A 57,671-nucleotide genomic window follows, 5' to 3' on the forward strand; every position below is an offset into this window, starting at 1 on the left:
GCACGCAAATCACGTGTCGGCATCAAATCGCGCCGCTGAAAGAGATCTGCTTCGTTAAGGCCGGGCCAATCGGCATGAACACGGCCACCGCGAATGGCCCCCCCTGCCAACACCATGGCCCCACCGGTGCCGTGATCCGTTCCCTTAGACCCGTTGAAACGTGCTGTTCGGCCAAATTCGGTTATCGCCACGACAGCCGTGCGCTTCCACGCCGGGCCTTTGAGCTCTGACTTCAAAGTAAGGATTACATCAGACAAAGCTGATAGAGATCGGGCCAAAACACGCCCTTGGTTGGCGTGCGTGTCCCAGCCGTTCAGTGAGAAAGACGCGATGCGTGCGTCTTTGCGCAATCGTCCGGCGGCAAATTTCGCCACGCGGGTTTCATAGCTGGTTCCGCGTCCGGCTGCTGCATTGTCTTGCAACATCGACATCATGTCTTGCATGCCCCCTTCAACCGCCACCGCATCGCCATCGGAATCCGCTAACCGTAGCCCCTCGGCCAAGGCCGCTGACATGGCCGGATCATCCTTAGTCACCAATTGCGCCAAACGGATTGCTTGTGAGCTAAGGGCCAAATCAACATCGGGCGACCACCGCTGGACGGTTTGCGCACCGCCCAAAATGTTCAACGGATCGCTCCCGATGGCATAAGCCATTTCTGCATTTTGCCCCGACATATGCCCCATCATCCGGTTAAGCCACCCATCCCGGACCTTGCCATCCTGAAGCGAGAAACCGCCCGCCTCTAGCAAATCTTGACCGTCAAAATGGCTACGCTTGTCCCGGTAGGGCGTTGAAACCGCATGCACAAAGCCAAGTTGTTGATCTTGCCACAAGGGCAACAACGGGCGTAGCGCCCCATGCATGGCGAAAAAGCCGTCCAAATCTATGTAACCCTCATCACCAAGGGTGAGAGGCCCCCGCAAACCCGAAAATCCCGCATCACCATAGGGGGCCACCGCTCCCATCCCATCCATGCCGCCGCGCAGAATGATCACCACCAACCGCTTGTCGCCGGGGGCCGACGCAAAACTTACCGGCGTTAGCAAGGGACTTGCCGCCAAAGAGCACCCCAAGGCGACCGAACGGCTTAGAAATGATCGACGATCCATGACTTATGTCCTTTGAAAGGCAGGAGAAATGAGCACAAGCCCAATGCCGTCTGCGCGGCTTTCGGCGGCACCGGCGGCGAAACGCACAGTGTCATTGGCCCGCGACCCCAAGGCCGTTTTAACGAACTCACGCGGATCAGGTAGTTGCGGCACCAAAAGGCTTGGCACAATCACCGCCCATTGTAGCCGCGCCGCCATCCCTTGAGGCGTGATCCAAGCGCTGTCGTCTTCGTCCAATCCATCCGGGCCGCTGGGCCTTTGCCAGATATGCCCCATCAGGCGCAAAGGGTCAAAAAACCGTTGCCGCATCTTCTTTTCGGTGAGCGACTGCACCGTTCTTGGATGGACGTTCAAGGCCCTTGCAGCCGAGCTCACAAACTCAAAAGGCTGCTTAAAATTCGGATTGCGATCCGTCCAGGCCATTGGATGGCGCAGCATGGCTTCGTAAACGACGCTCAGTTCCCCATCGCTGTCGCGCCAAACCCGCTCAATCGCCGCAACCAAATCGGGATCAGGGCGATCAGATACAAAATGCGTTGCTAGTTTGGTAGCCATATGCCGGGCCGTCGCCGGGTGCACGGCAAGGTCGCGCAACACAACATGGATGTCACGAATATGCGGTTTGTCGCCACCATAAGACGTCCCCAAAACTATTTCTTCACCCGGTTCCGCGAGGCTCTTTTGGAAATGTCGCCCTTTGTTGGCCTTAAAGGTCAGGCCAGTCAAAAGCTCTGCCAACTCACGCACGTCACCCTGAGTATAGGGACCATCAACCCCAAGCGTGTGCAGTTCCAGAATTTCTCGTGCAAGGTTTTCGTTCAGTCCAAATTTGCCCGGTTTTTTCTTGGCTTGACGCGAATTTGGCCCGGCCGAGCGATCTTGATCAAGGTAGTGAACCATCAACGGATGGGTCACACTCGCAATCAGCAAGTCACTGAAATTTCCCGACATATTTGGGCGAATGGCGCTTTCGACAAAGGGGGACACACCGCGACGGATGACCCCGGCTTTGCCCGCTGTGGTGAAATGATCCGCCCAAAACCCTTCAATTCTTTCTTTGAACGGTGTCTGAGAATGGGTGCGCCGCAAGACGTGTGACGCCATCCACGTCCAATGATCCAACCGGGCTTGCTTTTTTAGCAACCGTATCTCTTTGCGTAGGGTTTCCCCGGCATCCGTACCGCGATTTTTGCGAAACTCTTTTTGGAGCTCTTCACGTTTGACCATGCGCAAGCGGAACTCGGGAAAGCTTTCGATCGGGAAACGATCGGCCATCTCGTCAGGGCGGTCCAATCCGGCCAAAAATTCACCTACACTCTCACTCGGTGCAATGTTTGGCGATAACCCGCACCCGAAACGAATTTCGGCAAGGATTGGATCGAAAGACATAAATGGCTCGCTCGTTTTGTTCCTGAACCCGACAATAAGAAAAGGCCGATGCGATTGCACCGGCCTTCTCGTGTCATGTCGAGTCATTGGCGATTGGTTGCCAAAATGAGGTTATTGATCCTGCGGAATGACGCGTAGGCCCAGTTCCATCAACTGATCAGATTGCGGATCGCTCGGCGCGTTCATCATGAGATCTTCGGCACGTTGGTTCATTGGGAACATCATGACTTCGCGGATGTTTTGCTGATCCGCCAGCAACATCACGATCCGGTCGATCCCAGCGGCACAGCCACCGTGGGGCGGGGCACCGTATTGGAACGCGTTGACCAAGGCACCAAAACGGCTCTCGACCTCTTCTTTGCCATAACCGGCGATCTCGAACGCTTTGTACATGATTTCCGGTCTGTGGTTCCGGATCGCGCCCGAGACCAATTCGTACCCATTACAGGCCAAATCGTACTGATAGCCCAACACGTCGAGCGGGTTGCCCTCAAGCGCTTCGGCACCACCTTGGGGCATCGAAAACGGGTTGTGTTCGAAATCGATCTTGCCGGTGTCTTCGTCTTGTTCGTAGATCGGGAAGTCGACAATCCAGGCAAAGGCAAAGCGATCTTTGTCGAGCAGGTTCAACTCAGTGCCGATCACATCACGGGCTTTACCTGCGATTTTTTCAAAGGCTTTGGGTTTGCCGCCCAAGAAGAACGCCGCATCGCCAATGCCAAGGCCAAGCTGTTGGCGGATGGCTTCGGTGCGCTCGGGGCCGATGTTTTTGGCGAGCGGACCGGCAGCTTCCATGCCGACTTCGACTTCGCCGGATTTGATCTTGGCTTGGGCTTCTTTGACTTTGATGCCCAGTTCCTGCGCCACAGAGTCAGCGGTTTTTTCACGCCAGAAGATGTAGCCCATGCCGGGCAGACCTTCGCCTTGCGCAAATTTGTTCATCCGGTCACAGAATTTGCGCCCGCCGCCGGTTGGCGCAGGAATGGCGCGAACTTCGGTGCCCTCTTGCTCCAACAACTTGGCAAAAATCGCAAAGCCGGAGCCGCGGAAGTGTTCGGAACAATCCTGCATTTTGATCGGGTTGCGCAGGTCTGGCTTGTCGCTGCCGTACCATTTGGCGGCATCACGATAGGAAATCTGCGGCCACTCGTGTGGCGCATCAACCTTTTTGCCTTCGCCGAACTCTTCAAACACCCCGGCCAAAACGGGCGCGATGGTGTCAAAGATGTCTTGCTGCTCAACAAAGCTCATCTCTAGGTCGAGCTGATAGAAATCGGTGGGCGAGCGATCGGCGCGTGGGTCTTCGTCGCGGAAACATGGCGCGATCTGGAAGTATTTATCAAAGCCCGAAACCATGATCAGCTGTTTGAACTGCTGCGGGGCCTGTGGCAGCGCATAGAACTTGCCTGGCTGTTGACGCGATGGCACGAGGAAGTCGCGCGCACCTTCGGGCGAGGACGCGGTGATGATCGGCGTCTGGAATTCGCGGAAGTTCAAATCCCACATGCGTTTGCGCATCGAGGACACAACATCAGAGCGCAGGGCCATCGACTTTTGCATCACATCGCGACGCAGGTCGAGATAGCGGTACTTGAGACGGGTTTCCTCAGGGTATTCCTGATCGCCAAAGACCATGAGCGGTAGCTCAGCAGCGGAACCCAGCACTTCGAGTTCACGAACAAAGACTTCGATTTCGCCGGTTGGCAGGTTGGGGTTGATCAGGCTCTCGTCCCGCGCCAGCACGTTGCCGTCGATGCGGATACACCATTCGGAGCGGACCTTTTCCAGATCGGCAAAGGCCGGGCTGTCGCCATCGGCGATGACTTGAGTGATGCCGTAGTGGTCGCGCAAGTCGATGAAAAGAACGCCACCGTGATCTCGGACGCGATGCACCCAACCGGAAAGGCGGACGGTGTCACCGACATTGGCTTTGGTCAGGTCGGCGCAGGTATGGCTGCGATAGGCGTGCATCTGTTCTATCCCTTCGGGCGGATGTCATTTTGTCTGGATATCGCCATAACTGGCGCTTGTTGGCCGATACACCGTTTGTGGGCGCTAAAGTCAAGGGATGCGTCGCGTTGTCGGCGGTTTATAGGGGTTTGAGTGGGCAAGGGCATCTGCAAGCAGCCTTCCCCGGGGTTTGTTTGACAAGATGAAAAGGCGTTAGAGCGTGGACATGATCAGCCCGCGTAGAGAATTGCCAACAAAGATAGATTGCGCGTGGCGCAGGTCCGACAAGGTAAGCGTTCCTTCTTGATAGTCACCCTCGGCCAAGAGCGATTGGCGCAAAATACCGGGGAGGAGGCCGGACGTTAGGGGCGGGGTAAGCCGTAGGCCGTCTTGCGTGGTGACAAAAAGGTTGGTGATCGTGCCTTCGCAAAGCTCATCCCGTTCGTTGAGAAACAAAAGCTCATCTATGCCTTTTGGCAGGGCGGCGCGGGCCTTGTCATAAAGCGCACGCCGAGTTGTTTTGTGGCGCAGCCATGGGTCGGTGCTATCTAGCCGAGCACTGTTAATTTGGAGCCGCCACGCAGGCGGGTTTTCGGCCAAAGGCGCGGTTGTCAGGTCCAAGGCGCCATCACGCGCCAACGTTAGCCGACAGCGAAGGGCAGTTTCTCCCCCTTTGTCTTGGAGCAACTCGCGTACTGATTGCGAGTCAAACAAGATGCCGAACGCATGGGCAGAGCGCGCCAAACGTGCCAGATGTAGGTCAAGACGCACAAACCCCGTGCCGGGGTGATAGCCAAAGGTCTCGATCAGGCGAAACTCGGGCTCAACTGGGCAAAGCGGGCTTTCCATAACGCTTCCTCATATTCGGCGTTGGCGGTGCTATCCCAAACCACGCCTCCCCCCACATTCAGGGTCGCGACCCCGTTTTCAACCAGCAAGGTGCGGATCGCGACGTTGAATTCACTACTGCCATCGGGGGCCATCCAACCAATCGAGCCACAATAGATGTCACGCGGTCCGGCTTCCAATTCGGACAGAATTTCCATGGCACGAATTTTAGGCGCACCCGTTACAGAGCCACAGGGGAACAGCGCCCTTAGGATGTCGGGCAAAGTGGTCTTGGGCTTGAGCTGGGCCTGAACCAACGACACCATTTGATGAACGGTTGTATAGCTTTCGACCTTGAACAACTCGGGCACCTTAACAGAACCGGGAAGGGAAACGCGGCTGATGTCATTGCGCAGCAAATCAACGATCATCAGGTTTTCGGCGCAGTTCTTTTCGTCTTGCGCCAGCCAGACCTTGCGCCGCGCATCCTCAATCGGATCGGGATCGCGGGCGATTGTTCCCTTCATCGGGCGTGTTTCGATCTTGCCATGCGCGTCGGTTCGGAAAAACAATTCCGGGGATCGAGACAAAATATTCGGTAGGCCCGGCACATGAACTAATGCGCCATAGGACACGGGCTGACGATCCGTCAGGGCAGAAAAAAGAGCAGGAGTGTCGCCGCCAACCTTAAGCGTCAACGGAAAGGTCAGGTTGGCCTGATATATATCCCCGGCCCCAATGGCGGCGTGCACGCGGTCAAAGCGTTTTTTGTATTCGGCTTGGGTCCAGCTCGGATCGGGACCGCCAATTTCACCAGCAGGTTTTGGTAGCGCCCAATCAGAAGGCTGGTCAAAAACACCAAAGCACATCAACGGGACCCCGCGGCCGCTTGGCATTCGGTCGGCCAACTTCGGCTCCAACACATAGCCAAGCTCGTAACTCGCGAATCCTGCAATCCATAGCCCGGCCTTTTGGGCATCTTCCAAGGCGGTCATCGCGGCGGCAACATCGCCGGGTGAGTCGGCGCGAATGACCTGAACCGGGTTAAAAAAACCAAGCGATGTGCCATCTGGCCCGTGATCAAATCTGATTTTCATCATCGCCCTCGCATTTCAAGCCAGCGATATAGGGGTTTTTGCCCAAAACGAAAGCCCGGAAAGCGGCAAATCCACCTTCGTTTCCGATACCCCTTGCACCTTTTCGCTCACTGCCTATAACCCACGACAATTTGGGCGCTTGGGGGCGCCTTTTTGCCAGACACATCCGCCAAACAAACAAGAGGTGCACCATGCCGAAGAGAACCGACATCCAGTCGATCATGATCATCGGGGCTGGGCCAATTGTGATTGGGCAGGCCTGCGAATTCGATTATTCCGGTGCCCAGGCCTGTAAAGCGTTGCGTGAAGAAGGCTACCGCGTGGTTTTGGTCAACTCGAACCCAGCGACGATCATGACCGATCCGAACATGGCCGACGCAACCTATATCGAGCCAATCACACCCGAAGTTGTTGCCAAGATCATCGAAAAAGAACGCCCCGACGCGTTGTTGCCGACTATGGGCGGTCAGACCGGTTTGAACACCTCCTTGGCGCTCGAAGAAATGGGTGTACTTGAAGAATTTGGTGTCGAGATGATCGGCGCGACCCGCGATGCCATTGAAATGGCAGAAGATCGTAAATTGTTCCGCGAGGCGATGGACCGTTTGGGTATTGAAAACCCAAAGGCAACCATTGTAACCGCCCCGAAATCCGACGCAGGTGTGACCGATCTCGATGCCGGTGTTCAGATCGCGTTGGATGAATTGGATGGCATTGGCCTTCCTGCGATTATCCGCCCGGCCTTTACCATGGGCGGCACAGGTGGTGGCGTCGCATACAACCGCGAAGATTACATCCATTTCTGTCGCACAGGTATGGATGCCAGCCCGGTGAACCAGATTCTTGTCGACCAGAGCCTTTTGGGCTGGAAAGAATACGAGATGGAGGTTGTGCGCGACAAAGCCGACAACGCCATTATCGTTTGTGCGATTGAGAACATCGATCCGATGGGCGTGCACACCGGCGATTCGATCACCGTGGCCCCTGCCCTGACCCTCACCGACAAAGAATACCAGATCATGCGCACGCATAGCATCAACGTTCTACGCGAAATCGGTGTTGAAACCGGTGGGTCCAACGTTCAATGGGCGGTAAACCCTGCCGATGGCCGCATGGTTGTGATCGAAATGAACCCACGGGTGTCGCGCTCTTCGGCGTTGGCCTCCAAGGCGACCGGTTTCCCGATTGCGAAAATCGCCGCCAAGCTGGCGGTTGGCTATACGCTCGACGAGCTGGACAATGACATTACTAAGGTCACCCCGGCGTCGTTTGAACCGTCGATCGACTACGTTGTCACCAAGATCCCGAAATTCGCCTTTGAGAAATTCCCTGGCTCCAAACCCTACCTGACCACCGCGATGAAATCGGTCGGCGAAGCCATGGCCATCGGCCGCACCATCCATGAATCGCTGCAAAAGGCGCTTGCCTCGATGGAATCTGGCCTGACTGGGTTTGATGAGGTCGAGATCGAAGGCGCACCAGACAAAGCCGCCGTGGTCAAAGCCATCAGCGAACAAACCCCGGATCGGATGCGCACCATCGCCCAGGCGATGCGCCATGGTCTGACCAATGACGAAATCCACAACGTCACCGCCTTTGACCCATGGTTCCTTGATCGAATCCGCGAAATCATTGAGGCCGAAGAGCAAGTCAAAGCCGACGGGCTACCCAATGACGAAGCCGGTCTTCGTGAGCTTAAGATGCTTGGTTTTACCGATGCACGTCTGGCCAAACTGACTGGGTTTAGCGAGAAAGACATTCGTGATCGTCGTATCAAAGAAGGTGTCACCGCCGTCTTCAAACGCATCGACACCTGCGCCGCTGAATTCGAGGCGCAGACGCCTTACATGTATTCCACCTACGAAGAGCCGATGATGGGCGAAGTGGAATGCGAAGCGCGGCCATCGGATCGCAAAAAAGTTGTCGTTCTGGGTGGCGGTCCAAACCGGATCGGCCAAGGGATCGAGTTCGATTATTGCTGCTGTCACGCCTGTTTTGCGCTTTCGGATGCCGGTTATGAAACCATCATGATCAACTGTAACCCCGAAACCGTGTCGACTGATTATGACACCTCGGATCGCTTGTACTTTGAGCCGCTGACCTTTGAAAACGTCATGGAAATCCTGCGCGTTGAGCAGGAAAACGGTACATTGCACGGCGTAATTGTACAGTTTGGTGGGCAAACCCCGTTGAAATTGGCCAACGCCTTGGAAGCCGAAGGCATTCCGATCCTTGGCACCACGCCCGATGCGATTGACCTTGCCGAAGACCGCGAACGTTTTCAGGCCTTGGTCAATCAATTGAATCTGAAGCAACCACATAACGGCATCGCATCTACCGACGCCCAAGCCCTTGCGATTGCAGAAGACATTGGTTTCCCGCTGGTGATCCGCCCGTCTTATGTTTTGGGTGGTCGTGCCATGGAAATCGTGCGCGATATGGCTCAGCTCGAACGCTACATCGCCGAGGCGGTGGTTGTGTCCGGCGACAGCCCGGTTCTACTTGATAGCTACCTGTCCGGCGCGGTCGAATTGGACGTTGATGCGATTTGTGACGGCACCGATGTGCATGTCGCGGGCATCATGCAACACATCGAAGAGGCCGGTGTGCACTCGGGTGATAGCGCCTGTTCCTTGCCGCCGTACTCGCTCTCGGATGACACTCTGGCCGAAGTGAAACGTCAAACAGTGGCCTTGGCCAAAGCGCTAAACGTGGTTGGTTTGATGAACATCCAGTTCGCGATCAAAGACGATGAGATCTACCTGATCGAAGTGAACCCACGCGCCTCGCGGACCGTTCCCTTTGTCGCCAAAGCCACCGACAGCGCGATTGCCTCGATTGCGGCGCGTGTTATGGCCGGTGAAAAGCTTGCCGCCTTCCCGATGCGTGCGCCCTATCCGGAAAACGCCGACTATGACACCGATCTGCCGCTAGCCGATCCGATGACATTGGCCGACCCGAACATGCCGTGGTTTAGCGTCAAAGAAGCGGTTCTGCCTTTCGCGCGTTTCCCCGGTGTTGACACCATCCTTGGGCCAGAGATGCGTTCAACCGGCGAAGTCATGGGGTGGGATCGTTCCTTCCCACGTGCCTTTCTCAAGGCGCAGATGGGGGCCGGAACCATGCTTCCCGAAAGCGGCGCTGTGTTCTTCTCGATCAAAGATGACGACAAGACACCGCAGCTGGTGGAAACCGCGCAGACATTGGTTGATCTTGGCTTCAAGATTGTTGCCACCTCGGGCACCGCGGCCTTCCTTGGCGATCAGGGCATTGCCTGTGACACCACCAAAAAGGTCTATGAAGGGCGTCCGAACATTGTCGACCTGATGAAAGACGGCGGCATTCAATTGGTGATGAACACCACCGAAGGCAACGCCTCGGTCTCAGATAGCCGCGAAATCCGCTCGGTCGCGCTTTATGACAAGATTCCATACTTCACCACAGGTGCCGGTGCCCACGCCGCTGCATTGGCGATGAAAGCCCGCGAAGAAGGTGATTTGGTGGTTAAATCGCTGCAGGCCTAAGTCCCGGTTGCGCTACATTGGTTAGTGGGCCTGCTTGGCCCCTAGGCAAACCAAATCAAAAGCCTCCGAGGGTTTCTCGGAGGCTTTTTTGTCCATTGGCAATGTCTGTACTGCGGACGGAGCTGCCTTTGGATGTGTAACTCTAAAGGTCTGTTTAGGTGCTCAAGACCAGCGCTAGTCGAGTTAAGGCACACTTCTTTGAAGCACTTCCAAGACGATCCCGATGGCCAAGACTATGGAGAAACCCGCAAGAATGGCGAACCAGTGAGCAAAGCCTATCCTTGCAAGCTTTATGTGTGGATCGCGTAAGGGATCATCGTGTTTGCGTCGGTAAGCAGATCGAAGGTTGTGCAGATTGAGGTTGAGTTTTTGCCCACTGGATCGCAATTCCCTGTATTCGTCGCGTGCGACGCAGCGCGCAAAGGAAAACATCACCATAGGTATAACTAATACCCCGGCTGAATTTATTAGGAAGTCCAAGCGGTCTCTCCTCTGAAGCAAGGTCTTTAGTCGCGGGCTATCACATGTCGGCCTTATCCAATATCTGGGGAAGCCGCCGTTTGTGCAAGTTGCAGCATCGGACAAGATGGGCTCAAAGTGGACCTTTTCTGCGTTTGCAAGACAGAGGCCTCTTTCCATGCCTTCTAGGCTGCCAGTTTGGCTCCCCTTTGTTAGGCCGTGCTGCGGCCCTTGTAGGAGGACTTCAAGGCGGCACCAATCAGCACGACACCGATTAATCCGGTGATGACTTCGGGGATATGCATCAGCGGTTGGATGAACATGATCACCGCCAGAACCAAGATCGCGTAGAAAGCGCCGTGTTCGAGAAAGCGGAACTCGGATAGGACTTCGCGTTCGACCAAGGCGATGGTCATCGACCGCACATACATCGCGCCAATGCCAAGCCCGATGGCGATGACAAAGAGGTTTTGCGACAGGGCAAACGCCCCGATCACCCCATCAAAACTGAAACTGGCATCCAAGACCTCAAGGTACAAGAACGCCCCAAGCCCGGCTTTGCCAGAGGTAAGACCGGCCTGATTGCTATCCAACATCCGGCCCAAAAACTCGACCGCAAAGAAGGTCATCATGCCATATAGCGCCATGGTCACGAACTCGGCGCGCGCGCCATCGGGATAGAGCGTCGCCACGATCAATATGATCACGAGGGCCAGAGCCGCCTCGACACCGCGCATTACCGAACAGCGCGTACAGCCGCGTTCAATAGGCCCAAACCAATGTTCGTCCTTGTCAGGATCAAAGAAAAACGACAGCGCCACCATCAACAAAAACGCCCCGCCAAACGCGGCGATTTTTGGATGCGCGACATGCATGATTTCGGCGTAGCGATCCGGGTTGTTCACGGCCAGTTTCAGCGCCTCGATTGGCCCGGTGCCTGCTGCGATGCTCACAACCATCACAGGGAAAACGATCCGCATTCCGAAGACCGCGATCAGAATACCCCATGTCAAAAACCGCTTTTGCCAAACCGGGTCCATTCGTTTCAGGATGTTGGCGTTCACCACCGCATTGTCAAAGGACAGCGAGATTTCCAATATCGACAGCACTAGGCAGATGAAAAATACCGACCACATGCCTTGCACAGTGCCGGTAAAGCTCCAACCGACCCAAAGGCTTAGAAGAAGGCCCAAGGCGGTAAAGGCAAAGGCCCAGGAGAAATAGGTGAGGATCGAACGGGAAGACGTGACAGACATGAGCAACCCTATGGCAGTGCTATATAAAAGGGCGCAAGGCAGAAGATGCACTTGCGCCCAGTGGAGGACCCTAGAAACTTAGGAAAACAGCATGCCGCCGTTGATATCCACATTGGTGCCGGTGATGAAAGACGCCCCGTCCGACGCCAGATAAACCGCCAGCTTGGCGACTTCGTCGGAATTGCCTTCACGCTTTAGCGGTGTGATGTTGGCCACGTGGCTGCGCACTTCGGGCTTGGTGAACGTGTTGTGGAAGTCGGTGTTGATCATGCCAGGGCAAATACCGTTAACGCGGATTTTTGGACCGAGTTCCTTGGCCAAGCCACGTGTCAGGGTCATCACCGCGCCCTTGGAGGCACCATAGGCCGACGCACCCGGGCCACCGCCATCACGACCGGCCTGCGACGCCAGTGTCACAATCGAGCTACCTTCCCCCATATGCGGCAGGCATTCGCGCACGGCCAGCATCAAGGAGGTGGTGTTGAGATTCATGACGGTGTGCCAATGCTCAAGCGTCATTTCGGACATCGGCACACGGGCCACCAAACCACCGGTGACGTGGATCAGGCTATCGACTTTGCCAAAGGCCTCGACCGTCGCAGCAACCAATGCTTTGACGTCTGTCTCAGAGGTCATGTCACCCTGAAGGGCAATGGCACTGCCCCCGGCGGCCTTGATCTCTTCCACGGCGGAATCGGCACCGGCCGAGCTTGAGTGATAGTTGATCACAACATTCGCACCCTGAGCGGCCAATTCCATCACACAAGCACGCCCGATATCGCGGCCACCGCCTGTTACAATCGCGGTTTTACCCTGCATAGTCATTTGTATTTCTCCTGTTTAGTCGGCCGCATCGGGCTCTTGTCTGTTGTGGCGAGTGGCATCCCCACCGTCCTGTGGGTTAGGCCTTGGCCAATTTTTGAACGACAACCTTGAAGCTGTTTTCATCCGCATCGGTGAAATACAGATCGCAGTCATAGCCCTGATCATCGAGGAAATGGAAAATCCGTTTCGGATCGGTTTTGCGGTACGGCACCAGCAGCGTCGCAATGCGGTGGCGTTTTGCGGCCGGGTAGCTGGCGGTCATGCAAGTCGAAATTGGTAGCCCCTCGACCTCGGACATATCCACACCTGGGAAACCGGTTTCCTGCGTGATCTCGGGCTTGCCACCTTCGGACCACAACACTTCGCCATAGAACCCGGCCTTTTCGCCGGTATAGCGGAAGGACCCTTTGCCAAGCTGGAACGGTCCATTTGCGTGCAAACGGAAATCAATGGTGACAGGTTCATCGGCGTCAATCGTATCGACAAAGACAAAGTAGCTGTCGTTGACGAAATATACTTCGCGCTCGACCCGTGTCACTTCGGGCGAAAGCAGCTTGTAAGCCGCTGTGGCCTCACCCTTCATATAGACATGGCCGTCACGTTGCTCTGCCGCTAGGATTTGCCCGGTTGATTGCATCTGCTTGGCTTTGTCGCGATCCGCATATTGCCCTTTGCCATTGATCATAATGGCATTTTTTGAGATCGTCTGACGGCGCCATTTCTGGTGCATCGAACTATTAAAGGCCACGTAATGCCCGGATTGAATGGCCAGATCTTCGCCATAAGCCGCGAGGCAAAACGCGTTCTGATCACCATGGGAGTGGCTGATCGAGCCGAACGGCGAGGCTTTGAACACAAATTGAACATGCTCATCCGGCACATCCATCTTGTGTTGGATTGCGACCCAACCGATCCCTTTGAACCAGCGCAGCTGATCCTCTTTTGACGGGGCTTGTGCCTCGATCATCGGCCATTGTTGTTGATAGGCCATTTCATCGAAATTGAAGTCCCACCAACCCCAATTATAGAACGCCATCTCGGTGCCGGGATCGTTGCGTTTGATCTCGTCATAGTACCATTGATAGGCCCCGTTGCCGGTCACACCGGCGTATTGGCGCAGGTTATAGCCGATCTTGAGACAGGGCAGATCACCCATGGTGCTATCGTCGCCAAAGGTCGCGCGGCGGGTGTCGGGCGCTTTGGTATAAAGCGGCATGTCACCGGTTTTCTGAAAGAACGGGCGCTCATAAAGATCATAGCCGGTAAAGGCTTTGAGAAGGTTCGCTGCGTCAATTAGATAGGCCTGACCGGTCATCCAATAATGCGGCCCCTCAGCCCAACCGCCCTGCTCATCGCCCCATGGGGTATAGACGGTCGAGAGGAATTCGATTGAGTAATCCAGCCACTCACGCGCCTCGGGTTCTTCGTCCAGCATGGCAATGCAACAGGGCACCAAAACCGCCGAAACGGCCCGCACTGCGTGGCTATCGTAGGGGAAGAGATGGATGTTGGCGTGGTCTATGATGTGTTCGGCGATCTCACGCGTGCGGACCAACAAAGCGGTGCGGACTTTGTCACGCTCTTCGGCGCTTAGCTGATCATGCAACCAATCGTATCCCCAGCCCAAAGCCAACGTCACACGGAACGCCCATTCGTCGGTATAGGCGCGCGACGTGGTTCCATTTGGGTCCCAATCAGCAGCGGCCAGCAACCAGTCTTTGGCGCGATCCAAAAGCGCTTGATCGTCAAGAACCTTGCCGCCTACGGCGAGATGGCGGATCGCATAAAGCAATTCTTGGCAGTCGATATAGGTTTGACGCCAAACCGGTGGGGTCCGTTGATGGTTTTCGTAGCCAGCTGGCTCATCCATCACCGGACGTTCCATCCACGGTGCAACGGATTTTTCGTAGAACGTTGACCACGTGCAGTGATCTGCATCTGCGGCAACGGCTTTTTTGAAGCTCGCCAACTCTTTGGGCCCAAGCCATAGACGCGGGTGGCTCATATCGGATTTGGCATAACGTTTGGTGCGTCCGGCCAAGGGCACTTGGGTGGCGTCCGCCGTCACAGAAAAGCGGCGATTTACGCTCCACTCGGTCGCGGCGGTTTTGGTTTCGGCGTCCCATTCCGCATAGGACCAAACATAGTCACCCGGCTCAAACACATGATCGGGTGTGAGGAAATTCAACGGTATATCGGAAAAGACCACGGCATCTTTGTAGCTGTCGTCGCTGGCAACACGCAGCACATAACGGGCTTCGTCATCGACAACAGGCAGCCATGTGAACCGTGGCGGGTTTTCGACCGGCACGGAGCCATCCACAGGGGCGTATTGGATATTCAAACGCCCGGCGCGGGGTTGGTCCAAATAGTTGGCACTGGCTGACATCGAAAGGTCTTCCTTTGGTAGAGTAAGAGATGTGCCGCCCGCTGGGATGCGGACGGCACGATATTCAAACGAGGTTTAGTTATACTGACGGTCGTAGGCCGCTTGCATGACTTCCAGCACCTTGCTGTAACCGCGATTTTCAAGCTGAGCTTGATAGTCGGCCCAATCGGCTTCGACGTCACCCGTGCCCAAGATCCAGGCCTGTTGACGCTCAAGCATATAGGTCCGCAGCTGTGCGTTGTACTTGTCGTAAACCTTCTGCTCGTCGGCGTTCAGGGACACACCCAAGAACTGATCGATCAAATAGTCACCTTCGTCATAAAGCGCGATGCCTTCGAGGGCGAACTCGTTCGACCATTGCTTTTCATACTCGTAGTCTTGGAAGTAACCGCGGGCATGAAGCTGGGCACCGATCTGGTACAGCGAGGAGTTAACCGGACCTGCGTCCAAGAACTCTTGGGTGAACTGTGGCTCGCCATCAACCAATGTGTACTGAGCGCCTTCGACACCAAAGTTGACCAGATCACGACCCTCGGGAGAGAACCAGAAGTCAAAGTATTTGATGGTTTCAACGGGGTGCTCGTTGGTGCCACCCATCGCCCAGCCATCAGGCTTGAACGGGATACGGCGGTGTTCTTCGATACGCTTGCCCGAAATCGAGGCCGGCGGCGCGAAGGCTTTGAAGGAGAACCCTTCGATGTCTGCAGACAAACGGTTGTAGCCGGAGGTCGAGGCAAACCAATCGTGGGTCATGCCACCCATGTTTTCGGACAAGAGAAATTCGCGCGACGACGACCCACGGGTAAAGATTTCCGCGTCGATCAGACCTTCGGCATACCACTCTGCAAGGTTCTTGATACCTTCACGATAGCCTTCACCGGCATAGGGATGCGCCAGTTTGCCATCGGTCACGTAGTAGTCGTGATAGGTATCAGAACCGGAAGACCGACCGTCCCATAGCGTCACAAGACGGATCAGCTCTTCCCATTGACGGGCAAAGTAAGGCACTTCGTCTTTTTTGCCATTGCCGTTTGGATCGCCATCACGGAACGCCTCAAGAACTGTTTTCAGCTCATCAACATTGTTGGGGATCTCAAGACCCAGCTTTTCAACCCAGTCATAGCGGATGAAATAGGCACGACCATATTTGCCGTCAGGCAGATACGGGATGTAGTACATGTTGCCATCCGACGAGGTGATCGCCGATTTCACGTCGGGATGTGAGTCAAAGTAGGCCTTCATATGCGGCGCATGCTCTTCGATCAGATCGTTGAGCGGGGTAAACGCGCCCTGTGGACCATATTGGTTCACAACATCACGGATACGCGACGTGCCGATGATGTCAGGCAATTGGCCAGAGGCCAGCAAGAGGTTGATGGCTTCGTCACTTTGTGGCGTGTTCGACCCAAAGGTCTTGTTCTTGAGATGAATATTGGTCATCTCGCGCGCGGTCTGCTCTACCGGCCAGTCTTCATCGTAGCTGGTATAGCGCTTGTGGTGCATGTGAATCGTCAGCTCAAGCGGCTCGTCGACAATTTTGGAACCATGGCCATCGGCCAAGACCGGAGTGGTCATCATGGTCGACGCCAGCGCCAGTGCGGTTATCGTTAGTTTCTTCATGGTAGTCCTCCCTAAAACTTTGATATCGTTGATTTCGCTTCCAAAGATCACTCTTTTACTCCTCCCAAAAGGATGCCTTTGTTGAAGTATTTCTGAACAAACGGGTAGATGATCAGGACCGGGATAATCGAACAAACGATGATCGCGGCGGTGACCGTCTCGACCGAATAGGGTGCCGTCAAAAGGGTCGAGGCAAACTCCTCGTCATCTGACAGGGTGGCGATGATCTGGCGCAGATATACCTGCAACGGAATCTTGCTTTCGTCCTGCAACAAGACCATTGCCCAAAAGAAGCCGTTCCACCGAGCAACGATGCAGAACAAAGTCACGGTAGCAATGGCCGGTTTCGACAATGGAACAAAAACCTTCCAAAGCACCTGGAATTCATTTGCGCCATCCATCCGTGCCGCTTCTTCAAACGACGCTGGGATGCTTTCAAAGAAGTTGCGCAACAGGATTATGTTAAAGGCGTTACACGCAAAGCCGATGATCAGGCCAAAGTAGCTATCCATCAGCCCCAGATCACGCATGTTCAAGAAGAACGGGATCATCCCGGCGTTGAACCACATGGTAAAGGCCACCACGAGGTTCCAGAACCGGCGACCGATCAGTTGCGGCCGCGACAGGGCATAGGCCCCCGGAATGATGATGATCAGGCTCATCAACGTTCCGCCGATCGTATAGATGAACGTGTTCAGATAGCTGCGCCAGAATTCCGGCTCGCTTAGCACCCGTTCATAGGCGGCAAGCGTCAGGTCAACTGGTGTTAGGATGACCTTGCCCGCCGTCGCCGCAAAGCCGGAGCTAAACGAAACCGCTGCGATGTAGATGAACGGATATAGCGTAGATAGCGCGAATATCCCGATCAGAACCATGTTGGCGATTACAAAGAGCTTATCACCACGAGAATAGAGATTCATTTTTGCCATTGTTCAGCCCTCACCACAGCGATGTGCGCGATACACGGCGCGAGATTGTGTTGGCGGTCATAACCAGAACAAAGGCGACCACAGCGTTGAATAGACCGGCCGCGGCGGCGACATCGTATTGTCCGCCCTGCAAACCCTGTCGGTAGATGAAGGTGTTGATCACATCCGCGGTTTGATACGTCGCGGGCTGATAAAGCAGGATGACAAGTTCAAACCCGATTTCCAGAATGTTCCCGATACGAATGATCAACATGATGATGATCGTCGGCATGATCGACGGCAGTGTGATTTTCCACATCATCTGCCAACGGCTTGCCCCATCAACCACCGCGCTTTCGTAGAGCGACGGATTAACCCCGGCGATGGCCGCAAGGAAGACGATGGAACTAAAGCCCGCCTCCTGCCAAATGCCCGACCCGATGAAGATCGGCCTAAACCATTCCGGTTTGGTGAGGAAGTAGATCGGCTCAATCCCGAACCACCCTATGATCGTGTTCACAATCCCCGCCGAGGGCGAGAACGCGGTCACCACAATCCCGGCAATAATCACGGTCGAGATAAAGTGCGGCAGGTAGACAAGTGTCTGTGCGGTTTTCTTGTAGGTCTGGTTCAGGATTTCGTTGAACATCAGCGCGAGGATGATCGGCATTGGAAATCCGAACATCATCGACAACGCGCTGATAATCACTGTGTTTTTCAAGGCGCGAACAAAGGTGTCGCTCTCAAATAGGGTTTGGAAATGCTCAAACCCGACCCACGGGCTCCCGGCGATACCGCGGAAGATGCTGTAGTCTTTAAAGGCGATCTGCAACCCGTACATGGGTTTGTAGAGAAATAGGATAAACCAGATGATTGTCGGGGCGAGCAGCACATATATCTGCCATTCACGGCGCATATGCTGCAAAAACCAGGCGAGTTTCTTTTGCATCTCGCCCTCCCTTAACCTTGGGTGGGATGGGCAAAGACATCCCCCGTTTCAGCGTCGAAAACTTTGATTTTCTCGGCGTTGATATAGACCTTGTCCACGTCATAAAGGTGGTCAATATCCCCGTGGGTCTCGGTCTTGATCACAAATGGCGTGTCGCCCACATGGGTGTGTAACAACGCCTCGGAGCCCAGCGTTTCCACCAAATCCAAGTCCAATGGAATGGCGCTTGCCCCGTCAACTGGGGTGATCAGAGCGTGCTCGGGTCGAATGCCGACAACCACTTTGCGCCCGGCCTGACCTTGCAACTGGGGCAGTTTAGGAAGCTTAACTTTGGTCTCACCAAGCGTCGCAAATGGTGCGTCATCGCCGCCTTCGACCACTGCCGTCAGCTGGTTCATCGGCGGAGAACCGATAAAGCCCGCGACAAAGGTATTCACAGGATTGTTGAACAAATCCATCGGGCGGCCGATTTGTTCGATCCGACCGTCACGCATAACAACAATCCGGTCCGCCAGTGTCATGGCTTCGACCTGATCGTGCGTCACGTAAATGCTGGTCACGCCCAAACGCTTGTGCAGGCGCTTGATCTCGGCGCGCATCTGGGTACGCAGCTTGGCGTCCAAGTTGGACAGAGGCTCGTCAAACAGAAAGACTTCGGGGTGACGAACGATGGCGCGCCCCATTGCAACGCGTTGACGTTGACCACCAGAGAGGTCCGCCGGCCGACGATCAAGGTAATCCGTCAGCCCAAGAATCTCTGCCACTTCAGACACCGATTTGGCGATCTCAGGCTTTTTGACTTTGCGAATCCGCAGACCAAAAGCGATGTTTTCAGCAACATTTAGATGCGGGTATAGCGCGTAGTTTTGGAACACCATGGCCACATCGCGATCCTTTGGCGCGACATTGTTCACGTGTCGGTCCGCGATAGTTAGATTCCCATCCGAGATCTCCTCGAGCCCGGCAATCATACGCAACGTTGTCGACTTCCCGCAGCCGGATGGGCCGACGAGCACAACAAATTCTTGCGGTTCGATCTGTAGATCGATGCCATGCACAACCTGCGCGGCTCCGTAGCGTTTGACAATCTTGTCTAGGACTACACCCGACATGTTTCCTCCACTTTCACTGCCGCGGCTTTGACGGCTCTTGAGCGACGCGCGCGTGTTGGTAAATGCGCCGTCTCATTAAGTTTCTCGATGAATTCCAAAATACCGGGCTGCTCTTCGAGGATGCGAAGCTTGCCCTCTAGTGATCCAATATGCGAAACGAGTTCCGCCTGAGCCGCATCGGGATCCCCTGCCAAAACCGCAACCACGATAGACTTGTGATCGGCAATGGCTTGCTTGGAGCGCCCTAGGTTTTGCATGCCAAGCAAATGACGAATACGAAACACGTCCACCTGAGACCGCTCGATCGCCCCCCAAACACCGGCAACACCGGCCATCTCGACGAACAACTTGTGAAGACCGACATCGGCTTTGAAATAGGCCGGATAGTCACCAGAGCGACATGCGCGCTCTTGCTCAGTGATCATCATCATCAGTTGCGTTGCAAAACTATCCCGGTCCGGATTTTGCGCCGCCAAGCGGATGGCGGAAGCTTCCAAAGACAGCCGAACGAAACAGGCTTCTTTGTAGCGAGCAAGGTCGATTGGCATTACATAGGTGCCGCTCTTGGGAACAATTTTAACAAGTCTGGCGACTTCTAATCGGATAAGCGCCTCTCGGACCGGTGTCTTTGAAGCGCTAAATGCTTCTGCAATTTCCTGCTCTGACAAAAGCTGCCCCGGATGCAGGTCCAGCGACACGATCAAGCCGCGTAAAACCTCATAAAACTGCGTGGATAAAGGCCCAGCACCACTTAGCTGGCACGAATGCAAGGAATCAGCGACACTGCGCTGCTGCGCAAATCGTGCCTCTATCTCCTCCACAGTGCTGACCATCACACCCCTCCCAAGGCGATTGATGCAGTAACTGATATATCAGAAGCCAAATTCTTACAATACAAATTTTTACAAATGAGGAAGGTCTCGACGATCCATATTATTTATTTATTATCAGTAGATTATGGGAATCCTCCTTCGTTGAGATGGGCGTGTGCCATTATCCTCAACCACAAAACGATCCAAAAAATAACAAGTAAAGATAGAGATTCGCAAACCAATGCGATCATGAGAGACAATTTTGGAGACCAGAAAGCGGTGAACCGTTGACTGATTGGGTCGTGACCCTTATTCAATATTACAAATAAATACAAATCCTGCACCTAACCAAGGGAACTTGCCATGATCATTCAGTCCGACAGCCCAGACGCATGGATGGAAGCTGCACCCGGCTCTCAGCGCCGCATCCTATGCCACAACAAAGACATCATGATGGTGGAGTTTCGGTTTGAAACCGGAACCAAAGCACCCCTTCACAATCATCCACATACGCAGACAACCTATGTCGATTCTGGTCGGTTTGAATTTACCGTAGGCGACGAAACTAAGATTTTGGAACCCGGCGACGGAATGGTCATCCCATCCAATGTCATGCACGGCTGTGTTTGCCTCGAAGCTGGCTCGCTCAAAGACGCCTTTGCCCCACGGCGTGACGATTTCCTCGAAGCGCACGGTATTCCGGTCGATTAATTGCCTATCGGGCCTTCGAAAACACGGTTGCGGGCGTTTTCAACATGCGCCCGCATCGCCAAACGAGATGCCTCTGGATCGCGCTTTTCAATCGCGTTGAAAATGGCGTGGTGTTCTTCTTGAACCAATTCCAAACGATCCTGCGGCTTGGTAAGCGACAGGTTCCGCGTCAGATTCATACCGGTCAGAATGTTGCTTTTCATCGACGTACGTGCGGCCAGGAAATACTGATTGTCAGACGCCGAACAGACCGCGACATGGAAATCCTCGTCCTCATCAACGCCAAGACGCCCTTCGAGAACACAACGGTCAAGCTCGGCCAGAGTGGCGCGCAAACGTTCCATATCAGATTCTGAACGACGCAATGCCGCCAAATAGGCCGCTTCACTTTCGATTGCGGCCCGAAACTCAAACGTTCGCTGAATATCGGCGATAGACCCAACCGGGGCAAAATCCAAAACTGCGTTTTCGGGACGCCGTTGGACAAATGAGCCAGAGCCCTGACGTGATACGATGACACCGTCTTCGCGAAGTTGCTTTAACGCCTGACGCAGAACCGGACGGGACACTTCAAGTTGTTCGCTAAGCGCATGTTCGGTCGGGAGTTTCGCCCCCACCGCGATCTCACCGCTGGCGATCATACTCAGAACGCTTTCATAGACACGATCAGACAAAGTGCGATCCCGCACTGGCCTGTCTGCACTTGCCGCCTTACTCCCCGAGGCTGCTATCTGCCGTTTTGGTGTCTCCACGATGCGAACTTTTCTTTCGTTTTTGGGTCGGTTGGCGGGTACAATCCAAACGTAGATGCACCGCTTTTGACCATTTCCATAACAAAGTCTTCAAAGACTGTCATTTCGATTGCTTCATTCGCCACATCTTCTGCCAAATGGGCAGGCACACATACCACACCTTCGTTGTCCCCCACGATGATATCACCGGGGAAAACCGCCACGCCGCCACAGGCGATTGGGTCGTTGACCGCCACCGCGTGGTGCTTGGTTAGATTGGTCGGCGCGCTGGGGCGGCTGTGATATGCGGCCATATCCAGCTGGGCAATTTCTGGTGTGTCGCGGAATCCGCCATCGGTTACAACCCCTTGGCACCCGCGCTGTTGTAACCGCGTCGCGAGAATGCAGCCGGCGGAGGCAGCCGTTGCATCTTGCCGCGCGTCGATCACGAACACCGCCCCTTCGGGGCACTCCTCAACGCCTTTGCGCTGGGGGTTCTCGCGATCTTCAAACGAGTCCAACCCATCAAGGTCCTCACGGGCAGGGATGTAGCGCAGAGTGTAAGCCGGGCCGACCATATTCGGCCCGGGCCTAAGGCGTTGCGGCCCTTGCAAAAAGATGTTGCGCAATCCACGCGCAAACAACGCCGTTGTAAGGGTGGCTGTGCTCACCTGCATCAACTTGTCCCGCAACGTGTCCGACATTCCAGCGTCATGATCGAAGGTTTCACGAAAAGTCACAGCTCTCTCCCTTAGTATTTCAGTCGCAGTCGCTGCACGCCGGATTTATTAAAAAGCGGCGTGCACATAGAACCCTCATTCAAACATTGATGGCAGCCAGAGCGACACAGCAGGCACATAAGTGATCAAGATCAACGCCGCGAGGATGGCCAGATAGAACGGCCAGATCGATTTGAGCGTTTCTTCGATCTTGATCTTACCAACGGCGCAACCCACGAACAGGCAGGTTCCAACCGGCGGCGTACATAGACCAAGCCCAAGATTGACAAGCATCATAATGCCGAACTGGATCGGATCCATGCCCAAATCTTTGGCGATCGGTAGGAAGATTGGCGTACAAATCAGGATCAGCGCCGCCATGTCCATGATCATGCCAAGAACCAGCAACATCATGTTGATCATCAGAAGCACAACGATCTTTTCTTCCGAGATGCCGAGCATAAAGCTGCTTAGTTTTGTTGGGACTTGGTACAGCGCCAGAAGGTAGGCAAAGGAGCTGGCGAAACCAATGAGAACCATCACCATCGCCGTGGTTTTCACAGCCGACATGACCGAAATCTTGAAGCTTTCCCAATCGAGGCTTCGATAGACAAAGGCGGTCAAAAGCAGGGCGTAGATCGCGCCGAAGGCACCGGATTCAGTCACCGTAAAGACACCAGACAGAACACCGCCTACAATGATCACAGCGGTGATCAAGCCGGGGATCGCGGCGACCGAGGCGACCCAAACGGCTTTCCAACCGGGGAACGGCTCAGACGGGTAATTGTGTTTGATCGCAATGAAATAGGCGGCAACCGCAAGACAGATACACATCAACATACCCGGGATCACACCAGCCAAGAACAGCTTGGAGATCGAGATGCCGCCACCGGCCGCAACGGCAAAGATGATCATGTTGTGGCTGGGCGGAATGACGATCCCAGCGATCGAAGAGGTCACGGTCACGTTGACCGCGTAATCGGCTTTGTAACCGCGCTCTTTCATCACTGGAATGAGGATCGAACCAAGCGCCGAGATATCTGCAACTGCGGACCCCGAGATGCCGCCGAACAGCATGGATGAGAAGATATTGACCGAAGCCAGACCACCACGAATGTGCCCGACCAAAGCCGAGGCAAAGCGCACCAGACGGATGGCGATACCGCCATGCAACATCAGCTCGCCGGCAAAGACGAAGAACGGGATCGCAAGCAGTGAGAATACTGAAATACCTGAAATCGACCGTTGGAAGGTGATCAGAAGCGGGAAACCTTCGTACCAGAAGGCGGAGGCCGCCGCGATGCCCATTGCGAATGCCACGGGGACACCCAGCACGACACAGCCAGCAAACATGCCAAGAAGAATAGCCAAGCCCATGCTTAGGTTACCTCATCAGTTTCAAAGGGTTTGCCTGTGATCAGGCAATGACACCGGAACGCCGCGCGGGTTCCGGCAAAAACGAACACCAAACCACCGCACAACAGGGCGGACAAGGTGCGAAAGCTTTCGGGGATGTTCAGCATTGGCAACATGGTGTCCCAGCCGAACTGAAACAGCTCAAGACTGGCAATCGCCATGACAAAGCCAAAGAGGGCAAGCATCGCATCGGTCAAAACCATGATCGCCTGACGCAGGCGTTCGGGGAGCATGTCACGAAATAGGGTTACGCCCAGATGGGTGTTTTCATGCACCCCGGCCGCAGCCCCCAGATAGGCAATGTAGCACACCAGCAAAAGCGCCAGTTGCTCAACCCAAGTTGGTGTGACGTTCAACACGTAGCGACCAAAAACCAACCAGCCAAATGTTGCGACCAACACAACCAAGGCACAGGATGCAAGCAGAATGCAAAGCCCGCTTAACCTGTCCAACCACTGTCGGATTTGTTCCGCAAATGTTGTTTCCTGTTCCACCAACGATCCCCCCAAAGTCGAAAAAAACGCCCCACGAACACCGCGGGGCGTTTAAAGAGTGTACTGATTAGTCGGCGTTACGGAATAGGTTAACCAGATCAGTCATGTCGGGGTTAGCCGCCAGATACTGTTCGTAAACCGGAGCCATCGCTGCCTGGAAGGCGGATTTGTCTTCGATCGAGTTAACCTCTACGCCGCCGTCCTGAACGATTTTCATCGAGGCGGCTTCACGTTCCTGCCAGAGCTGACGCTGCAAGTCGGTCGACGCTTTACCAGCGGCACGAACGATGTCTTGCTGCTCAGGTGTCAGGGCGTCAAACGTCTTTTTACTCATGCACAGGCACTCGGGAATGATGAGGTGCTCAGACAAGGAGTAATACTTGGCAACTTCAAAGTGGCTGGTTGACTCGTAGCTAGGCGGGTTGTTTTCCGCACCATCAACAACGCCGGTTTTCAGCGACTGATACACTTCGGCAAAGGCCATTGGTGTGGCGTTGCCGCCCATGGCTTCGATCATGCCAACGAAAAGATCGTTGTTCATGACGCGCACTTTCATGCCAGCCACATCATCAGGAGTGTTGATCGGCTTGGTGCCGTTATAGAACGAACGCGCGCCAGCGTCGTAGTAACCTAAAGCAACGATGCCTTTGGCTTCGAGGCCTGCGGAAACGGCTGCACCTGCTTCACCGTCCATCAGCTCATACATCTGAGGAACAGATTTGAAGATGAAGGGCAGGGAAACAACGTTGGTTTCAGGCACGGCCTGACCCATCGGCCCTAGGCTGAAGACACCGAAATCGATGATGCCAAGGCGCACCTGCTCGATTGCATCAGGCTGCGAGCCCAGAACACCGGCGTGGAAGGTTTTACCTTTGATCGCGCCGTCGGTCTTTTCGGTAACTTCCGCCATGAAGGCTTCCATGCCGTGCGATACGGGATAATCTTCTACGTGGATGTTCCAACCGCGCCAGTCTTTGGCTTCGGCGGCAAGGGCGGACATTGTCAGCGCGACAGCAGTCAGCGCACCAAATCCAGCAAACTTGTTCAAAGTCATTATCACTCCTCCTCAGGATAATATTTCTGAGGATAGGGGTACTTGAATTACAAATATTTACAACTATTTTTTCAACATGGATCACCTGCGCCCCGCACCGCCACACCGCCAGGAACCGACATCCATCTGTAAATTAACAAAAAATTAACAACGACCTGGCCCCTACCTCCGGTGGGCGCTTTCTTGTGGCAGCACCCAACTCCTAATCTCAAGTTTGTAAAATCTCCAAAATTTACAACCCTACCGCCCCTAGCCCAACCGTTTCACGTTCACCGATTCGCCTCTCTATGGTGATTCGGTTTCCCGCAGCCGAATCTGGCGTTCGGGAACATAGAGCTTGATAAAATGTAATTTCGACATAAGATTGAACGGTTTTTATAAATTCCTCAATTGGTTGAATCTTTCCTGCGATTTTGAGCCCCTAGACGTCAAATCACACCTGACGATCAGGCTTTGGGTCGACGTACGCAAAGTACAAATCGTTTAGGAGTAAAACTATTGCGATTAGACTTACTCGACGGCATTCGCGGTCATTTGCTGATTATGATGATGCTTGCCCATTTGTCTTGGCAACCGGGCATGGACGCCCTTGGGCTAGTTCACCACGCACGGATCATCGGCTTATTCGATGCAGAGTTTCTGATCTTTGTTTCCGGGTTGCTGATCGGGATATTGACGGTTCGCAAGTTCAAAACGTCGGAAAACCTGCACCGCTTTCTTGGCCAGCGCCTAAAAAAGATCTACGGCTACTATATCCTATCAGCCCTGCCATTTCTTGCCTTGAGCACCTTGAAGGCCGTCGAAGAACAGTCCCTCTTTCACGACGTGCCTTGGGCGATTTTTCAGGTCTTTACGATCCAGAATGGCGGGGGCTACTCTGACATTCTCCCTATCTACCTCTACTGTTTCGTCCTGCTACTCGTTGGGTCACTCACGTTGGCACGGTTTGGGTCGCTCGCATTGCTCGCAGCCTCATTTTCGATCTACGCCCTGAGCTTGCCGAATTTCTCATATGGATTCTTTGGCTTAGGTGATGCGTTCATGGCGTTTGACGTCGCCGCATGGCAATTTCTGTTCTTCGTCGCGTACTTTCTGGGTCTGCACCATCAACGCATTTACGACACCCTAACCGGCCTAAGCACACCCGGCTTTTTCGCCTTACTCGCCACAACTGGGGCATTGCTATTGTGGCAACGAAGCGGCGTGACCTATCATGACGTTTTCGCAAGACCACCCGGCCTTCCGGACAATTGGCCACGTATGCATCTTCACCCGACACATTTAATTCGAACCCTCATCGTATGCGGTTTCTTCGCCGTCTTGATGATACGCAAACACAGACTGACATCTTTCGCGACACGTTCTGTTGACTGGTATTTCAACCTCAAACTGGTGCGATACACCGGCATTTTTTCAATCCAGATGTTCGTGCTACACGTCTACCTAATGGCAGTCTTTCAATATGCGGGCGAAGATATGTCACATTCGAGCAGAATTGCTTTTGCACTTTTTCTTATGGGTGTGTTTTTGGTTTCACCCTTTGCGTTTCTGAAACAAAAGTCCCTGCTGCAAAGCGTTCAACCGCTCTGGCTTAGGGCCAAAACTCGGTTTGGATACTAGGCCTCGAGTGCTTGCGTTTCGTTGTTAAAGGGAATGCAGCAAGCCGATAACACGAAGGGGAGTGGGACAAACGTCGATGCAAACGCCGCAACGGAATTGGAGCCTTGCCCGGCCTATCCGGATAGACGTCATCCCGCGCTCCGGGCCCTGACCCACAGCAGCCGAGACCGTAAACCCAAGCGATCCAGGTTTCCACACCCGCACAAGGCCTACCCAATTTTCGAGGCATTGTTCGGGGATGGCGTGATCAGCTAAAACGAAATTTGCTTTCCATACTCACCCTACCCCGCCAAGAGTTTTTATATATTAAAAGAGGGCCTTGGGAGATTTTTATGGGAAATTTCGGCAAGCACTACACCCTAAAAATCCAAAAAATATCTTATTTCGCTCAGATCAAATATAGTTCCAGTGGTCTAAACTTGCTAGAAAGTCAGAGATTTTGAACGGGAGCTGCAATGTGGCGAAAATTTCTAGTGGCAGCGTCTCCATTTACGAGCGATTGCTCGCCGATATTGGCGCAGGGGTTTTCCCCGGAGGTACACGCCTTAAGGTGCAAGACTTAGCCACGCGGTACGGGACATCAATTATCCCGGTCCGAGAAGCATTGCGCCTTTTACAGGGTGAAGGCATCGTAGATATCGCTCAGAACAAAGGTGCTACTGTCTCTAGCTTTGACGCGGATTCACTGCGCGATATTTTTGAAGTATTGCAGTTGATGGAACCCTACTTTGTCGAAACATTTGCCCGTAGCTGTACGCTCGATGACATCGAGGCCTTGCAAGCGATTCAAGACCAAATCGAGGACACCCCTGTTGAAAACAAGCAGAAGTTCACGAGTCTAGACCTTACGTTTCATGAGGTAATCGCGCGCAAGCACTATAACGCAAGAGCCTTCAACATATGGCAGCTACAACGACGTATTTTGAATGCGTTGGCGATGAGCGTTCCGATATCAAGAGCCCGCCATGCTGACATTCTGCGCGAACACCGTGAATTGATTACCGCCTTTCGGGAAAATGACAAAGACGGTGCGCTTGCTTGTATTGAACGGCATGTTCGCGGGGCCGGTGATCAAATGTACTTGCAGCTAAAAACCAATCGCACCTAGCAGGTTTCAAGAACGTACGTGCAATTTTTGGAAATCTGAACGATCGGTCAGAGACACCAAAGGCCCACACATAAGCGGGCCTTTGGCTGCAGGCGTTTGGGATCAACTGGCGTTGGATTTTTCCGCTGTAATCCGCGTTTGGAACAGGATCACAACAAAGAGGAAGCCACCACGAATGACCATTTGCCAATAGGCCGATAGGCTGATCGTGCCGCGCCCATTCTCAAAGTTGAGGATGTTGAAAACCAACCCAAGCAAGAGCGCCCCGGCGATGGTGGCCGGAACCGAGCCCAAGCCGCCGGTGAGCAACGTGCCACCAACAACCACAGCCGCAATGGCCGAGAGCTCCCAACCAATGCCTTCGAGTGGCTGGCCAGCCCCAAAACCCGATGCCAGAAACAGGCCCGCCAAGCCAGCGCAGCCGCCAGAGAGCAAATAGACAAAAGCCTTGGCGCGATTGACTTTGAGACCCATCAACGTGCTGGCGTCTTCGGAACCACCGATTGCGAGGACCGTGCGCCCAAGCGAGGTTTTCTCGAGAACAATCCATAGGGCCACGGCCAGAAGCGCGACGATCAAAATGGTCCAAGGGACCGTTCCAAACGCCTTTTCCATGCCCAACTTGGTAAAGTTCGATCCCCAGTCGACACCAATCGTTTCCGCCCCGGAAATCACCAATGCCCCGCCTTTGGCCCCGAGCATCGTGGCCAGTGTGGCGATAAAGGGCGGGATGCGCATCGCAATGATAAAGAACGCATTTAGCGCGCCAAAGGCAACCCCGGCAGCAATTGCACCCGGGATCGCCACAGCAAGCCCATAGGGGCTTAGGTAGGCGGCAATCACCGAAGTAAAGGCCGCGACCGAGCCAACAGAAAGATCAATGCCGCCGGTCATGATCACGAAACACATACCAAGCGAAATGGCGATAAACATGGCGTTGTAATTCAGGAAGGAGGCAATGTTATAGGCCCCACCAAAGTTGTCATAGCGCATCACGCCGAAGACAATCAGCAGAACCAAGACAAGCCAAACAGCCGTGGTTTGCGTATTGCCGCGTATGTATTTGCGCAGATCAAATGTGTTGTCGTCCAACATGGTCATTCCTTCCGTGCTTGCTGAACGTAAACCGCCAGCACGATGATAAAGGCTTTGGCGATCAAGGCGACTTCGTCTTCGACGCCGTTGGCCAAGAGAGTGTATTTCACCAATTGGATGATGATCGCACCGAGGATGGCCCCAAAGATCGGGGCACGCCCGCCTTGCAACAAGGCCCCGCCAACGACGGCGGCGGCGATGGCGTCAAGCTCCATCAAGTTGCCATTGCGCGCCGCATCCGATGCAGAATTGATCGCGACGACGATCAAACCGGCAATACCCGACAAAAAGGCGCAAATCACATAGGCCCCAATTTTGACGGTCTTGACCGGCCCACCCGAAAGCTGCGCGGCCTTTTCATTGCCGCCCACGGCCAAAAGGTAACGGCCGAAACTTGTGCGTTTCACCACCCAGAACAGCACCACCGCGATGGCCAGCGCCAACCATCCCTGAAAGGGCAGACCCAAGACCTTGCCGGTGCCAAGATAGCTAAACGCCGGGTTTTTAAAGGTCTGCAAGTTACCGTTGGTGAGAACCTGCGCAATACCGCGCCCCGAGATAAACAGGATCAAGGTTGCGATGATCGGTTGCACGCGAAGCACGCTGATAAGCGCACCATTAAATAACCCGCACATACAGGCCACAATCAACGGAAACACAAAGGCGGCGGTCAATCCAAGCGCCGGATAGGCGGTGCCAAATTCAGATTGAAAGATCAGCGGTGCCATCGCCCCAGACAGCGCCATGATCGCCCCAACCGAAAGGTCAATGCCGCCCGTGGCGATGACCAGTGTCATGCCCATGGCGACAATCGCGATGGTTGCGACCTGAGAGATATTCACAAACAACGTCTGCAATTGCAGAAAGTTAGGCGTGAACGCGGCGTTGAACAGTAGGATCGCAATTAATGCGACCACCCCACCGTTTTGCCGCAGGGTTTGCGCGTTCATTCCGCGGCCTCCCGTTCATAGTGATGAGCAATGGCCTTGACCAAGGCGTTTTCGGTGATGCCGGGGTTTTGCAGTTCCGATACGGAATACCCGTCTTGGAGCACAACGATACGATCGGCCCCTTCGACCAATTCTTCGAATTCCGAACTGATCAGAACAACGCCAAAGCCTTTGTCGACGTAGTCGCGAATGATCGCCTGAATTTCCAATTTTGCCCCGACATCAACACCGCGTGTCGGTTCGTCCAAAATAAGCAAGTCCGGTTCCGTCGCCAGCCAGCGCGCCAAGAGCACCTTCTGCTGGTTACCCCCTGACAGTTCGCGAATGGGCTGGTCCATATCGGCGGTCTTGATGCCCAGCGATTTGATATAACCCTCAACCAGCTCCTTTTCTTGAGCACGGTCAATCTGGCCGTTTTTGGTCAACTTGGGCAAGAGTGCCAGCGTCAGGTTCTCGCGCACCGACATATCGGGCACGATGCCTTCCGCTTTGCGATCTTCGGTCAGGAAACCGATGCCCTCGTTGATGGCATCCGACGGGTTGGCCGGTGCAGACGGCGCGCCCTTAAAGGTCATTGCGCCCTTGGTCAGGGCATCGACCCCAAATATCGCGCGGGCGGCTTCGGTGCGCCCTGCCCCCAACAACCCGCCAAGCCCGACAATTTCACCGCGATGGACGGTTAGGTCGAATTCTAGCAGGCGGTTGCCGGTGGACACGCCTTTGGCTTCTAGCAGAATCTCGCCCAGTTTTGCCTGACCTCCGCCAAATTCTGTCATGCCTGCGGCTTCGATATCTTCGGGATTACGGCCCAACATGTCAGCGATCAAACCCAGTTTTGAGGTCTCGCCAATATTGCGTGTACCCACGGTTTGACCGTCACGCATGATGGTGACCCGGTCGCAAACTGCGAATAATTCATCAAGGAAATGCGAGACATAGAGCACAGAGACCCCCGCATCACGCAGCCCCCTAATAACGCCAAACAGGGTTTCAACCTCATTTGCATCAAGCGACGAGGTCGGCTCATCCATGATCACAAGCTTGGCGTCCAAAGACACGGCCCGCGCAATCGCAACAAGCTGTTGGATGGCGGTGGAATAGCTTCCCAAGGGCGCGCGCACATCAATATCAATGCCAAAACGGGACAGGATTTCGCGGGTGCGTCGATGGGCTTTGGGCCAATCGATCAAAACGCCCATGCGCTTTGGTTCATAGCCGAGGGTCACATTTTCAGTGACGCTGCGCAGCGGCACAAGATTGAGTTCTTGGTAAATCGTGGCGATGCCGGTGGCTTGGGCGTCGCGCGGACAGGTCACGGTACTGTCGTGTCCGTCAAACTGAACGGTGCCAGCATCACGGCGATAAACACCTGTCAACACCTTGATAAAGGTCGATTTTCCGGCTCCGTTTTGCCCAATCAGCCCATGAACCTCGCCGGGGGCGACCTCAAGACTTGCGGATTGTAGGGCAGGCACGCCAGAGAATGCCTTGTTGATCCCATGCATGGAAACAAGCGGCTGCATGTTGCCTCCTGTGGTTATAGCTGCCGAAAGGGGGCCGCACAGGGCGACCCCCTATTTACCGACAAAATCAGGGAGGGATTAATACGCTTCGTCGATATGATCGGCGGCGTTGTCGGCGGTAAAGATGCGGTCCTTGACTTGAACCCAAGGCTCAATTTCTTCACCGGCAGCGTAGCGCTTCATGACTTCGCAGGCCAGTGGGCCAAAGAAAGGCGAGCTTTCGACAGTCACGCCCATTTTGCCATCGATGATCGCCTGAAGCGCGTCGCGCGTTCCGTCGATCGAGACAACAAGGATGTCTTCGCCCGGTTTACGACCGGCAAGTTCCAGCGCCTGAATGGCCCCAATCGCCATTTCGTCGTTATGCGCATAAACCACGTTCACATCAGGATGCGCCTGCAACAGGGTTTCCATAACCTGACGGCCCAGATCGCGAGCAAAGTCACCGGTTTGGCTGGCGACAATTTCAAAACGGTCATCTTGGGCAATACGGTCGTCAAAACCCTTTTTGCGATCATTTGCAGGCGAAGACCCAGTTGTCCCCTCAAGCTCAACAATCACGCCTTTTTCACCTTTGAAGTTGGCGGCAAGCCAATCGGCGGCGCGCTCACCCTGATCAATGAAATCAGAGCCTAGGAAAGATACGAAATGCTCGCCCGGTTTGGCGACCGATTCGTCTACCGAGCGGTCAACGAGGAAGGTTGGAATGCCAGCGGCGCGGGCCTTCATAACGGCGGGCAAAAGTGGCTTTTCTTCGCGCGGAGGCAGGAACAAAACGTCGATGCCTTGGGCGATCATGCTGTCCACATCAGCAACCTGTTTGGCCGCTGAACCCGCCGCATCCGTCGCAATCAAATTCCAGCCGCAGCTTTCGGCGGTGTCATGAAACGATTTAGTTTCCGCAATCCGCCATGGGTTGTTGGATTCCATCTGGGCAAAGCCAACCGTGTAGCTATCTTTTTGTTCAAGCGGTGGCAAATCACTCGCCGAAGCCATGCCTGCCAAGGCAATACCAAAGGCCGCAGCGCTGGATAGCAAAATTCTACGTTTCATGTTTTTCTCCTCCAAGTGGTTTCACGACCTTCTCCTCTGGCCGCTTTTCGGGGGGTTAACCCCAATTCAAATAGGTGGTCTGTTTGCGCAGATACCCGTCAAAACCGTATTTCCCGTCCTCACCACCAAGGCCAGATTGACCCCAGCCGGTGTGAAAGGCCTGAACCTGTTCGCCATTGGCGCGGTTCAGATAAAGCTCCCCGAATTTCAACTCATGCGGGGCCCGCATCAGGCGGCGCATATCGCGAGTGAACAGATAGGCCGATAGCCCGTATTCGCTGTTATTCGCCTTGGCGATGGCTTCATCGAAGCTGTCGACACGCAGGGCAGCGACCACGGGGCCAAAAACCTCGTCCCGTATCACCGGCGATGCGTTATCAGTGACCTCAAGCACAGTTGGCGCATACCAATGGCCCTTGGCGTATTGGCCGTCATTCAATGGCCCACCTTCTAGTAGTACCTCGGCTCCGCCTTCGACGCTTTGGCGCACAATATCAGCGACTTTGTCGACTTCGACACCGCTAACTTTGGGGCCCATATCCGGGTTGGTCATGGGATCGCCAATCGTCAAAGCGGCAGAGGCCGCAGTGAATTTTTCGAGGAATTCATTGGCGATATTGCTGTGCAAGTACATGCGCTCGTTGCAGGTACAAATCTGACCGCAGTTGGTGTAGCGGGCTGTGACCGCTGCCGCGACGGCCGCATCAATATCGGCATCGTCCATCACGATAAACGGAGCTTTACCACCCAGTTCCAAGCGCAGGACCTTTAGCTGATCCGCCCCGGCGCGATAGATTTCGCGACCAGCGCGTGTGCTGCCCGTCATGGTAATTAGCCCGGTGATCGGGCTTTCAACCATGGTTTGGCCAACCGTGCGGCCACGCCCCGTGACGACGTTGAATACACCAGCAGGAAAGCCAACCTCGGCCGCTAATCGCGCCAACTCCAAACCCGAAAGAGGTGTGATTTCATGGGCCAGCAAAACAAACGTATTACCTGCGACAAGTGCTGGGCCAAGTTTGCGGGCGGCCAAAGCGGCCGGATAATTCCAAGAGGTCAAGCCAACCACAACACCATGCGGATGGCGACGTATGTAAATGTCTTCGCCCACGTTGTCCGAGGGCATGATATCGCCTTCAATCCGGCGGGCGTTTTCAGCGGCATAGCGCAAAAACATCGACACAGCCCCGATTTCACCGCGCGCCTGATCCAAGGGTTTGCCCTGTTCGGCGGTCACAAGACGCGCAAAACCGTCGGCATTTGCATCCACGGCATCCGCCAACCTCGCAACCATCCGCCCGCGCTGAACCGCTGGCAAAGCTGCCCACGACGGCTGCGCCATTTGCGCGGCTTCCAATGCATCATATGCGTCTTGTGCGGACCCTTCGGGGATCGTTGCAATAACGTCCTCCGTCGCAGGGTTTTCAACCTCGATCTCATTCGAAGCCACACCGAAACGCCATTCGCCGCCGATAAACATCGCACCCTTGATCACATCAGTATTTGGAAAGCTGGCGGCTTGCATAAGGTCCTCGGGCTGTTCGAGCAGGTAAGATGATTCCTGCAGTTAGCTAATAGACATCCGCTAATATTATTAATCTGTCAATTACTAATAACACTAATATTCCATTTGCACTGATCAGAGGTCCACGTTAATAATGGCTGACAATCAAGATGGGACAGACCGATGGTTGAGGTAAAATCGGAGAGCAAGCGCCACAAGGGCGTTGGAAAAATCTCGGGACGTCAGCGCGTTACGATGCATGACATCGCGCGGGTTGCCGGGTGCTCTCAGGCCACTGTCTCTCTGGTTTTAAACAACAATGAATCCGTGAAAATTTCGGAACAAACACGTGAGCGTGTGTTTGAGGCGGCCAAGTCGCTAGGTTATCGCCGCGCAGCGCGACCAACGCCTTCGGTTTCGGAAAAATCTAGCTTTATCAACGGGCCAATCGCCTTTGTGGTTGATAATTTGGCCGCCAGCCCGGAATCCGTTAACGCCTTTGACGGGGTGATGCAGGCGGTGAAATCCACCGGAAATTTGGTGCTTTTGGCGGAAACGCAAAACGACCCAGATCTAGAACCAAAGACTCTTCAGCACTTTTTGGATCAAGGCGTAGCAGCCATCGTTTATGCCTGTGTCTTCACCCGAGAAGTCGAGGTTCCGCAAATCCTTCAGGACTGCGATACGCCGGTTTTCCTATTGAATTGCTTTTCCGAAAACCTGCGATTCCCTGCGGTCATACCCAGTGATATTGCTGGCGGACACACCGCCACCAACGCCCTTATCAACACGGGCCACACCCGCATTGCAACCATCACCGGCGAGCCGTTTATGCAATGCGCCAGCGGGCGCACCGTTGGCTATAGAAACGCATTGGCATCCGCTGATCTCCCCTATTGCGAAGAGTTGGTGGTCGAAGGGAACTGGCTGCCCAGCTCTGGATATTCCGCCACGCAAACCCTGATGGCACTCCCCAATCCACCGACCGCGATTTTCTGCCAAAATGACCGCATGGCTGTTGGCTGCTACGAGGCGCTCAAGGAAATGGGCAAATCCATCCCCAATGATGTGTCTGTCATTGGCTATGACGATGATGAAATTGCGCGGCATATGTCACCGCCTCTGACTTCGATGAACCTTGCTAGCCGCGCCATGGGGCGTTGGGTGGTTGAACAATTGTTCCACGGGCCGATGGGTGAAAACCGCCGGCATCCGCTGACTAAACTCGAATGTGAAATGGTGGAGCGCGATTCAATAGCGCCCCCAAGAATGGCCAAACCCCCCGGATAAATTCCGGAGCAGGGAGGAAAACAGACATGACAGAAGAATTTGACCACATCGTTGTCGGTGGGGGCTCGTCGGGCTGTGTCGTAGCGGCGCGACTGGCAAGCGATGGCGGAGCGCGGGTTTTGCTGCTTGAGGGTGGACATTCCCATCGCCACCCTCTGCTGGATATGCCCCCCGGTATTTTCAAGATGATCAACGGGTCCAAGTTCATGACCTATCATCAAACCCGGCCTCAGCCCCATTTGGACGGACGCGTTCATGACATTCCTCAGGGCAATGTTTTGGGCGGCGGGTCGTCGGTGAATGCCCAAGTTTATATGCGCGGTCGGCCAAGTGATTATGACGAATGGGATGACATCCTGCGTGGCAACAATGACCGCATTGGCTGGGGGTGGGACGATGTCCTGCCGCATTTTTGCGGAATGGAGGCCAACAATCGCTTGAATAATGACCTGCATGGCACCGATGGCGCAATGAAGGTGTCTGATCCCGGTCACATCAATGAGTTGTCACGCTGGTTTGTGCAGGCGGTTCAAGGCCTTGGCGAACCTTTTAATCCCGATTTCAACGGAAGCAATCAACGCGGCGTTGGGTTTTATCAGTTTATGAATCGCCACGGCAAACGCAGCTCGGCGGCCTATGCCTTTGTTGCGCCGCAAGAGGATAACCCGAACCTAACCGTCCGCCTAAACGCCCCGGTTCAGCGCGTTATTATCGAAAACGGTCGTGCCTTAGGTGTGGAGTATCGGCCCAAGTCAGGTGAGGTTGTGCGGGTGCGCGCCCGTGGTGAGGTTATCGTTTCGGCTGGCGCTTTGGTCACACCGAAGATCTTGATGCTGTCGGGGATTGGCCCTGCGGATCATCTTTTGGATCACGACATCCCCTGCCAGGTTGATCTACCGGGTGTCGGGCAAAATTTGATCGACCACCCCGAGGTGCCAATAACCGCGATCGCCAATGGCCCTTATGGGTATTACAAGCAGGGCGAGGGATGGCGGATGCTGCGCAACGGCGTACAATTCAAGCTGTTTGGGACCGGGCCAGTGACCTCTGCCGGGGTCGAGGCGGGGGCCTTTGTGAACCCAACCACCCCGGATGCGCCGCCCAGCATTCAGGCGTTTTGCGTTCCGATCGTTTATTTGGATCGCGATGCACTGGAAGAGGTGCAAGACGACTATGGGGTGACGGTGACGACGGTTGTGGTCAAACCCAAATCGCGCGGTGAGGTGCGCCTCGCCAGCGCTGATCCGGCGGATCGCCCGGATATATCGCCAAACCTGTTGCAACACCCCGACGACATGCAAGCAATGATCGACGGCCAGCGCTTTTTCCTACGCGCCTTTGCCCAAAGCCCGCTTGCTGACAAGCTGGAACGGGTCGCAATTCCCAGCCCAGATGATGTGTCCGACGAGGCGCTGCGCGCGCATTGCAAACGCTTTGTCAAAACCAACTATCATCCGGCGGGAACGGCAAAGATGGGGGCGGACGGTGATAAAATGGCGGTTTTGGATGCCCGCATGCGCGTGCGCGGCCTTGAGAATCTGCGCGTTTGCGACATGTCGGCGGTGCCAAATATCAACGCCGGAAACACAAATGCGCCCGCAATGATGCTTGGGGATCGTTGTGCAGACCTTGTTATGGGGCGTATTTAAGAAGCTAGCTTTTCCCCTATGCAGCAGAAAACACTGTTAAAATTTCGATGCGGGTAATTTTAATATATCAAAATGCAAAAATAGTTCGACTAAAATGATATATTAATGCTAGCAATCCAATAGCGAATATGAGGAGCAGGTGAATGTCGACAACACAGCCACAGGGCAGCGATCAGGGCCGTTTGGCCTGTGGGGCCAAAATTGCCCAAATCACACCTGTTCATGCACGTGTCGGCACACGCAACCAATTGCTGGTCAAAGTGGTGACCGAAGACGGGCTGATTGGTTGGGGCGAATCTGGCTTGTCGGCTCGGGAACATTCTGTTGCGGCCACAATCGCGCATTTCGCCGAATTTCTCATTGGTCAAGACAGCCGCCAGATTGGCCGAATTTGGCAGGAAAGCTATCGCAGCCAGTATTTCGAAGGTGGCCGGGTCTTTACCGCTGCCATCTCCGCCATCGACATCGCTTTGCACGACATTTTGGGCAAGCGCCTTGGCGTGCCGGTGTATCAACTTTTGGGTGGTAAACAGCGGGATGTGATCCCGACCTTTGCCAGCTGCATGGGCTCAAGTGCCGATGAGCTTTTGGAAAAGGCCCGCATTCTGGTCGATGCCGGGTGGACTTGTATCCGTACGTATCCATCAAGCTTTGGGCCCGAGGTTTTTGACCCGCGCGCGTCCCTGCAACAAACTGCAGACGAATTGATTGCCATCCGCAAGGAATTTGGGCGTGCGATCACTTTGGGCATTGATCTACACCATCGTTTGACCGTGCCCGAAACGGTAAATTTCTGCTCCATGATGCCGCGTGGCACCTTGGATTTTATCGAAGAACCCATCCGTGCAGAAACCCCCGAGGCCTATGCCGTGTTGCGCGGCATGATCGATATCCCCTTTGCGGTGGGCGAAGAATTCTCCAGCAAATGGGAAGCCGCGCGTTTCCTTGAATCTGGAATGACGCAATACATGCGGCTCGATATCTGCAACATCGGCGGCTTTACCGAAGCGATGAAAGTCGCGGGTTGGTGCGAACGCCACTATGTCGATTTGATGCCGCACAACCCGCTTGGCCCTGTCTGCACGGCGGCCACGGTGCATATGTCGGCGGCCGTGCCAAACTATAGCTGGCTCGAAACACGCCAATCCGTCGTGGAACAGGATTTAGGTTTTCATGATCCGGAACTGTTCCCGGTCCAAGTCGACATGCAAGGCCCGGTTTACATCGTGCCGGATACGCCGGGTTTGGGCGTTGAGGTCAACGAAGAGCTGATAGCCCAACAAACCCCCGAACATGTGGAGCCACCGCACCTGCGGCGGCCCGATGGGTCCGTCACCAACTGGTGACCCCCAATTCGTATCACCAATTGGTGGCCAAACGTTAATCCATTAGGAGGAGAATGGAATGCGACTGACAACAAGGATGAAAACCAGCTTAAAAACCGGGGCGGCGGGCCTATGCTTTGTCGTATCGGGGGCGATGCCCGCACTGGCGTTTGAGGAGGCGCCAACGCTTGCTGCCAAGGTCGCCGACGGGAGTTTGCCCGCGCTAGAAGAGCGTTTGCCGACGAACCCAATGGTCATGGAAGTGCTTGATAAAACCGGCGAATATGGCGGCACCCTGCGTCGTGCCATTCTGGGCGGCGGCGATCAACACAATATGGTGCGCCTGATCAGCAACGAAAATCTGGTCCGCTGGAGCGCCGATTGGAGCGAAGTCAAAACCAATATCGCCGAAAGCTATGAGGTGTCTGACGACGCGACCACCTTTACCTTTAAGCTGCGCGACGGGATGAAATGGTCAGACGGTGCACCCTTTACCGCAGATGACATTCTGTTTTGGTACGAGATCTTTAACGACGAGCGGCTGACACCGTCCAAACACGCGATGTATGTCGGTGCCAGCGGTGCCGTTGAGGTGTCCAAGATCGATGACCTAACCGTGGAATTCAAATTCGGCGAACCAAACGGCTTGTTCTTGCAAAACCTGGCTTATGGGTTCGGCTATTACACTGTGAACTACCCGCGCCACTATCTGGCGCAATTCCATGCGGATCATAATCCCGATGTTCAGGCATTGGTGGATGCAGAACCCGCAGCGAGCGATTGGGTGTCTCTGTTCAACCTCAAAGCTGGCCCCATGCACACACCGGCCTTTTGGCAAAACGCCGATCGCCCAACGCTTCACCCTTGGCACATCGTCAAAGGCTATGGATCAACTGAACGGATGGTTGCAGAGCGCAATCCATACTATTGGAAGGTCGACGAAGCGGGCAATCAGCTCCCCTATATCGACAAGGTCGCGTGGGATCAGGTTGAAGACGTCGAGACCATTCTGCTCAAAGCGTTTAACGGCGAGATCGACTATATGGCGCGCCACATTGGCCGCCCGTCCAACCTTGCGGCGCTGACCGATAACAAAGAGCGCGGCAGCTATGATTTCTATAGCGTTGGCGACATTCCATCGAACCAATCGATCTTGATGTTCAACCTCAACAACCCCGATCCCATCAAGAATGAAATCGTCAACACTTTTGAGTTTCGCCAAGCGGTGAGCCACGCTGTGGATCGCCAAGAAATCATCGATCTGGTCTATTTGGGGGCTGGAACCGCCGCCCAAACGGCCCCACACAAAAGCGCGCCTTTTTATCAGGAAAAATGGGCAAAACAGTACACAGAGTTTGATCCTGACAAGGCCAACGCCCTGTTGGACGGGATGGGTTTGGACAAAAAGGACGATGAAGGCTTTCGCCTCGGGCCGGATGGCGAACGCTTTACCTTGGTCTTCTTGGTCGCAGATGTGTTCGGCCTGCAATTCCCTGATGTGATGGAATTGGTTGCGGAATATGCCGCCGATGTCGGCCTCGATTTCCAAGTGCGCGCCAGTGATCGCTCACGCCTTCAGGATCTCGCCTCCAGCGCTGAACATGATGCTTACATCTGGAACTGCGGTGGTGGTGTTGTGGACGCTTATACCAACCCATATTGTTACGTGCCTCAGGGCCAAGCCGTCTATTGGGCCCCCAAATGGGCCTCTTGGGGTGTCGACAACGCGACCGGGATCGAGCCGCCGGAGCATATCAAAGCACTGTTTACCGCCTATGAAGGGGTGACCACCACCGCCGACCCAGCCAAGCAAGAGGCCGCTTTGGTTGATCTGATTGATCAGGCAACCGGCCAATTGTTGACCATCGGTATGGTGCAAAGCGACGGGGCCTTTGGCATTGCGCGTAACAATCTGCGCAATTTCCCCAATCCAATGCCGATCGCCGGTCAGCTCTGGACACCGGCCCCTTACACTGCACAATTCTTCTTTGAAGGTGGCGCAAACCTGCCGTGATCCGTCACGACTGACCTGATGTGCAGGTCCGGTTAGCGACCAACCTGCATATTTCAGAGCGGCGGTGCTTGTCCTCCTGCATCGCCGCTCGCTTCTCTTGCAACTCACGGTCCCCAATGCTGCAATTTCTATCCCGCCGACTGCTCTATATGATCCCGACGGTGTTTCTGGTTTCGGTTGTGACTTTTGCGATCATCCAATTGCCCCCCGGCGATTACCTCGATTCACTGGCCGCCGAACTCTCTGACAACGGCGGCTTGGACGAAGGCACCCGACTGGCGCTTGAGGCACAATACGGCCTTGGTCAACCGATGCATGTGCAGTATTTTAAATGGATGAAGGGCATCCTGCTCGAAGGCAACTTCGGCATTTCCTTTGAAAAGAACCTGCCAGTTAATGATTTGATCTGGGATCGGCTTGGGTGGACCTTTGCGATCTCAACGCTGACTCTTTTGTTCATCTGGATCATCGCCTTGCCCATCGGCATCTATTCGGCGGTTCGCAAATATTCCTTTGGCGACTACCTGGCGACCTTCCTCGGCTTTATCGGCCTCGCGGTCCCCAATTTCCTTCTCGCACTAGTCATGATGTACGTGGCGTTCAAATATTTTGGCCAAAGCGTCGGTGGGCTAGTCAGCCCGCAATACCTCGAGGAAGCGTGGAGCTGGGACAAATTCATCGACCTGCTCAAGCACATCTGGATGCCGATTGTTGTGGTTGGCACATCTGGTGCGGCGGCGTTGATCCGGATCATGCGCGCCAATCTGTTGGATGAACTCTACCGTCCCTATGTGGTGACGGCCCGCGCCAAGGGCATGTCCGAATTTCAGCTGCTGCTACGCTATCCCGTACGTGTCGCGCTCAACCCGTTTGTGTCAACCATCGGGTGGATTTTACCGACGTTGGTCTCGGGCGAAATCATCGTTGCCGTGGTGATGAACCTACCGACAACCGGCCCACTACTGCTCCGCGCCTTGCTGGTTCAGGACATGTACCTTGCCGGATCGCTCATCTTGATTGTCAGCATGCTGACCGTGCTTGGCACGCTAATTTCCGATCTTCTTTTGGCCTGGATTGACCCAAGGATTCGTTACCAATGACCGCCATAGACCAACCTCACGACACTTCGGTCATCATGCCAGAACTGCTTGGCCCTTGGGCGCTAATGTGGCGCAAGTTTCGTCGCCATCGCATCGCCTATGCCAGCCTGTGTTTGGTGGTGATGATCTATATCGTCGCCCTGTTTGGCAACTTCTTCGCCCCCGAAGATTTCACCGATACCAACCGGCGCGGCATCTACGTTCCCCCACAGGGTATCCACCTATTTTACGAGGATAAAAGCGGAGATCGCCAATTTGGCCTGCATGCCAAAGCTTTGAAAATGGAGGTCGATCAGGCTACCATGCGCCGCAGCTACGAAGAGCAATCCGGCAAGATTGTCCCCCTTGGTTTCTTTGTAAAAGGCCACAGCTACAAGCTGCTTGGGTTTTGGAAGGTAGATCGCCATTTCTTTGGCCCCAAGAAGCCCAAAGACGTGGTGTATTTTCTAGGCTCAGACCGGCTTGGGCGGGATATCCTTAGCCGGATCATCATCGGCACCCAAGTATCGATGTCCATCGGGCTAGTCGGCGTTGTGGTGTCCCTTCTGATTGGGGTCTCGTTGGGTGGGGTTTCGGGCTATTATGGCGGCTGGATCGACAATGTCATTCAGCGCCTGATCGAATTCCTGCGCTCGATTCCAACAATCCCGCTTTGGATGGGCCTTGCGGCGGCAATCCCGCTGGGCTGGCCACCTCTGCGTACCTATTTCGTTGTCACCCTCATTGTGTCGATGATCGGCTGGACATCGCTGGCCCGCGAAGTCCGGGGCAAGTTCCTGTCGCTTCGCAAAGAGGATTTCATCACAGCCGCACGTTTGGATGGTCTGTCCGATTGGGAGGTGATCCGCAAACACATGGTCCCAAGTTTTTCGAGCCACATCATCGCCTCGCTCACCCTTGCGGTGCCTTTGATGATCCTCGCAGAAACATCGCTGTCCTTCCTTGGCATTGGCCTGCAACCATCCATCGTGTCATGGGGCACTCTGCTGAAAGAGGCCCAGAACATCCGCACCATAATCGAGGCCCCGTGGCTGTTGATTGCGCCCGGAGCAACCATAGTGATCGCTGTCTTGGCGCTGAACTTTCTAGGAGACGGCCTTCGTGATGCCGCAGACCCCCATGCCCATTGATCAATTAACAAAACCGCTGGTCGAAATCCGCGATCTCAAAACGCATTTCTTTACCGATGACGGGGTGATCAAAGCCGTCGAAGGGGTCGATCTAGATGTACACCCCAACCGCACCCTGTGCATTTTGGGCGAGTCGGGCTGTGGCAAATCCATCATGGCACGTTCAATCTTGCGCATTGTCGATGCGCCCGGCCGCATTGTGCAGGGCTCAATCACCTATAACGCCGCCAATGGGCGTGCCATTGACTTGGCCAGTGCGCGCCCGGGCTCCCGCGCGCTGCGTGACATTCGCGGCCAAGATATTGCGATGATTTTCCAAGAACCGATGTCTTCGCTTGGCCCGATCACCAAGATCGGCAAACAGATCACCGAAGCCCTGTTGTTGCACCGCAATATGTCCAAGCCCGAGGCCAAAGAGGCCGCGATTGAGATGCTCAACAAAGTTGGCATTCCCAAACCCGCAGACCGGTTTGAGGCCTACCCCTTTGAGTTATCCGGCGGTATGCGCCAGCGCGCGATGATCGCCATGGCGCTGTGCTGCCAGCCGCGCTTGTTGATAGCGGACGAACCGACAACCGCCTTGGATGTCACCACACAAGCGCAAATCCTTGATCTCATTGCCGAGCTCAAGAACGAGCTGGAAATGGGAGTGATGTTGATCACCCATGATCTTGGCGTCGTAGCCGAGGTCGCCGAAGATGTGGCCGTTATGTATATGGGCCGCGTGGTCGAAACCGGCAGTGTTGAGCAGATTTTTGAAAGCCCCCAACACCCCTATACCCGCGCGCTTTTGGATTCCATTCCCCGGCTTGGCGCCCCCCGGCGACGGCGTTTACCGGCTATTCGCGGCATGGTTCCGCATCCTTTGGCGCGACCCTCGGGCTGCACCTTTCGCACCCGCTGCGATCATGTGATTTCCGGTGTTTGCGATCAGGTTCAACCACAACTGGCTGGCCAGGGAACTGCACAGGTTGCCTGCCATCTGCATACTCCGTCCGAGGTGCAACATGGCTGATCCCGTCCTAAAGGTCCGCAATTTGGACATGCATTTCCCAATTGGTGGCTCCTTCTTTGGCAAACAAACCGATGTAGTGCGCGCCGTTGATAAGATATCCTTTGATGTTTTTCGCGGCGAAAGCTTTGGTATCGTTGGAGAAAGCGGTAGCGGCAAGACAACTCTCGGCCGTTGTATTATGCGTACTCTGGACCCATCCGCAGGTAGCATCAAACTCACCACCAAAACTCGCCCCGAAGCCGAGTTGATTGGCGCGTCGCGTGCGGAAATGACCGCGATTTGGCGCGATATGCGTATGGTGTTTCAAGATCCACAAAGCTCGCTAAACCCGCGTTTACGGGTGTTGGATTTGGTCGGGCAGGCCCTGCAAAAATCCGAAGGTCTCAAAGGGCAGGCCTTGGCCGATCGCGTCGGCGACCTATTGGAGCAGGTAGGGCTACAACGGGCGTTTTTGATGCGTTACCCCAATGCCTTTTCAGGGGGGCAAAGACAGCGGTTGGGAATTGCTCGGGCGCTTGCGACCAAACCCGAGATTGTCATCGCTGACGAAGCTGTTTCTGCCCTAGATGTCTCCATTCAGGCGCAGACGTTAAACCTGATGCAGGACTTACAGGAAGACTATGATTTAACTTATATTTTCATTGCTCATGACCTTGCCGTGGTTGAGCATTTTTGTGATCGCGTCGCGGTGATGTATCTGGGCCAGATTGTTGAACTGGCGGATCGGGATACTTTGTTTCGCGCGCCCAAGCACCCTTATACCAAGGCCTTGCTGGACGCCGTTCCCCGGCCCGTACCCAAGGCGCGTTCAGCCAAACGGGTGGCACCGATTGGAAAGGTCTCGGACCGGGTTAGCACGGGTTGCAAATTCGCGCCGCGCTGCCCTTTGGCACAGGATGTTTGCTGGTCAAGTGAACCGCCAACACTGACCTTGGGCAGCAGTCAGCTCAAATGCCACAGGCCAGACGCTGTTTAGGGTCTAGCCAAATTTAGCAATCGTGGGGTCTTAGTAAGAGATCAATGTCGACAAAGCGCCAAGGGCACCAATGATCTCCACTGGTGCCCTTGGTTTTTTGCTTTTGGTGATGGCGTCTGCGTCACTTGGCGAATGCCAACTCCGGTAGGAATGTGGCAATGGTGGGGATGAATAGGATCATCAGCAAGGTGATGACCTCGACCTGTAGGAACCACCAGATCCCACCGAAAATCTCTTTGAGCGAGAAGGATGGCACCACCCCTTTGAGCACAAAGGCGTTCAACCCGACAGGCGGCGTGATGAGACCAATTTCAAGCGTTTTGACAACAACAATCGCCAGCCAGATGGGGTGTGCACCCAGTTCGATCAACGGCGGCACAAAAATCGGCACGGTCAAGAACATCACCGACACCGGATCAACCATACAGCCCAAAATCAGCAACAAAACCACATAGATACAGACGATGCCCATCATCGACATATCAAGGCCAACGATGAATTCGGACAGCGCACCCGATGCACCGCTTACCGCGAGGTAGGAAGAGAAAATCAACGCGCCCACGAGGATGATAAAGATCACCGATGTGGTCTGAGCGGTGTCGAGAAACACTTCCTTCAAAACCGGAAAAGACAAACGTTTGCGGATCAAGGCGATCAGGAAAGACCCAATTGCACCGATTGCACCGGCTTCGGTTGGTGTGATGATCCCGGCATAAATGCCGCCGATCACAATACCACCCAGCGTGAGAAAGCTCCAAACACCTTTCAAAGATTGCAACCGTTCTTCTATGCCAGCCTTCGGCAATGCCGGGGCCAATTCTGGGTTCCGGCTCACCCGGATGTAGATCATGACCAGATAGGCAAAGGCGGTCAGCAATCCGGGAATGATACCAGCGATCAACAGCTTGGGAACGGATTCCCGCGCGATGATGCCATAGACGATCAGGTTGATGCTTGGCGGGATCATTCCGGCAAGCGTGCCGACGGTCGCCACACAGCCGGCCGCCAGTTTGCGGTTAACCTTGAGCCGCAGCATTTCAGGGATCGCGACGCGGCCAAAAACGGCGGTGGATGAGGTTGTTGAGCCAGAGCACGCGGCAAAGGCGACGGCGGCCACAGTCGTTGAAATCACCACGCTGCCCTTGAGGTGGCCAAGCCATGCACGCGTCGCCCGATAGATATCCTGGGTGATGCCGGCCTTGGCCGCGACATGCCCCATGAGCAGGAATAGTGGGACCGCGCTCAGCGCATATCCTGATCCAATGTCAAACAACCGGCCACCGATGGCGTCGAGGGTGATCGTTGTTCCGCGTATCAACGCAAAGCCCACAGCCCCCGACAACAGCAGGGAAATGCCAACTGGCACACGCAAAACCATCAAAATTCCAACCAGCCCGATCACGAGCGGCACTTGAAGTGACTCAATCATTGTTTTCTCTCATCTTCAGCCGTCTCTTGAGGGGCAAATTCGGCAACTGCCGCGTCCTCAAGTAGTTCATTGTTTGTGATCAGGCGGCTCAGCTGGAGGAAAAACCGCAATGAAAACAAGGCCAAGCCAACCGGAATACCGACGCGCGCCCACCATGTTTTGACTTCGACAATGCCAAGGATCGTGTCGCCCATGGCATAGGCGCTCAAGGCCGAAACGGCGCTGGTCCAAGTCAAGGCGGCAAAGAACAGACAGGCGATCAGTAGGTAAATCCCTTGGACAACCTTCTTAGTCTTGCGCGGGAAATAGTCGTACAGAACGCCGACGGTGATATGGGCGTCGCGACGCTGTGAATACCCAAGACCCAAGTAGATCAGATAGACAAACATCAAGCTGACGTATTCATAGGCACCCGGCAGGCTTTTGGAGAACAAGGCCCTTGCTGCGACCTCTAGCACAGTGATTGTCATCATTGTCGCGACCGCCAAGGCGGAAACGTAGCAGGCGACTTCCTCTAGCTTTCTTTGTAACCATATGGCTTTGCTGGCTAAACTTGCCATTTAGGCATCCCTCCCCCATGAATGAATTTTTGAACAGGTGTCACACATGGCGGGTCAAACAGCGCTTGGGCCGTTGACGGATTTGCATGTGTTTCGAGATAGGAGCGCCGCCGACAACCTGTTCTGTCGTTCATGGCAGCGCAAGGAAAGACCGGGCAATGCGCCCGGTCAGCCCGTGGGTGGTATTAGCCTTCGTGCTTTTCCAGAAGCTTCAAGAAGTCATCCAGAACAGCTTGACCGGCAAGACCGTCTTTTTCGCGTGCGTCGACCCAGCTCTGCCAAGCAGCATTGCGAACATCGAGCATTTTGGCTTTCTCGGCCTCGTCCAGTTTGACGATTTCAGTCTGCGCGCTGAGTTTTGCGTGAGACTCGATTTCAGCAACTTCCAACAGGCTGCGCGCTTTCATGACTGTCTCGTCATTGAGCTCTTCGATCACAGTTTTCACGTCATCTGGAAGGGCATTCCATGTGTCGAGATTGATGGTGACGGGCATTGGGAAGAAGAACCAGTCTTCATCGTCCCAATAGCTGAAAATCTCACCAAAGCCAAAGGCATAAGCATCCGCAGGCGACCCAATAATCGCCGCGGTGACAACCTTGCGCTCTGCCGCTGCGGGCAGCTCACCCCACGGAATGCCGTAGACGGTGATGTCGAGTTCTTTCAAGATTTCAGCGGCCCCGCCATGGGCGCGGATCTTGGCGGACTTTAAGTCCTCGATCGAGCGGATTGGATCATGAGACAGCAGCTGAATCGATGTCCAAAGACCTGGGAACAGGTACTTTTGGTTCATCGCTGTGAATTCCGCTTCGACAGCGGGGGATTTGAACAATTCGTGCCCGGCCTGCGCATGCGCCAGAGCATTGTCGCTCATGAACGGAAGCGACGTCACATTGGCAAGCGGGAAGAGGCCGGGGTTATAGACCGGAGAGAACTCTCCGAGGTCAAAGGCACCAACCTTGATGTTTTCCGGCTGACCGGACAGCTTGCCCAATGGGCCACCAAAAATGCGGGTGAATTTGACTTTGCCGTCGGTGCGTTTTTCGACCTCATCCATCCACCAGCGGGTCGCGAGGTTCGAGGGGCCTTTGCCTGTGAAGGCATGGTACTTAAGATCAATTTCCTCTGCTGCAGAGATTGCTGGCATTGTCAAACTGGCTGCTGCCACCAGCGCGCTGGCGCATAGCGTTTTGAGTAGTTTCATTTCGGTTCTTCTCCCTATTGTTCGTTTTCACCCGTAAAGGTGGTCTGGTTGGTGATCGGCAGTCTCCTCGCTGCCGAACGCCATCTCATTGGTTTGGACACCTGTTGGTTTGGTAACTTTGTTTGGATTTGCGCGGCACGGGGGATCACGCCCGAAGTTTGCGGAGACCCGCAGCCACGCAAGGGGGCACCCGCGAAAAACCCTACGCGCCCGTCACGCTTTTATTTTCTGACCCAACTTTCTTGAATGTCGCAGCCCGCGCGGCGCAACAACACGGACACCGGGCATTTCTCTCCAGTGATCCGTTGCAGCTCAGCAATCTTGTGATCGCTTGCATCGGTATCAAGGATCACCTTCAGCTCGATCACAGGAAATGGCGCCCCAATCTCGGCCTTCCCAAACACGCCCCGCGTGTCAAAGTGTCCGCAGATTTCAAATTCCATGCCACGCAGGTCGATCTTGAGAAGACCCGCGACGTAGTTGGCGATCACATTGGTGCAGCCCAAAAACGACGACAGCATGGTTTCCAAGGGCGTCGCAAAAAGATTGGTGCCGCCGCGCTCTGGTGGTTCGTCGGTCGTGACGACCTTGCCCCGCGCCACCATCTCGGTCCGCGCATGGGTGATCGCGTGCCCTTGCACATCGATCTTAAATAGATCTGGCATGACATGTGCCATCAGTATCTCCTAATTGAAGCAGTTTGGGAGTGGCGGCACCAGATAGCCTTTGTGAAAAGGCGGGTCCGGCGCGCCGTTTAAAATAGCGCAAGCCCCGGCGTTTTGACTTTGATCCGGTAGATCGAGGTCGAAGACGTGAAGTAGAGGTCCGTCAGATCATCACCGCCCCAAGCAAAGTTGGCGGTAAACTCTTGCATTCGGATCACACCCAGTGTTTCGCCCGCTGGGGTGATCACATGAACACCCCCCGGCCCGGTGCAATACACATTGCCTTTGCTGTCGATCTTCATACCGTCGGGATGGCCTTCGCCTTCGCCGGTCGTCACCTCAACCCACACCTCACCGCCGGTGGCACTGCCATCTTCGGCAATATCAAACCGGCGAATGTGTTTGTGTTCTGTGTCGTTCACATAGAGAATTTTGTGGTCCAGCGAGAAACACAAACCGTTGGGCTGTGCGAAGTCATCCGCCAATTGGTTGATGGTCTTGCCATCGGGTGTCACGCAATAGACGCCCTGTTTACCCATATCCAAATCACGCTCGACGCCAAAGTAATCCAAGCGCCCATAGGTTGGATCGGTGAAGTAGATCAGCCCATCTTTTCCAACCACGATGTCATTTGGGCTGTTGAGCTCTTTGCCATCATAATGCGTTGCCAGCGTCGTGATGGTGCCATCGGCTTCGGTCCGCGTCACCGAACTTGTCGCGTGCTGACAGGTGAGCATGCGGCCCTCGGCGTCGTATGTATTGCCGTTGCCCATATTGCTGGGCTTGCGGAAAGACACCACTTTGCCATCTGCCCCGAGCCGGAAAAGTTCATTGCCGGGGATGTCAGAAAACGTCAGATGCTTTTCGACGGGGTGCCAAATCGGGCCTTCGGTGAACAGGAAACCCCCTGCCACTTTCTCCAAAACCGGATCGGCATCCACGATCTCATGCATACCTTCAAGGCGCACGTCGATGCTCATGGTTTAACCCTCAGCTCTTTGACGCGTTCGCCGCCAGCAAACCAATCCACGTCTTCGACCTCTTCAAAGACAACCCAGACATTTTCCTTTGGAATACCTGCGGCCTCTGACAGCGTATTGGTCACTGCCGTTTGCACCTGCTCTTTGATGCCCTTTGGGTCATGCTCGATAACTTGTTTAACGATCCGAATGTTGACAAACGGCATCGGCGTCCTCCCGTAATCTTTACGACACGGAGTAGAACCCGGTGTCATATCCTCATGTTGAGATCAGATTAGGGAGGTCATTTTGGTGCGTCTGCGTCAGCTCACGCAGCAATTGAACGGGGAAGCACATCACACTTGCGGGTTCCCGCAAGACTCTGAGCAAAAACATTATTCGCCCTGAGAAGACAGCCAGTCTTGCAAGTTTTTTTCCTCGCGGCGCAACGCGTCTGCATTGAGAATTCCCTGAGACAAAGCAAGGGAAATAGCCCGTGTTCTGGAATTGAAACTCGGGCCCCATGGACCGGCGGGAAGGTCCCCCTTTTCCAGACCAAGCTTTTGGTAGAGGTGCTGCAACCGGCTTTGCGCCCCGCGTAGCGACACATGTCGCCGAGCGGCGATGGCCTTGTCGGTCAACCCTAGGCACAGGTCAACAAGGGCCTCGAATTCCAGCTCGCTGAGACCAGAAAGCCGATCCCCTGCCCGTTGCTGAACACTGCGAACTTCGCGGTCGATCACACATTGCTCGGCGATAAAGACCCCTTGCAACGCCAGCTTTAGCTGCTCTTCTGGGGCGGATTTCAGGATATAGCCATAGACGGCCTCGGGCGGCACAATCTTAGTGATACCCCGAATATAAGCTTCTTCTGTGTAGTTGGACCAAAACAGAATTTTTGTGTGCGGCTTGCGGGCCCAAATGCTTTTGGCCACCTCGACGCCTGTCACCTTGGGCATTTGCAGATCAAGCACCACAGAATCAAAGTCGGACGCTCCAAACGCGGCAATGGCATCCTCGCCATCGGCGGCCGTGATCAGCTCATCCAGCTCTGGCAAGGTATCGCGTGACACACCTTCGAGAAAGGATCGGTGGAGCTTGTCGTCTTCGGCAATCAATAAGCGCATTCAATTTCCTGTTTGGTAAGGTCAATCCGCGTCCCGAACTTCAGTCCCGGATGACATGGGAACAGTGATCAAAACGCGTGTCCCTTTTGGGGCGTTCAAACGATCAAACAAGACCGAAGCCGAGATCAAATCGGCACGGGTCTTGATGTTGCCGATCCCGCTCAGTGAGTGCAAATCCATATCCTGAATGCCGGTACCATCGTCCTCAATGGTCACGCTCATATTGCCCCCCTGCTGGGCGATACGAACATTGATCCGGCTACAATTCGCATGTTTCAAGGCGTTATTTACCGCTTCTTGCACGATGCGGTACATCGCCGTTCTGACGGTGTCTTGTAGGTGATCCATCTTGCCATCAGTCAGGTCTTGGACATGCATGTTCATTGGGCGACGTGTGTTGCGCAGGCATCGCTGCAAATGGGCGTCGACGGCTTCGGAAAAGCCAAACATCTGAAGCACACCCGGCTTCATATCTTCGACAATGCCGCGCACGTCCTCGAGGCAATGATCCAACTCCTCTTGGATGTCAGCAAGCTCTTTGGACGCCTCAGGTGACCCGCCTTCGATCCCAGACATTCGTCGACGGATGCGCGCCAAATCTGCCAAGGTTTGATCATGCAAATCCATCCCAAGCCGTTGACGCTCGCGCTCCATGCCTTCGGTCAGTTGCAAAGCGCCAATGCGCAAAGAGCGTTCGCGCCCCGTGGCTTCAATTTCTGCAATGGCCGAGTCCTTGGCCTCTTTTCCTCTCTCCAAGGCAAAAAGATAGGCAGAGACCAAATCCGCAGCCCCTTGGGCCAATACGACCAATTCCTCGTTGTAGAAACTCTTCTTATGGCTGGAAATCGCCAGTGATCCGATCAATTCCCCCTGCACCCGCAGCGGAACAACAATGCGGCTGTGCAGATTGGCTTGAAACAGCGGTTCACTGTCGGCCCCTTCGAAATGAAAGCGAGGATCGGTCCACGCGTCATCCGTCAAGATATAGGGGAGATCGCCCCGCAGCACATCGCGAATTGGGCTTTCTTCTGTTGGCGTTGCGGGGTTTTGGGTGTGGCTCCAGGATGTGTGCATCCGAGCCTCATAACAAATCTGCGTCCCGGTTGGGTGCAGCAACACAATATCAAGGTGATCATGGGCAATGAGCGCGCGCAGCCGGTTGGCAAAATTCTCGAGAACCAGCTCATAGTCTGTCGGGCCCGCAATGGCCCGCGCAATTGACAAATAGCAATCTAATGCTTCTGCGGCGTTCGGCATTACGGCATACACCCCTTCCTCGGGTGCAATCAGTTGACCATAATCTTGTTTCTCTTTCAACGTAGCCTCTTGAGTTTCGGTCAAAAATCGCCCTCAAACAGCTTCTGTTGTCATGGTGGAAATCTGCACAACCGACCGCATCCCTTGGATGATCGCCTGCGCATCATCATAGATATGCGGACACATTCCACACGCTTCCAAAGCGATCTGATATAGACGCGCGTTTTCGCGATCTCCGATGATGACCACATCTCGATTGCGCCACATGTCTTGAACGGCCGCGATCTCAGCCCCGATAAGAAGCCCCGACAAGCGCGCTTTTAGAACTTCATTTGGTGTTCCGTTCAACAAGGCCTGCGGGCGCAGGCTGAACAATTTGGCTGTGATCCCAGAGGGATCAGAAAACGCTGTTTCAATTGCACCCAGAAATGCCGCACCATCCCAAGACGGGCTTTTTGTGCAAAAACGCAGCACAGAGTGATTTGCCAGAAGACCAAACAATTCTCCGGTCATAAATGTGGTGAAAGACCGGATTTCGCCTTTCTCAACCTGAACCCATTTGGAATGGGTTCCCGGCAGGCAAAAGACTCCGTTGAAGTTTGGATTTTCCGCTAGATATCCGGCAATCTGGGTCTCTTCGCCGCGCATGACGTCTTCTGGCTGGCGCTGGCAGACGCCGGGTACAATCCGCACAGACAGGCGTGGGTCTTTTACAAAAACAGATACCACGCGTTCAGGAGACACAGGAAGGCATGGCACCTCAGAATATGGGGCTTCTACCCAACCTTGCTTCGCGCCGACCATCCCGCAAGCCACAACAGGTGTGACACGATCATTTGATAACCACGGCTCGATGATCGCAAGCAAAGTGGGTTCGAATTCACCCGGAAGCAATTGGGACATACCCATATTGCTTTCGATACGATCCACAATCTGATTGCCATCACCAACGGCATAAGCGCTTAAATTGGTTGTCCCCCAGTCAAGGGCTACCCATTGAATCCTCATAATTTCTTCTCCAACAGGTTGTTCTAGTTGCCCTGTCGCACGGGCTTCATCTCCTATGTGTCGAAATTGGGGGCACCCGGAAACTGCGATATGCGCAGCAAATTTGCGGAGACCCGCAAACGTGTTTCTAGGATGTGGCCTTATCTCAGCCAACTGATTGCGACGACATGGATCATGAAAAAGAAGGTTCGTTTCAAGAGAAGCGGTGAGCTTAGTTCAGTAGTCGCAGCGGACCGCCATTTTGCCACGCGCCGATGTTCTCCACAGCTTGGCCATAGGCCAACTGGAACAACTCCTGAACTACGTAGCCAGTATGCCCAGTCAGGGTCACATTCGACAACTTTCGCAAAGGGTGATCAGCGGGCAAAGGTTCAGCGTCATAGACATCCAAGGCAGCGCCTGAAATCGCCCCGTTCTCAAGGCAGTTAATCAAGGATTTTTCATCAATGATCGGCCCGCGCGACGTGTTCACAAGGTAGGCGGTGGGCTTCATCAAGGACAAGGTCTTCTCGTTGACCAAGCCTCTCGTCGATGAGCTTAAAACCATATGGATCGTTAGAAAATCAGATGTTTTGAAAAGTGCCTCTTGGTCAACAAACGTGGCACCATGTTCCTGCGCTTTTTGAGCCGTCAGGTTCGGACTCCAAGCGATGACCTTCATGTCAAACGCCTGCGCTGCCCGGGCCATTTTTGCGCCGATTTTACCAAGCCCCAGAATTCCCAAGGTCTTGCCATGCAAACCGACACCCGTGTGGGCCTGCCAACCCCCAGATACCATTGCGTGATGTTCGGCCGGTATTTGTTTGGCATGCGCCATCAAAAGGGCCCAGCTATGTTCAAAGGCCGCGTAGGGGGTCATTTGCGTGCCGCAAACATCAATGCCCTTCGCCCGCGCTGCCTCCATATCAATGCTAAAATTGCGCATGCCGGTTGTGACGAGCAATTTCAGATTGGGGAGCTGATCTATGAGCGATTTAGGAAACGGGGTACGCTCTCTCATTGCAACGAGGACGTCATAGGGGGCCAGAGCCAAAGCGCGCTCGGCTTCCGTTTCCATCATCGACGGGGTGATTTGAGAAAGCTGCACATCTTGCAGCGCATGCCAGTCGGCGGCGGCTTGTGCGGCAGAGGTGTAGTCGTCCAAAATCGCGATCCGCAGTGGGCTTTTTGAAGTGGGCACGCATTTTCCTCCGATCATTGGTTGAGAGGTCAATCCTCTGCGGCAGTCAGATGAGAATCTGCAGCCCAAGTCCAAGCTAGAGGCGATTTTCGTTTGAGCGCGCCGCTAAGATGTTGGCGCATCCGGAAAGAGGCATCCACGGTGTTGCCCCGTTCCAAAAGCGACAGAATTTCCAGATGCTCGGTGCATTGTTCGATCAGACGATCGCGGTTCACCTCTGCGCGGTATTCCATCAAGCGCCGCATCCGGTTGACCCGTTGCAGGGCCATAAGAAAGAAAGGATTGCCGGAAAGTTTGATCAGCTCTTCGTGAAACAGTGCCCCATTGGACAGGAGAGTTTCTCCCGGTGCTTTAGATATCTCCATTTCAAGCATGTTTTCCTGAATGCGCCGCTGCTCCTCGAGAACTTTGTGATTTAACTCGAAGGACGGTTCCAACATTGCCGCCGGTTCAATTGCCATTCGGAAACGGTAGATTTCATCAAAAGCTTCTGGTGTTTTGGCAACGGGCAAAAAGCGCCAACCGTAGCCCTCTTTGCGTTCGGCCCATCCCTCACGGGTTGCGCGTACCAGCAACTCGCCAACATGGGCTTTCGTCCAATTATATTTCTGGCGCAGGAACTGTTCGGTGACTTCTTCCGGAAGTTCGTTTCTAAGCCAATCCGCCGCCAAAACTTGATAGTCGTCAGCCTCGCTTTCGCCCTCTTGCGCCAAAGCCGCTTGAGCAGATGCAGGAATTTCATCGGCGACAAAATAGCCCCGGTTGGGCCGGCGGATAAGCACGCTCTGAACTTCCAACGCCTCCAAAGCTTCTCGGATCGGGGTACGTGAAACACCATAGCGATCCGCCAGCTGTTGCGCGCTGATATGACTGCCCAACGCCACATTGCCCGCAACAATATCTTGAAGCAGGCGGTTTGAAATCTTTGAGGCCAGAGCATTGGCGCGCATCTTGTCATGTTCTCCTTGGTCCCGGTGCAGGCGTATCGGCGGTCAAATTGCATTTGCGCGTAACACAGGGGCGTTCTTTTGGATTTTAAATCATGAAAAGCCAAAAAATGTGGATTTGCAATGGTCGAATTAGGGGGCGTACCCGTCTTGGAAGCAATTTCCACGGTTCTCGGCAGGAGTTGAACCACGGAACGTCTATGTTTCTTGACAGGTTTGGGTGGGGATTTTTCAGTATAATTACCAGCGCTTAACAACTGAGAGGCGATGGCGAGGTTGGTTTTCAAAGTGCTCACTTTGCTTTTTCAAACCCTAAAAGCCAATTTATGATTGGCTTTTGATTGACCAATGTGCAATCAAATAGAGGCGAGGCGAGATTCGTCTTGCTTCGACATACACACATTCAGGGGAGGAGAACCTGTGTTCACTAAATTCACTCGCATCGGTGTATTCGCGGTGGCAGCCACATTGGCAGGCGCGACTGGGGGTATGGCCGACGGCTTCAAAGCGGAAAGCCCACAATGTATAGCGCCGTCTAACCCAGGTGGCGGTTGGGATTTCATTTGCCGCACAACAGCGAAATACCTGTTTGATCTCGGCGTCATCGAAGACTCTATGCAGGTCACCAATATGTCCGGTGGTGGCGGCGGTGTGGCCTTTGCCCACGTCACCAAAGAACGCAATGAAGACAACAACTTGATTGTCGCCGCGTCCATGAGCACCAGCGCACGCATCGCGCAGGGCATCTATGAAGGTGCAGAGCAGGACGACGTGCATTTCCTCGCCACATTTGGCGCAGAATACGGCGCGATTGCCGTGCGCGCAGACTCCCCGTTTCAAACTCTCAAAGACATGATGGATGCCATTCTGGAAGATCCACGGTCGGTCGGCATTGCAGGCGGCTCCTCTGTTGGCAGCTTTGACCACATCAAGCCGATGTTGGTTGCCCGCGAGGCAGGCATGGATGATGTCACCAAGCTGAAATACGTGTCCTTTGATGGCGGTGGCGAAGCGATGACCGGCTTGCTTTCTGGTGCCACCGAAGCGCTATCGGGCGATTTCTCGGAGATGCTGGGCTTCTTGGAATCCGGTGACATCCGTATCATCGGGATCATGGCCCCAGAGCGCCTGAAAAACTATCCGGATATCCCAACGGCAAAAGAGCTGGGTTATGACGTTGTGGGTGCCAACTGGCGTGGTCTTTATATGCCCGCAGGCGCGTCTGATGAGGCCAAAGAATTCTGGTCAAACGCCATCAAAACAATGGCTGCCGATCCGGAATTCCAAGCAACCCTCGAAGCCGCTGCAATCGCCCCGTTCAACAATTTCGGCGACGATATGTACAACTTTGTGGCTGGCAGCATCGCAGATGTAACCAAGCTCTCCAAAGACATCGGTATCATCCAATAATCCAACGACCCAAGCCGGTTAGCACCCGCCGGCCGGCTTGGCCCAAAGCTTTAGGGAGGCAGAAATGAGCGACCGAATATTCGGTGGATTTGGATTGGCACTGGCCATCTTCTACATCTGGGCCGCGTCCATCATCAAAGACAGCTTTATGGTCGACGTGGTTGGACCAAGAGCATTCCCCTACATCGTAGGAACTATTATCGGGCTTTGTTCGATCTACTTCATTCTGCGTCCTGACGACGAGCCAGAATGGCCACATATGCGCGAGTTTGCAGAAATCGTGTTCGCCGGTGCCGTCATGCTCTTGTACTGCTGGGCATTGCCTGAATTTGGCTTCTTGATTTCCACAGTCTTCGCAACCGCTTACCTGACATGGCGTCTGGGTACAGAGCCGCTGTGGTCACTGGTTGTTGGTGTCGCAACATCGATCGGCATTTATGTCGTCTTCCACATGATCCTCGGCCTTGCGTTGGCCAAAGGTCCTTTGGGCTTCTGAGGAGAGATACATGGAAATCCTTTCGCTTCTTGCCGACGGCTTTGCCGTTGCGCTCACTCCGCAAAATCTGTTCCTTGCCGTTGCTGGCTGTTTCTTAGGCACTTTGATGGGCGCCCTGCCCGGCCTTGGCCCCGCCAACGGTGTCGCAATCCTGATCCCCATCGCGTTCTCTATGGGGCTTGGCCCAACACCGTCTTTGATCTTGTTGGTGAGCGTCTATTACGGGGCTATGTATGGCGGCCGAATAAGCTCGATCCTTCTTAATATTCCCGGTGACGAACCTGCGATGATGACCTGCTTGGACGGCTATCCAATGGCCCAACAAGGAAAGGCTGGCGAAGCCTTGTCGCTATCCGGTGTCGCCTCGTTTGTGGGTGCGTTCTTTGCCACATGCGGACTGGTTCTTTTGGCTCCACAACTGGTGAAAATCGCGCTTTTGTTTGGCCCTGCCGAATACTTTGTTCTGTTCACAGTTGCCTTTGCAACGCTTGGCGGCATCTCTTCGACAAACCAAGCCAAGTCGGCCTTTGCGGCCGCTCTTGGTCTGGGGATCGCGATGATTGGCAGCGACTCCCAAACAGGGTCGCAGCGGTTCACCTTTGACCATATCCATCTTTATGACGGGATCGACTTTCTGATCGCGATTGTGGGTCTGTTTGCCCTGAGCGAAGTGTTCATTTTCCTTGAACACCATCGCGGCGGTGCCGTTGGATCGCCCAAAGCA

49 protein-coding genes (2 of these 49 cut by a window edge) are annotated in these 57,671 nt (G+C 54.5%); 15 read left to right on the top strand and 34 right to left on the bottom strand.

What is annotated here, in order from left to right; all coding sequences use genetic code 11:
* The 5 genes from Q1A43_RS13020 to Q1A43_RS13040 form a co-directional block, all read right to left on the bottom strand.
* A protein-coding gene (locus tag Q1A43_RS13020) for a DUF1501 domain-containing protein (RefSeq protein WP_299935803.1) crosses the window boundary here: on the bottom strand, positions 1-1,112 show its 5' portion. It extends 109 nt beyond the left edge of the window; 1,112 of the gene's 1,221 nt are visible here — the first part of the coding sequence; the start codon lies at positions 1,110-1,112; its stop codon lies off the left edge, out of view.
* A gap of 3 nt (positions 1,113-1,115) precedes the next feature.
* Positions 1,116-2,501, bottom strand: a complete 1,386-nt coding sequence (locus tag Q1A43_RS13025) for a DUF1800 domain-containing protein (protein ID WP_299935806.1) — start codon at positions 2,499-2,501, stop codon at positions 1,116-1,118.
* A 111-nt stretch (positions 2,502-2,612) separates the two neighbouring features.
* Entirely contained in the window at positions 2,613-4,472 is a 1,860-nt protein-coding gene (gene aspS, locus Q1A43_RS13030) for an aspartate--tRNA ligase (RefSeq protein ID WP_299935808.1), read from the bottom strand.
* 192 nt (positions 4,473-4,664) lie between these two features.
* A complete protein-coding gene (locus Q1A43_RS13035) occupies positions 4,665-5,300 on the bottom strand; it encodes an aminotransferase class IV family protein (RefSeq protein ID WP_299935810.1) in 636 nt (211 codons plus the stop codon).
* Positions 5,258-6,376, bottom strand: a complete 1,119-nt coding sequence (locus Q1A43_RS13040; RefSeq protein ID WP_299936037.1) for an aminodeoxychorismate synthase component I — start codon at positions 6,374-6,376, stop codon at positions 5,258-5,260. The genes Q1A43_RS13035 and Q1A43_RS13040 overlap by 43 nt, the downstream gene beginning before the upstream one ends.
* Before the next feature lie 191 nt (positions 6,377-6,567).
* On the opposite strand from Q1A43_RS13040, the gene carB reads away from it, so the two are divergent.
* Entirely contained in the window at positions 6,568-9,900 is a 3,333-nt protein-coding gene (gene carB, locus Q1A43_RS13045) for a carbamoyl-phosphate synthase large subunit (protein ID WP_299935813.1), read from the top strand.
* Between the two features lie 671 nt (positions 9,901-10,571).
* Here the strand turns inward: carB and Q1A43_RS13050 are convergent.
* The 8 genes from Q1A43_RS13050 to Q1A43_RS13085 form a co-directional block, all read right to left on the bottom strand.
* Positions 10,572-11,615, bottom strand: a complete 1,044-nt coding sequence (locus Q1A43_RS13050) for a DUF475 domain-containing protein (RefSeq protein WP_299935815.1) — start codon at positions 11,613-11,615, stop codon at positions 10,572-10,574.
* A 78-nt stretch (positions 11,616-11,693) separates the two neighbouring features.
* Positions 11,694-12,440, bottom strand: a complete 747-nt coding sequence (locus tag Q1A43_RS13055) for an SDR family NAD(P)-dependent oxidoreductase (RefSeq protein ID WP_299935817.1) — start codon at positions 12,438-12,440, stop codon at positions 11,694-11,696.
* 76 nt (positions 12,441-12,516) lie between these two features.
* Complete coding sequence (locus Q1A43_RS13060) at positions 12,517-14,829, bottom strand: DUF4962 domain-containing protein (protein ID WP_299935818.1); 2,313 nt, start codon at positions 14,827-14,829, stop codon at positions 12,517-12,519.
* 75 nt (positions 14,830-14,904) lie between these two features.
* The gene (locus Q1A43_RS13065; RefSeq protein ID WP_299935821.1) at positions 14,905-16,449 is read right to left on the bottom strand and encodes an extracellular solute-binding protein; all 1,545 of its coding nucleotides are present in this window, start codon (positions 16,447-16,449) and stop codon (positions 14,905-14,907) included.
* Positions 16,450-16,496: 47 nt separating this feature from the next.
* A complete protein-coding gene (locus tag Q1A43_RS13070) occupies positions 16,497-17,378 on the bottom strand; it encodes a carbohydrate ABC transporter permease (protein ID WP_299926331.1) in 882 nt (293 codons plus the stop codon).
* 10 nt (positions 17,379-17,388) lie between these two features.
* On the bottom strand, positions 17,389-18,306 hold the full coding sequence (locus Q1A43_RS13075; RefSeq protein WP_299926329.1) for a sugar ABC transporter permease: 918 nt from the start codon (positions 18,304-18,306) through the stop codon (positions 17,389-17,391).
* A gap of 11 nt (positions 18,307-18,317) precedes the next feature.
* The gene (ugpC, locus tag Q1A43_RS13080) at positions 18,318-19,418 is read right to left on the bottom strand and encodes a sn-glycerol-3-phosphate ABC transporter ATP-binding protein UgpC (RefSeq protein WP_299926326.1); all 1,101 of its coding nucleotides are present in this window, start codon (positions 19,416-19,418) and stop codon (positions 18,318-18,320) included.
* On the bottom strand, positions 19,406-20,251 hold the full coding sequence (locus Q1A43_RS13085; RefSeq protein ID WP_299926323.1) for a GntR family transcriptional regulator: 846 nt from the start codon (positions 20,249-20,251) through the stop codon (positions 19,406-19,408). The genes ugpC and Q1A43_RS13085 overlap by 13 nt, the downstream gene beginning before the upstream one ends.
* A gap of 342 nt (positions 20,252-20,593) precedes the next feature.
* Here Q1A43_RS13085 and Q1A43_RS13090 point away from each other — a divergent pair, with 342 nt between their 5' ends.
* A complete protein-coding gene (locus Q1A43_RS13090) occupies positions 20,594-20,941 on the top strand; it encodes a cupin domain-containing protein (RefSeq protein WP_299926321.1) in 348 nt (115 codons plus the stop codon).
* On the opposite strand, the gene Q1A43_RS13095 is transcribed toward Q1A43_RS13090, so the two are convergent.
* The 5 genes from Q1A43_RS13095 to Q1A43_RS13115 all read right to left on the bottom strand — a co-directional run bounded on the left by Q1A43_RS13095 (position 20,938) and on the right by Q1A43_RS13115 (position 25,301).
* Positions 20,938-21,615, bottom strand: coding sequence for a FadR/GntR family transcriptional regulator (locus tag Q1A43_RS13095; protein WP_299926318.1), 678 nt, complete (start codon positions 21,613-21,615; stop codon positions 20,938-20,940). The genes Q1A43_RS13090 and Q1A43_RS13095 overlap by 4 nt on opposite strands.
* A 53-nt stretch (positions 21,616-21,668) precedes the next feature.
* A complete protein-coding gene (locus Q1A43_RS13100; protein ID WP_299926360.1) occupies positions 21,669-22,376 on the bottom strand; it encodes a ribonuclease activity regulator RraA in 708 nt (235 codons plus the stop codon).
* A gap of 111 nt (positions 22,377-22,487) precedes the next feature.
* Positions 22,488-23,768: a TRAP transporter large permease gene (locus Q1A43_RS13105; protein WP_299926315.1), complete on the bottom strand. Its 1,281-nt coding sequence runs from the start codon at positions 23,766-23,768 to the stop codon at positions 22,488-22,490.
* A 2-nt stretch (positions 23,769-23,770) separates the two neighbouring features.
* On the bottom strand, positions 23,771-24,301 hold the full coding sequence (locus Q1A43_RS13110) for a TRAP transporter small permease (protein ID WP_299926286.1): 531 nt from the start codon (positions 24,299-24,301) through the stop codon (positions 23,771-23,773).
* Between the two features lie 67 nt (positions 24,302-24,368).
* Positions 24,369-25,301: a TRAP transporter substrate-binding protein gene (locus Q1A43_RS13115; protein WP_299926357.1), complete on the bottom strand. Its 933-nt coding sequence runs from the start codon at positions 25,299-25,301 to the stop codon at positions 24,369-24,371.
* Between the two features lie 552 nt (positions 25,302-25,853).
* On the opposite strand from Q1A43_RS13115, the gene opgC reads away from it, so the two are divergent.
* Together opgC and Q1A43_RS13125 are read left to right on the top strand one after the other, a co-directional pair.
* Positions 25,854-26,975 (top strand): OpgC domain-containing protein, encoded by a 1,122-nt coding sequence (gene opgC, locus Q1A43_RS13120; RefSeq protein WP_299935823.1) that lies wholly within the window; start codon positions 25,854-25,856, stop codon positions 26,973-26,975.
* A 457-nt stretch (positions 26,976-27,432) separates the two neighbouring features.
* Complete coding sequence (locus tag Q1A43_RS13125) at positions 27,433-28,083, top strand: GntR family transcriptional regulator (RefSeq protein WP_299926280.1); 651 nt, start codon at positions 27,433-27,435, stop codon at positions 28,081-28,083.
* A 102-nt stretch (positions 28,084-28,185) separates the two neighbouring features.
* Here Q1A43_RS13125 and Q1A43_RS13130 read toward each other — a convergent pair whose 3' ends face one another.
* The 5 genes from Q1A43_RS13130 to Q1A43_RS13150 all read right to left on the bottom strand — a co-directional run bounded on the left by Q1A43_RS13130 (position 28,186) and on the right by Q1A43_RS13150 (position 34,229).
* Positions 28,186-29,178: an ABC transporter permease gene (locus Q1A43_RS13130; RefSeq protein ID WP_299935825.1), complete on the bottom strand. Its 993-nt coding sequence runs from the start codon at positions 29,176-29,178 to the stop codon at positions 28,186-28,188.
* Positions 29,179-29,180: 2 nt separating this feature from the next.
* Complete coding sequence (locus Q1A43_RS13135; RefSeq protein WP_299926274.1) at positions 29,181-30,128, bottom strand: ABC transporter permease; 948 nt, start codon at positions 30,126-30,128, stop codon at positions 29,181-29,183.
* Complete coding sequence (locus Q1A43_RS13140; RefSeq protein ID WP_299926271.1) at positions 30,125-31,651, bottom strand: sugar ABC transporter ATP-binding protein; 1,527 nt, start codon at positions 31,649-31,651, stop codon at positions 30,125-30,127. Before Q1A43_RS13140 ends, Q1A43_RS13135 begins: the two co-directional genes overlap by 4 nt.
* A gap of 78 nt (positions 31,652-31,729) precedes the next feature.
* Positions 31,730-32,704, bottom strand: a complete 975-nt coding sequence (locus Q1A43_RS13145; protein ID WP_299926268.1) for an ABC transporter substrate-binding protein — start codon at positions 32,702-32,704, stop codon at positions 31,730-31,732.
* Positions 32,705-32,759: 55 nt separating this feature from the next.
* Positions 32,760-34,229, bottom strand: a complete 1,470-nt coding sequence (locus tag Q1A43_RS13150) for an aldehyde dehydrogenase family protein (RefSeq protein WP_299935828.1) — start codon at positions 34,227-34,229, stop codon at positions 32,760-32,762.
* 162 nt (positions 34,230-34,391) lie between these two features.
* Here Q1A43_RS13150 and Q1A43_RS13155 point away from each other — a divergent pair, with 162 nt between their 5' ends.
* The 8 genes from Q1A43_RS13155 (at position 34,392) to Q1A43_RS13190 (ending at position 44,707) form a co-directional block, all read left to right on the top strand.
* Positions 34,392-35,498, top strand: coding sequence for a LacI family DNA-binding transcriptional regulator (locus tag Q1A43_RS13155; protein WP_299935831.1), 1,107 nt, complete (start codon positions 34,392-34,394; stop codon positions 35,496-35,498).
* 26 nt (positions 35,499-35,524) lie between these two features.
* A complete protein-coding gene (locus Q1A43_RS13160; RefSeq protein ID WP_299935834.1) occupies positions 35,525-37,147 on the top strand; it encodes a GMC family oxidoreductase N-terminal domain-containing protein in 1,623 nt (540 codons plus the stop codon).
* Between the two features lie 143 nt (positions 37,148-37,290).
* A complete protein-coding gene (locus Q1A43_RS13165; RefSeq protein ID WP_299935837.1) occupies positions 37,291-38,493 on the top strand; it encodes a mandelate racemase/muconate lactonizing enzyme family protein in 1,203 nt (400 codons plus the stop codon).
* Positions 38,494-38,551: 58 nt separating this feature from the next.
* A complete protein-coding gene (locus Q1A43_RS13170) occupies positions 38,552-40,486 on the top strand; it encodes an ABC transporter substrate-binding protein (RefSeq protein WP_299935840.1) in 1,935 nt (644 codons plus the stop codon).
* Positions 40,487-40,602: 116 nt separating this feature from the next.
* Entirely contained in the window at positions 40,603-41,586 is a 984-nt protein-coding gene (locus tag Q1A43_RS13175) for an ABC transporter permease (RefSeq protein ID WP_299935842.1), read from the top strand.
* The gene (locus tag Q1A43_RS13180; protein WP_299935845.1) at positions 41,583-42,716 is read left to right on the top strand and encodes an ABC transporter permease; all 1,134 of its coding nucleotides are present in this window, start codon (positions 41,583-41,585) and stop codon (positions 42,714-42,716) included. Before Q1A43_RS13175 ends, Q1A43_RS13180 begins: the two co-directional genes overlap by 4 nt.
* Positions 42,691-43,731 (top strand): ABC transporter ATP-binding protein, encoded by a 1,041-nt coding sequence (locus Q1A43_RS13185; RefSeq protein WP_299935847.1) that lies wholly within the window; start codon positions 42,691-42,693, stop codon positions 43,729-43,731. Before Q1A43_RS13180 ends, Q1A43_RS13185 begins: the two co-directional genes overlap by 26 nt.
* Positions 43,724-44,707 carry an ABC transporter ATP-binding protein gene (locus Q1A43_RS13190; RefSeq protein ID WP_299935850.1) on the top strand — a complete coding sequence of 328 codons (984 nt, stop codon included), beginning with the start codon at positions 43,724-43,726 and terminating at the stop codon, positions 44,705-44,707. The genes Q1A43_RS13185 and Q1A43_RS13190 overlap by 8 nt, the downstream gene beginning before the upstream one ends.
* A 121-nt stretch (positions 44,708-44,828) precedes the next feature.
* Here Q1A43_RS13190 and Q1A43_RS13195 read toward each other — a convergent pair whose 3' ends face one another.
* From Q1A43_RS13195 to Q1A43_RS13245, 11 genes are all read right to left on the bottom strand, one after another.
* Positions 44,829-46,136, bottom strand: coding sequence for a TRAP transporter large permease subunit (locus tag Q1A43_RS13195; RefSeq protein ID WP_299935853.1), 1,308 nt, complete (start codon positions 46,134-46,136; stop codon positions 44,829-44,831).
* On the bottom strand, positions 46,133-46,609 hold the full coding sequence (locus tag Q1A43_RS13200; protein ID WP_299935855.1) for a TRAP transporter small permease: 477 nt from the start codon (positions 46,607-46,609) through the stop codon (positions 46,133-46,135). The genes Q1A43_RS13195 and Q1A43_RS13200 overlap by 4 nt, the downstream gene beginning before the upstream one ends.
* A 272-nt stretch (positions 46,610-46,881) precedes the next feature.
* Positions 46,882-47,898 carry a TRAP transporter substrate-binding protein DctP gene (gene dctP / locus Q1A43_RS13205; protein ID WP_299935857.1) on the bottom strand — a complete coding sequence of 339 codons (1,017 nt, stop codon included), beginning with the start codon at positions 47,896-47,898 and terminating at the stop codon, positions 46,882-46,884.
* Positions 47,899-48,119: 221 nt separating this feature from the next.
* Positions 48,120-48,575 carry an OsmC family protein gene (locus tag Q1A43_RS13210; RefSeq protein WP_299935859.1) on the bottom strand — a complete coding sequence of 152 codons (456 nt, stop codon included), beginning with the start codon at positions 48,573-48,575 and terminating at the stop codon, positions 48,120-48,122.
* 77 nt (positions 48,576-48,652) lie between these two features.
* A complete protein-coding gene (locus tag Q1A43_RS13215) occupies positions 48,653-49,543 on the bottom strand; it encodes an SMP-30/gluconolactonase/LRE family protein (RefSeq protein ID WP_299935861.1) in 891 nt (296 codons plus the stop codon).
* Positions 49,540-49,749: a 4-oxalocrotonate tautomerase family protein gene (locus Q1A43_RS13220; protein WP_299935863.1), complete on the bottom strand. Its 210-nt coding sequence runs from the start codon at positions 49,747-49,749 to the stop codon at positions 49,540-49,542. Before Q1A43_RS13220 ends, Q1A43_RS13215 begins: the two co-directional genes overlap by 4 nt.
* Before the next feature lie 168 nt (positions 49,750-49,917).
* Positions 49,918-50,649: a response regulator transcription factor gene (locus Q1A43_RS13225; protein WP_299926221.1), complete on the bottom strand. Its 732-nt coding sequence runs from the start codon at positions 50,647-50,649 to the stop codon at positions 49,918-49,920.
* 21 nt (positions 50,650-50,670) lie between these two features.
* Positions 50,671-51,966, bottom strand: coding sequence for an ATP-binding protein (locus Q1A43_RS13230; protein WP_299926218.1), 1,296 nt, complete (start codon positions 51,964-51,966; stop codon positions 50,671-50,673).
* A 33-nt stretch (positions 51,967-51,999) separates the two neighbouring features.
* A complete protein-coding gene (locus Q1A43_RS13235) occupies positions 52,000-52,914 on the bottom strand; it encodes a 2-dehydro-3-deoxygalactonokinase (protein ID WP_299935866.1) in 915 nt (304 codons plus the stop codon).
* 211 nt (positions 52,915-53,125) lie between these two features.
* Positions 53,126-54,094 (bottom strand): D-2-hydroxyacid dehydrogenase family protein, encoded by a 969-nt coding sequence (locus Q1A43_RS13240; protein ID WP_299935868.1) that lies wholly within the window; start codon positions 54,092-54,094, stop codon positions 53,126-53,128.
* 29 nt (positions 54,095-54,123) lie between these two features.
* Positions 54,124-55,044 carry a GntR family transcriptional regulator gene (locus Q1A43_RS13245; RefSeq protein WP_299935870.1) on the bottom strand — a complete coding sequence of 307 codons (921 nt, stop codon included), beginning with the start codon at positions 55,042-55,044 and terminating at the stop codon, positions 54,124-54,126.
* A gap of 417 nt (positions 55,045-55,461) precedes the next feature.
* Here Q1A43_RS13245 and Q1A43_RS13250 point away from each other — a divergent pair, with 417 nt between their 5' ends.
* The 3 genes from Q1A43_RS13250 to Q1A43_RS13260 all read left to right on the top strand — a co-directional run.
* On the top strand, positions 55,462-56,451 hold the full coding sequence (locus Q1A43_RS13250; RefSeq protein ID WP_299935873.1) for a tripartite tricarboxylate transporter substrate-binding protein: 990 nt from the start codon (positions 55,462-55,464) through the stop codon (positions 56,449-56,451).
* A gap of 64 nt (positions 56,452-56,515) precedes the next feature.
* Positions 56,516-56,947 (top strand): tripartite tricarboxylate transporter TctB family protein, encoded by a 432-nt coding sequence (locus Q1A43_RS13255; protein ID WP_299926210.1) that lies wholly within the window; start codon positions 56,516-56,518, stop codon positions 56,945-56,947.
* 10 nt (positions 56,948-56,957) lie between these two features.
* Positions 56,958-57,671: the beginning of a tripartite tricarboxylate transporter permease gene (locus Q1A43_RS13260; RefSeq protein ID WP_299926208.1), read on the top strand. Its footprint extends 834 nt past the window's final position; 714 of the gene's 1,548 nt are visible here — the first part of the coding sequence; it begins with the start codon at positions 56,958-56,960; the stop codon falls past the right edge of the window.

Source organism: uncultured Pelagimonas sp. (assembly GCF_947498515.1).
Lineage (GTDB): Bacteria > Pseudomonadota > Alphaproteobacteria > Rhodobacterales > Rhodobacteraceae > Pelagimonas.

Excerpts from the sequence above, each read along its gene's own strand:
- Q1A43_RS13180 (WP_299935845.1), top strand. The coding sequence starts at position 41,583 with ATGACCGCCATAGACCAACCTCACGACACTTCGGTCATCATGCCAGAA.
- Q1A43_RS13220 (WP_299935863.1), bottom strand. The coding sequence starts at position 49,749 with ATGCCGTTTGTCAACATTCGGATCGTTAAACAAGTTATCGAGCATGAC.
- aspS (WP_299935808.1), bottom strand. The coding sequence starts at position 4,472 with ATGCACGCCTATCGCAGCCATACCTGCGCCGACCTGACCAAAGCCAAT.
- Q1A43_RS13050 (WP_299935815.1), bottom strand. The coding sequence starts at position 11,615 with ATGTCTGTCACGTCTTCCCGTTCGATCCTCACCTATTTCTCCTGGGCC.
- Q1A43_RS13055 (WP_299935817.1), bottom strand. The coding sequence starts at position 12,440 with ATGACTATGCAGGGTAAAACCGCGATTGTAACAGGCGGTGGCCGCGAT.
- Q1A43_RS13225 (WP_299926221.1), bottom strand. The coding sequence starts at position 50,649 with ATGCGCTTATTGATTGCCGAAGACGACAAGCTCCACCGATCCTTTCTC.
- ugpC (WP_299926326.1), bottom strand. The coding sequence starts at position 19,418 with ATGTCGGGTGTAGTCCTAGACAAGATTGTCAAACGCTACGGAGCCGCG.
- Q1A43_RS13200 (WP_299935855.1), bottom strand. The coding sequence starts at position 46,609 with ATGATGACAATCACTGTGCTAGAGGTCGCAGCAAGGGCCTTGTTCTCC.
- Q1A43_RS13215 (WP_299935861.1), bottom strand. The coding sequence starts at position 49,543 with ATGAGCATCGACGTGCGCCTTGAAGGTATGCATGAGATCGTGGATGCC.
- Q1A43_RS13160 (WP_299935834.1), top strand. The coding sequence starts at position 35,525 with ATGACAGAAGAATTTGACCACATCGTTGTCGGTGGGGGCTCGTCGGGC.
- Q1A43_RS13165 (WP_299935837.1), top strand. The coding sequence starts at position 37,291 with ATGTCGACAACACAGCCACAGGGCAGCGATCAGGGCCGTTTGGCCTGT.
- Q1A43_RS13235 (WP_299935866.1), bottom strand. The coding sequence starts at position 52,914 with ATGAGGATTCAATGGGTAGCCCTTGACTGGGGGACAACCAATTTAAGC.
- Q1A43_RS13135 (WP_299926274.1), bottom strand. The coding sequence starts at position 30,128 with ATGAACGCGCAAACCCTGCGGCAAAACGGTGGGGTGGTCGCATTAATT.
- Q1A43_RS13150 (WP_299935828.1), bottom strand. The coding sequence starts at position 34,229 with ATGCAAGCCGCCAGCTTTCCAAATACTGATGTGATCAAGGGTGCGATG.
- Q1A43_RS13155 (WP_299935831.1), top strand. The coding sequence starts at position 34,392 with ATGGTTGAGGTAAAATCGGAGAGCAAGCGCCACAAGGGCGTTGGAAAA.
- Q1A43_RS13025 (WP_299935806.1), bottom strand. The coding sequence starts at position 2,501 with ATGTCTTTCGATCCAATCCTTGCCGAAATTCGTTTCGGGTGCGGGTTA.
- Q1A43_RS13245 (WP_299935870.1), bottom strand. The coding sequence starts at position 55,044 with ATGCGCGCCAATGCTCTGGCCTCAAAGATTTCAAACCGCCTGCTTCAA.
- carB (WP_299935813.1), top strand. The coding sequence starts at position 6,568 with ATGCCGAAGAGAACCGACATCCAGTCGATCATGATCATCGGGGCTGGG.
- Q1A43_RS13085 (WP_299926323.1), bottom strand. The coding sequence starts at position 20,251 with ATGGTCAGCACTGTGGAGGAGATAGAGGCACGATTTGCGCAGCAGCGC.
- Q1A43_RS13255 (WP_299926210.1), top strand. The coding sequence starts at position 56,516 with ATGAGCGACCGAATATTCGGTGGATTTGGATTGGCACTGGCCATCTTC.
- Q1A43_RS13145 (WP_299926268.1), bottom strand. The coding sequence starts at position 32,704 with ATGAAACGTAGAATTTTGCTATCCAGCGCTGCGGCCTTTGGTATTGCC.
- Q1A43_RS13075 (WP_299926329.1), bottom strand. The coding sequence starts at position 18,306 with ATGCAAAAGAAACTCGCCTGGTTTTTGCAGCATATGCGCCGTGAATGG.
- Q1A43_RS13115 (WP_299926357.1), bottom strand. The coding sequence starts at position 25,301 with ATGTCCGCCCTTGCCGCCGAAGCCAAAGACTGGCGCGGTTGGAACATC.
- Q1A43_RS13090 (WP_299926321.1), top strand. The coding sequence starts at position 20,594 with ATGATCATTCAGTCCGACAGCCCAGACGCATGGATGGAAGCTGCACCC.
- Q1A43_RS13040 (WP_299936037.1), bottom strand. The coding sequence starts at position 6,376 with ATGAAAATCAGATTTGATCACGGGCCAGATGGCACATCGCTTGGTTTT.
- Q1A43_RS13190 (WP_299935850.1), top strand. The coding sequence starts at position 43,724 with ATGGCTGATCCCGTCCTAAAGGTCCGCAATTTGGACATGCATTTCCCA.
- Q1A43_RS13060 (WP_299935818.1), bottom strand. The coding sequence starts at position 14,829 with ATGTCAGCCAGTGCCAACTATTTGGACCAACCCCGCGCCGGGCGTTTG.
- Q1A43_RS13140 (WP_299926271.1), bottom strand. The coding sequence starts at position 31,651 with ATGCAGCCGCTTGTTTCCATGCATGGGATCAACAAGGCATTCTCTGGC.
- Q1A43_RS13105 (WP_299926315.1), bottom strand. The coding sequence starts at position 23,768 with ATGGGCTTGGCTATTCTTCTTGGCATGTTTGCTGGCTGTGTCGTGCTG.
- Q1A43_RS13195 (WP_299935853.1), bottom strand. The coding sequence starts at position 46,136 with ATGATTGAGTCACTTCAAGTGCCGCTCGTGATCGGGCTGGTTGGAATT.
- Q1A43_RS13210 (WP_299935859.1), bottom strand. The coding sequence starts at position 48,575 with ATGGCACATGTCATGCCAGATCTATTTAAGATCGATGTGCAAGGGCAC.
- Q1A43_RS13035 (WP_299935810.1), bottom strand. The coding sequence starts at position 5,300 with ATGGAAAGCCCGCTTTGCCCAGTTGAGCCCGAGTTTCGCCTGATCGAG.
- Q1A43_RS13185 (WP_299935847.1), top strand. The coding sequence starts at position 42,691 with ATGCCGCAGACCCCCATGCCCATTGATCAATTAACAAAACCGCTGGTC.
- Q1A43_RS13130 (WP_299935825.1), bottom strand. The coding sequence starts at position 29,178 with ATGTTGGACGACAACACATTTGATCTGCGCAAATACATACGCGGCAAT.
- Q1A43_RS13100 (WP_299926360.1), bottom strand. The coding sequence starts at position 22,376 with ATGTCGGACACGTTGCGGGACAAGTTGATGCAGGTGAGCACAGCCACC.
- Q1A43_RS13065 (WP_299935821.1), bottom strand. The coding sequence starts at position 16,449 with ATGAAGAAACTAACGATAACCGCACTGGCGCTGGCGTCGACCATGATG.
- Q1A43_RS13175 (WP_299935842.1), top strand. The coding sequence starts at position 40,603 with ATGCTGCAATTTCTATCCCGCCGACTGCTCTATATGATCCCGACGGTG.
- Q1A43_RS13070 (WP_299926331.1), bottom strand. The coding sequence starts at position 17,378 with ATGGCAAAAATGAATCTCTATTCTCGTGGTGATAAGCTCTTTGTAATC.
- dctP (WP_299935857.1), bottom strand. The coding sequence starts at position 47,898 with ATGAAACTACTCAAAACGCTATGCGCCAGCGCGCTGGTGGCAGCAGCC.
- Q1A43_RS13170 (WP_299935840.1), top strand. The coding sequence starts at position 38,552 with ATGCGACTGACAACAAGGATGAAAACCAGCTTAAAAACCGGGGCGGCG.